The following is a 42187-nucleotide window of genomic DNA, read 5'->3' on the forward strand; positions in this document are numbered from 1 at the left end:
CGACGTCGGTCGCGGAATCCGTGCTGCTCGATCCGTCCGCGCCGAAGCCCACGGTCGCCTCGCCGGATTTGCAGCCGGGCGGCCAGCCATCGCCGGACACGCCACAGCGCTAGAGCCTTTTCGGAGGGAGCCATGAGCGAAGAAACGCCCCTTCCGATCGCCGATCCGACGACAACGCAATCGATCTTTGATTGGCTCGAACGGTTCGCCGCCTGCGTCAGGGCGGTCGATTATGCTGCCGCCCGTCCGTTCTGGCATTCGGACATCATCTCGTTCGGCACCTATCAGGAACTCATCCACGGCCGCGCCCGCTGGACCGAGATGCAATGGGATAATGTCTGGCCCCGCACCGCGGATTTCGCTTTCGATCTTGCGCACACCGAGGTGCTGATCAGCGCCGACGGCGGCATGGCGACGGTGATCACGCCGTGGACCAGCACCGGCTTCAATCCGGACGGCAGCCGCTTCGATCGGCCGGGGCGTGCGACGATCATCCTCGCGCGCCAGACAGACGGGCGCTGGCTCGGCATTCACTCCCACATGTCGTTGCGGCGCGGCGTGCCGCAGGACAGCCACGGCAACCGGCCGGTCAAGGCCCACTAATCCTGTCTAAGGCATGATCCGGAAAAGTGCGAAGCGGTTTTCCGAAAAGGTCATGCTCAAACAAGCAGCTAAAGCGCGATGACGCTTCAACCCAATCTCATCGCGCTTTAGACGATTTGCCGGGTCCGTCGCGCCACGCTGCGGCGTTCGTCGACATGCGGGCCGTAGGCGCTGTGCGCATCGGCCAATGACCCACGCCGCAGGCCGCGCGTCTGCGGTTCATGGGCGGCAGTGGCGATCAGATGGGCCATAAATGACGGGTCGGCATGGAGCAGCGGGATCTTGGGCGCCCAATGGGTGGTCGCGGTCAGCGGCACCAGGGCCGTGCTGGTCGCCTCGGCGGTGTCGGTGAACTCGCCGTCCAAGACCCCTGATTGGACCTCTGATTGATCGATATCGAGCATCGCCTGCGACCCGTTGGAGCGTCATAGTTTGGGACGTCGCGTCCCTCTGCAACACCCTCATGGCAAGGCTCATGCCCGCCATCCCCAGTTCGTTCCGCAGCACTCGAAAACGTGGTTTCCAGATTATTTATCAACTTCTCCTAGCGTTGGATTCGCCGGAACCACTATCTTGAGAGCGTGTAGAATCACCGGGCGCCGTCCCAAACCGAGACATGTTCGATGCCCTCTGTCCCGCCAGCTGCCAGCATTCTCGCCTCGCTCGGCCAAGCGACATTCGCCTGGGACCTGGCGACCGACGCGATTGCCTGGAGCGACAATGCGGCGACGGTATTTCCTGACATCCCGGCCGCTGCGCTGGCGAATGGCGCCGAGCTCGCCAAGCTGATCGAGCCGATGCGCTCGGTTCGATCGGATGCGCTCGGCCAGTCCGCGCCGGTGCGGAGCGGGGAGGGCGTTCCCTACCGGATCGAATATGGCGTGCGCGCCGTCACCTCGGCGCCGGTGATCTGGATCGAGGAGACCGGCTGCTGGTTTGCCGGCGCCGACGGCAGGCCGGCATTGGTGCAGGGCGTCGTCCGCATCAACAATGAGCGGCACGCTCGCGACGAGCAGCTCTTGAAACTGTCGCGGCACGACCCGCTGACCAACGAGCTCAACCGCACCCATCTGGTCGCCTCGCTCGCCGAGAGCATCGAGGAGTGCGCGCGCTTCCGCTCGTCCTGCGCCTTCATGCTGATCGGCATCGACCATCTGGCGCGCGTCAACGACGCCTTCGGCTTCGATGTTGCGGATGCCGTCATCGCCGAGGTGGCGAAGCGGATTCGTGCGCGGCTGCGCAGCGGCGACATGCTCGGCCGTTTCTCCGGCAACAAGTTCGGCCTGATCCTGCGCAACTGCACCGTCGACGACACCAACGTCGCGGCCGAGCGCTTCCTCGCCGCCGTCCGCGACGAGGTGGTGCCGACCAAGTCCGGCCCGGTGTCGGTGACGGTCTCGATCGGCGCCGTCACGATCCCGCGCCATGCCAAGTCGGCGGAAGAGGCGGTCAATCGCGCCCAGGAGACGCTGGAGACCGCCAAGAGCCGCCGCGCCGGATCGTTTGCGCTGTGGAAGCCGAATGTCGAGCGCGACGCGCAGCGCCGCGTCAACATCCGCGTCACCGACGAGATCGTCACCGCGCTGAACGAGCGCCGCATCGTGATCGGTTTCGAGCCGGTGGTCGACGCGCGCTCGCGGCAGCCTGCGTTCTACGAGTGCCTGGTCCGCATGGAGCAGGACGACGGCCGCGCGCTGCTTGCGCCGGACATCGTGCCGGTCGCCGAACGGCTCGGCCTGATCCGGCTGGTCGATCACCGCGTGCTGGAGCTTGCCATCGCCGAGCTCGCCGCCGCCCCCGGCGTGCAGCTCAGCCTCAACATCTCGCCCGACACCACGATGGATCCGGACTGGTGGGCCACCATCGAATCGCTGATGCGCGCGCATCCCGGCGTCGGCGAGCGCTTGATCGTCGAGATCACCGAGACGGTCGCGATCCAGGACATCGACGACGTCCGCGGCTTCGTCACGCGCCTGAAGAATTTCGGCAGCCGGATCGCGATCGACGATTTCGGCGCCGGCTACACCTCGTTCCGAAATTTGCGCAAGCTCGGCGTCGACATCGTCAAGATCGACGGCGCCTTCGTGCAGAACATCGTGCGCTCGGCCGACGACCGCGCCTTCGTGCAGACGCTGATCGACCTCGCGCGCCGGCTTGAAATCAAGACGGTCGCCGAATGGGTGCAGGACGAGGAAGCCGCCGCAATGCTGCGCGAATGGGGCTGCGACTTCATCCAGGGCCGTCTGATCGGCCTCGCCTCGCCGGACCGGCCGTGGAATGCGCCGGCTGAGAAGGTCGTGCCCGCCACCGGGTGATCTATTCGCCAAATTAGCGGTGTCGTCCCGGCCGAGTGCGCAATTGCGCACGGGGGCCGGGACCCATACGCCGCGGCTTCTCGACGAAGCGATCTGGCAGACGCTTGCTTTAAGCAACCGATATTTGTGGTTATGGGCCCCGGCTTTCGCCGGGGCGACGTTGGATTAGGTGCGTGCAGCCAGCCCTACTCGTCCTTGCCACCGGCTGAAGCGCGATGATCGGTTGATCGCCGCGCTCCAGCCTGCCTCGTCCTCTATCCGCTTTCGTCAGCTGTCGCCGCCGGCGAAGATGTCCTTGCGGATCACCGCGTGGACGCCCCAATTGCCGTCGACCACCTGGGTGACGCCGAAGTCGACGCCGAGCGAGATCAGCGAGATGGCTTCGTCCTCGGTCAGCTTCTTCGTCGTCATCAGGAATTTGCGCATCTTGCGGAACGCGTCGCGCAGAGCGAGGTCGACCGACGACTTCTTGTAGATCTCGGTCTGCGCGCCGGAGCCGAGCTCGCTCAGATAGTTGGCGAAGCTGAAGCCGTGCACCAGCCATTCGTCCTGGGTCTCCAGCATCGGGTAGTCGAGCGCCTCCAGCGCGGTGCCGGCGAGGTCCGCCTTCTTGTGCAGGATGATCTGGAACGTGCCGTTGAGCGAGCATTCGATCGCCGTGCCGCACAGTTCGGAATCGCCCTGCGAGGCGTGGGAATCACCGACCGAGAGCAGCCCGCCTTCGACCGCCACCGGGTAATACATCGTGGCACCCTTGCCGATGCGCCAATTGTCGATGTTGCCGCCGGTGTAGCTCGGCGGGATCGAATCGACGAACTCTGCCTCCTTGGGCGCGAGCCCGATCACACCGAAATGCGGACGCACCGGGATACGCACGTTCTTCAGGATGCCGTGGTTCTCCTTGACCGTCGAATGATCGACCGGGACGCCGGGATAATCGATCGTCTTGTGCACCACGCCGGACGGATCGGTCTGCGGCGTCCAGGTGAAATTGTAGACGGCGCGCGCCCAGTTGCGCTCGCCGGTTGCGTCGACCTCGTAGATCGTGACGACCTCGCGCGGCTTCGGCTCGGTGAGCAGATCCTTGTAATGGAAGCCCCACGATGCGGCGGCGTTGCTGCCGAACGCCTTGCCGGAATATTTCGGATTGGCGCAGGGCCGCGGCGCCACGTCGATGATGCGCACTTCGAGCACGTCGCCTTCCTCGGCGCCGCGCACGAACACCGGCCCGGTGCAGATATGCACGCCGAGGCCTTCGCCCGCGCCGCGTCCGAACAGCGAGGCATCCATCGGGCCGGCGCCGCGCCGGTTCACACCCTTCTTCTCCTTGGTCCAGAGATACACGCTCTCGACGCCGGGATCGCCCTTCACCATGCGCTCGGCGTCGTCATTGGCGTGATGCGTCAGCGCCTCGATCGTGACGAAGTCGCCGGAACTGATCTCGACGCGCGGCTTCAGCGACTTGCTGAAATAGCCCCAATGCACGGTGTCGGCATTGGCCGGCAAATGGTGATAGCCGCGTTGCGCCGGCTGATGCTTCTCGGCGGCCGCCGCCATCTTCGGCGTCACCAGCGAGATGCCGCCGGCGGTCATCGCAGCAGCGCCGCCCGCCGCCGCGAAGCTCGAGCGCAGGAACGAGCGGCGTTCCCGGTCGAGGGTCTCCTTGAACTGTCGATGATGCAATTCGAATTCCGGGCAGTTCTTGTCGTCACCTGCGCACATCCTGAGCTCCTCCATGGATCGAGTGCGCGTGAGAGTGCATGGCACAGCGCCGCTCAGACATGACCAAGCGCGCCCAATAATTTGTAGGCGCGCTTGTGTTCGTCGCGACGCGAAAGCATGTGCAAAGGCGTGCAAGGCATCTGCGGCGGCTGCCTTCGCATTGCGGCATGGCCGGAACGGTCAAGAATTTGGGCGCATCTGATCAAGTTGCGCTGCGATCATCGCTGACGGCTCGTGGTCGGCAGAAGGTCCATTGCACGCGAGCTGGGCAGCATGTGCTGCTGCAACACGCTTGCCGCCTCCGTGCAATCGGTGCACGCTGCCTTCACGGCTCCGTGACTTGGTTGCGGAGCTCCGGCCTGGAGGGGTGATGGTCGCGACGACCTATCGGATTTCGGTCGATGCGATCCCGCGGCAAAACCGGCGGGAGGTCTGGCGCGAGGCGCTGGCCGGGCTGCTGCTCGATTGCGAATTGCCGGACGCCGGCCAATTCCAGTTCGGCGAGTTGACTGCAAAGCACTCGACGAGCGGCGGCCAGCTTGCGCTGCTGCGTTCGACTGAGCAGCAGATCGTCTGCAACGGTCATGCGGCGTCGCCGGGTATGCCGGCGCGGGTCGCCATCATCTTTCATGCTTACGGACGTGGCAGCATCGCCTCCGGTCAACGCAGTTGCGAGTTCGCCGACAACGACATCTCGGTGTGCGACCTGCAATCGCCCTGGCGCATGACCTTGCGCGAGGATTTCGAGATCCTGCTGCTCGAACTGCCGCGTGAGCGGCTGCTCGGCCGGCTCGGGCACAATCGTCTGCGTCTGCCGGCCGTGCTCGGCGCGACGATCGCGGCCGCGGCCGTCCGTCCGGTGATGCGGACGCTGGGCGGCAATTTCGCGATCCTGGACAAGGCCGATCTGGCCACGGCCGAGGTTGCAGTGACCGAGCTGGTCGCCGGTGCGCTGCTCGGCGAGACGCGGCTCGATGCCGAGGCGATGACGCAGGTGCAGGCCGGTCACTTGCGACGGGTCGATGCCGCGATCGAGGCCCAGCTCGGCAATGCCGGCCTGACCATCGCCGACATCGCGCGGCAGGAAGGGCTGTCGCAGCGTTATCTGCAACGGCTGTTCGAGCGGCAGAGCACGACATTCTCGGCCTATGTGCGCGAGCGGCGGCTGGAACGCTGCTGCAACGACCTGATCGATCCGAACTATGCCGACCAGCGCATCGCTGAAATCAGCTACCGCTGGGGCTTCACCGACCAGGCGCATTTCAGCCGCATGTTCAGCGCGACCTACGGCACCTCGCCGCGCGACTTCCGCAAGGCCGTGCCGCGTGAAGCCGAGGCCGAGCGCACGCGCGGCCGGCCGCGTCTTGCGCGCGGCACCGCAACGGTGCTGCGGCTCGCGCCAGGTCCGGTGGCGCGCGAGACCATCGCGCCGCAAGAGCCGGTGCTGCCGGTTGAGCCGCCTGCAGCGGCGCCGGAAGGGCGGGGCGCGTCACACCACCATCTCAAGGTGTCGAGGGAGACCGCCCATTGGGGCTATCTCAGCCGCAGCATCCCGCCGGTCATGCGCGTGCAGTCGGGCGCGCTGGTGACGATCGAGACGCTGACCCAGCACGCCTTCGATGATTACGAGCGCATGATCGAGGGCGACCCGGGCGCCGAGAGCGTGTTTCGCTGGACCGCCGAGGGCAAGTCGGTCGAGCGGCGCGGTGCAGGCCCGATGGATGGTTCGATCTTCGGCCGCGGCGCCGGCGAAGGCTTCGGCGTGCATATCTGCACCGGCCCGATCCATGTCTGCGGCGCGGAGCCGGGTGATGTGCTCGAGGTGCAGATCCTCGATATCTGGCCGCGGCCCTCGGCCAATCCAGCCTTTGCCGGCAAGTCGTTCGGCAGCAATGCCGCGGCCTGGTGGGGCTACCAGTACAATGACCTGATCGATCCGCCGGCAAAACGCGAGACCATCACGATCTTCGAAACCGATGCGCAGGCCGAATGGGCGCGCGCGGTCTATTCCTATCGCTGGACGCCGCAGACCGATCCGTTCGGCGTGCGCCACGAGACGATGGACTATCCGGGCGTGCCGGTCGATCACGCCACCATCGCAAAGCAGCCCGACGTGCTTGCCGGCGTGCGGATTCCGGCACGGCTGCATTTCGGCTTCATGGCGGTGGCGCCGCGCGAATCCGACATCATTGACTCCATCCCGCCCGGCTATTTCGGCGGCAATGTCGACAATTGGCGCGCGACCAAGGGTACCACGCTCTATCTGCCGGTCGCGGTGCCCGGCGCGTTGTTCTCGATCGGCGATCCGCATTTCGCCCAGGGCGACGGTGAGGTCAACGGCACCGCGCTCGAACTATCGCTTACCGGCCAGTTTCGCTTCATCGTGCACAAGAACGGCAAGGCGACCAAACCGCATGTCGAGGGACTTGTGCATCCGCTGCTTGAAACATCGGAGGCGTGGATCCTGCACGGCTTCAGCTACGGCAATTATCTGCGCGAGCTCGGGCGCAACGCGCAGTCGGAAATCTACCAGCGCTCGTCGGTCGATCTCGCGCTGCGCAATGCGTTCCGCGTGACACGCAAATTCCTGATGGAGTGTTATCGCCTCAGCGAGGATGAGGCTCTGGCGCTGATCTCGCTCGGGGTCGATTTCGGCGTCACGCAGGTTGCCGACGGCAATTGGGGCGTGCACGCGATCGTCCGCAAGAGCATGCTTCCCGAAGCCAGAGCATGATCCGGAAAACTGCGAAGCGGTTTTCCGAAAAGATCATGCTCAGACATTGAAGGCGCCTGACGCCGGCCAGCGCGGCCGTCGTCAGGATTTTGCGATGCGATCTGGGCCGGCGGTCCAGCCGATCGGTAGAAGGACTACTCGTCCTTCTTCGGCGGCTGCGACATGCGTTCGAGGCGTTCCTGCATATCCTTCATCTGGCGGCGCAAGTCGTCGATGTTGCCATCGTCAGCCGCGGGCTCCGGCACCTTCTCGGGCTCCGAACCGCCGCGCTGCGGCGCGAACGGCTTGAACATCGAGAAGGTCTGCTGGAACAGCTCCATGTTGCGGCGGACCTGTTCTTCCAGCGGCGCAAACGGTGTCCCGCTCAAAGCGCCCGCGATCTGCTTGCGGAATTTCTCCTGCTCCTTGGTCAGCGTCTCGATCGACTGCTCGAGATACTTCGGCACCACCATCTGCATGCTGTCGCCATAGAAGCGGATCAGCTGCCGCAGGAAGGTGGTCGGCAGCAGGTTCTGCCCGGCCTTGTTTTCCTGTTCGAAGATGATTTGCGCGAGCACGGAGCGGGTGATGTCGTCGCCGGTCTTGGCGTCATAGACGAGAAAATCCTCGCCCTCTTTCACCATCGCCGCGAGATCTTCGAGCGTCACATAGGTGCTCGTACCGGTATTATAGAGCCGCCGGTTCGCGTATTTCTTGATCGTGGTCGGTTGTTCAGATTTTGCCATGGGCTCTCACTTCAACACCGAAGAACCTGGAACCCCACGGCATCGCCGCAGGGCAAAATGCAACGCATCGCAGCAAAGGTAAGCATTTTCAAAGCGGTTCGGCTACCGTTTTGTGCTTTGCGGTTAATTCCAAAGCATAGGATTTGCTCAGGAAAGTGCCAAGAGCGTCATTTTGAGTGCGTCGCGGCGCAATTTGCGCGACAGTTCGATTGACATGCCTCAATGAGATTTACAGGATAGTCATTAAGAGACAGGTCCGCCAAACCGGCCGCCCGCCGTCGAGAAACCCAGCTACAACCCATAGGAGATGTCCATGTCAGACGATGTCGTCATCGTCAGCGCCGCCCGCACCCCCGTCGGCAGCTTCAACGGCGCGTTTGCCACCACTCCGGCCCACGATCTCGGCGCGATCGCCATCAAGGCGGCGCTGGAGCGTGCCGGCGTCGAGGCCGGCCAGGTCTCCGAAGTCATCATGGGTCAGATCCTCACCGCCGCGCAGGGCCAGAATCCGGCCCGCCAGGCCTCGATCGCGGCCGGCATCCCGGTGGAAAGCCCGGCCTGGGGCGTCAACCAGCTCTGCGGTTCGGGCCTGCGCACGGTGGCGCTGGGCTACCAGGCGCTGCTCAACGGCGATTCGTCGATCGTCGTCGCGGGCGGCCAGGAATCCATGAGCATGGCCCCGCACGCGCAATACCTGCGCGGCGGCGTCAAGATGGGTGACCTCCAGCTGGTCGACACCATGATCAAGGATGGCCTGTGGGACGCCTTCAACGGCTACCACATGGGCAACACCGCCGAGAACGTCGCCAAGCAGTACCAGATCACCCGTGCGCAGCAGGACGAGTTCGCGGTCGGCTCCCAGAACAAGGCCGAGGCGGCGCAGAAGGCCGGCAAGTTCAAGGACGAGATCGTCCCGGTCACGATCAAGTCCCGCAAGGGCGACATCGTGGTCGACACCGACGAGTATCCGCGCCATGGCGCCACGCTCGACGCGATGGCCAAGCTCCGCGCTGCCTTCGAGAAGGACGGCACCGTCACCGCCGGCAACGCCTCGGGCATCAATGACGGCGCCGCCGCCGTCGTGCTGATGACCGCCAAGGAAGCCGCCAAGCAGGGCAAGAAGGTGCTCGCCCGCATCGTCTCGTGGGGCCAGGCCGGCGTCGACCCCAAGATCATGGGCACCGGGCCGATCCCGGCCTCGCGCACCGCGCTGAAGAAGGCCGGCTGGAACATCGCCGACCTCGATTTGATCGAGGCCAATGAGGCGTTCGCCGCGCAGGCCTGCGCCGTCAACAAGGACCTCGGCTGGGATCCGGCCAAGGTCAACGTCAATGGCGGTGCGATCGCGATCGGCCATCCGGTCGGCGCATCGGGCGCACGTGTGCTGGTGACGCTGTTGCACGAGATGCAGAAGCGCGATGCCAAGAAGGGCCTCGCGACGCTGTGCATCGGCGGCGGCATGGGCATCGCGATGTGCGTTGCACGCGACTGAACAAAAGGCAGCGAGGTCGGTTAGGTGATGAAAAGATCATCTGTCAACCGCGGCGCGAGCTGATAGAAAAGATGCCCGGCTTTGCGCCGGGCATTTTTGTTTTGAGGCGTTGTGAGTGCGTAGACCGGAGTGATCCGGTTATAAAAGACGGCCAAGGAGGAAACGGACATGGCACGTGTTGCATTGGTGACGGGCGGAACGCGCGGTATTGGAGCTGCGATCAGCAAGGCGCTGCAAGCGGCGGGCTACAAGGTGGCGGCGAGTTACGCCGGCAACGACGCCGCGGCGGAGAAGTTCAAGGCGGAGAGCGGCATCCCGGTCTACAAGTGGGACGTCTCGTCGTTCGACGCCTGCGCGGCCGGCGTGAAGCAGGTCGAGGCCGATCTCGGCCCGGTCGATGTGCTCGTCAACAATGCCGGCATCACCAAGGATACCGCGTTCCACAAGATGACGCTCGAGCAGTGGAATGCCGTGATCAACACCAACCTCGGCTCGCTGTTCAATATGACGCGCCAGGTGATCGAGGGCATGCGCGCCCGCAAGTTCGGTCGCGTCATCTCGATCTCCTCGATCAACGGCCAGAAGGGCCAGTTCGGCCAAGTCAACTACTCCGCGGCGAAGGCCGGCGATATCGGCTTCACCAAGGCCTTGGCGCTCGAGAACGCCAAGGGCGGCATCACCGTCAACGTGATCTGCCCCGGCTATATCAACACCGAGATGGTGCAGGCGGTGCCGAAGGACGTGCTCGAGAAGAACGTGATTCCGCAGATTCCGGTCAACCGGCTCGGCGAACCCGAGGAGATCGCGCGCGCCGTGGTGTTCCTCGCGGCCGACGATGCGGGCTTCATCACCGGTTCGACGCTGACCGTGAACGGCGGCCAGTATCACGCCTGATTGTTGCGTCGCCGCTACGCTAGGCGATCCGTTTCAATGCGTCGTCATGCCCGGGGCTTGTCCCGGGCATCCACGTCTTATAACTCGCGGCCAAGAAGACGTGGATGGCCGGGACAAGCCCGGCCATGACGGAGAGAGACTATGCTGTCTCGCCAATTCAGATGACGACCCGCACTGCCACCCTTGTCGGACTGACCGCCATCCTGATGTGGTCGCTGCTGTCGGTCATGACGGTTGCGACCGGGGCGATCCCGGCGTTCCAGCTCGCCGCCATGACGTTTGCGATCGGCGCCGCGGTCGCGTTCGCAAGCTTCCTGCTGCGTCCGGCCGCGTTCGGCGCGTTGAAGCAGCCGCTGATCGCCTGGGTCGTCGGCGTCGGCGGGCTGTTCGGTTACCACGCGCTGTATTTCCTGGCGTTGCGCTACGCGCCGCCCGCCGAGGCCGGCCTGCTCAACTATCTCTGGCCGCTGTTGATCGTGCTGTTCTCGTCGCTGCTGCCGGGCGAGCGGCTGGCGATCCATCACATCGTCGGTGCGCTGCTCGGCCTCGCCGGCACCGTGCTGCTGTTCGCCGGCAACACCGGCAGCTTCACAAGGGAGCAGATCCCAGGCTTCGCGGCGGCTTTCGTTGCTGCGTTCGTCTGGGCCGCCTATTCGGTGATGTCGCGCCGGCTCAAGGCGGTGCCGACCGATGCGGTGGCGGGCTTCTGCCTTGCGACTGCCGTGCTCGCAGCAGCCGTCCACATGATGGTGGAGACCACGGTGTGGCCCGCGACGCCGCTGCAATGGCTTGCGGTCGTGGCGCTCGGCATCGGTCCGGTGGGGGCTGCGTTCTTCGCCTGGGACATCGGCATGAAGCGCGGCGACATCCGCGTGCTCGGCGCCGCGTCCTACGCCACGCCGCTGCTCTCGACCGCGTTCCTGATCGCGGCCGGCTTCGCCAAGCCCAGCGCCAACATCGCCATCGCCGCGATCCTGATCGCCGGCGGCGGGCTGATCGCGGCGAAGGACATGGTGCTGAGAAAAAGAACGTAGATCGCGGGACGGGTTTTGCTTGCAGTCTACCGATCCCACGAAGCAACTGTTTCACCGTCACCCTGAGGAGGCCGCAACGCGGCCGTCTCGAAGGGTCGACGGCCACCAGCGGGGCCGATTCATCCTTCGAGGCTCGCTCCGCTCGCACCTCAGGATGACGAGGACTAAGCCGGCTCCCAGCCCTTCGGCGCCAGCTCGAACTTCGCGAATTCAAAGCCGGGCGCGACGGTGCAGCCGACCAGCGTCCAGTCGCCGCTGCTCTCTGCGGCCTGCCAGGCGCCAACAGGCACGATCGCCTGCGGTTGCTCGCCGTGTGCGACGTTCGGACCGAGCGTGATCGCGTGCGGTGAATTGTCGTCCTGTGCGATCCGCAAGGTTAGCGGCGCGCCGGCGTAATAGTGCCACATCTCGACGGCGTCGATGCGGTGCCAGTGCGAGCGTTCGCCGCGCGCAAGCAGGAAATAGATTGCGGTCGAATGGGCGCGGCCATTGGCGTCACCGCGCTCGTCGCGAAACGTCTCGCGATAGTGCCCGCCTTCCGGGTGCGGCTTCAGGTCGAGCCGCGCGATGATGTCGGCAGCCGAGAGCTCGGCCATCACGACTTGTTCTTGCGCTCGCGGAGCTCGCCGAACACCAGCGCCGGATCGGCGCCCTTCATGTGCAGCTTGGCTGCGACCACAGGTTCGTCGGCGCGCAGGAACACGTTGGCCTTCTTCTCGTCGCCGAGCAGCACCGGAATCGTCGGCTTGTTCTCGGCGCGCAGTTTTGCGACTTCCGCCGCGCGCGCCTGCAAGGCTGCGTTGTCGGGCTCGATGGTGAGCGCGAATTTCACATTCGAAGCGGTGTATTCATGGCCGCAATAGAGCCTGAAATCGTCCGGCAGCGAGCGCAGCTTCAAAAGCGAATCCCACATCATCGGATAGGTGCCTTCGAACACCCGGCCGCAGCCGATCGAGAACAGCGTGTCGGCGGCGAACACCGCCTTCTCGCCGTCGAACACGTAGGAGATGTGGTCGAGCGTATGGCCTGGGGTCTCGACCACTCGGGCCAAGAGGCTGCCGACCTTGATGACGTCGGCATTGGCGGCGCGCAGATCGACATTGGCGATCTTCGCCGACTGGTCGTGCGGGGCGACGACGCGGCAGCCGTATTTCTGCTTCAGTTCGGCGACGCCGCCGACATGGTCGCCATGGTGATGGGTGATCAGGATGTCGGTCAGCGTCCAGCCTTCGCGTTCCAGCGCCTTGATGATCGGGCCGGCCTCCGGCGCGTCGATCGATGCGGTTGCGCCGGTCGCGGGATCGTGGATCAGGTACCCGAAATTGTCGGTGAGGCAGCTGAAGGTGCGAATTTCGGCGGTCATGATATCTCCACGAACAAACGGGACGGACAGGTCAGAGCATGATCTTTTCGAAAAACCGGCATCGACTTTCCCGGATCACGCTCTTAACGCGCCCAATATAGGTGTGAAATATGGCGTTAACGCTCCGGCGGCAACGCAATTTTCGGCGCTCCCCGGCAGCGAGGGGCATGTTAGGCTAGCGACCATGGACGTCATCGACCTCCGCGACTTCTATTCGCAGCGCCTCGGCATCGTGGCGCGGCAGCTGATCAACCGTGGCATCCGCGCGCGGTGGCCGAATGCGGAGGGCCAGCGCGTGCTCGGCCTCGGCTATCCGACGCCCTATCTCGGCCTGTTTCGCGATACCTGCGAGCGCTGCATTGCCTTCATGCCGGCGGCCCAGGGCGTGCTGAAATGGCCGACCGGCCGGCCGGCGCTGGCGACGTTGATCGATGAATTCTCGATGCCCTTGCCGGATGCTGCAGTCGACCGCGTGCTGCTGGTTCATGCGCTGGAGATGTCCGATGATCCCGAGCGACTGCTGCGCGAGGTGTGGCGGGTGCTGTCGCCGTCGGGGCGGCTGATCGCGATCATCCCGAACAGGCGCGGTGTCTGGACGCGCACCGATGCGACGCCGTTCGGCCATGGCCGGCCCTATTCACGGGCGCAGATCACCCAGCTGTTGCGGCAGACCTGGTTCACGCCGTCGTCATGGGGCGAGGCGCTGTTCATGCCGCCGGTGCAGGGCAGCTGGTTCTTGCGTTCGGCGATGGCGTGGGAGCGCGTCGGTGCTGCGCTGTCGATGCCGTTCGCCGGCGTGCATATCGTGGAAGCGAGCAAGCAGGTCTATCGCGCGATTCCCGCGCGCCGCGAGCGCACGCAGCTGATCCCGTCGTTGCGTCCGGTGCTGGTGCCGTCCTCGACGGCGACGCGCAAGTCGAGTCATTCGGAGTCGTAGACGACGCAGCCGTGGCGCCGGATTATTCACCCTCCCCCTTCAGGGGAGGGTGGCCGCATGGTTGCGTTACTCGTTGCCCGGAGTGAAGTCGTCGCTCGGCGCGGGCTGCGCCGCCATGTCGGCGCGCGGGCCGTGCGGACGGCGGCGACGACGCGGAAAGCGCTCGCTGCGTTCGCCGCGTTCTGCGCCGCCATTGTTGCCTTCATAGGCGCCACCGTTGACCTGCGGCTGCGCGCCGCCGGTGATGAACGAGGGCAGGCGATCGACGCCGCCGGCATCGGCCATCGCGGGCTGCGGCTGGTTCTGCGGCTGCGGCTGGTATTGCGGCTGCGGACGATGCTCGCGTTCGCGATGTTCGCGCGGCTGCTGGTCACGCTCGCGATGCTCGCGCGGCTGCTGCTCGCGCTGCTGGTACGGCTGCTGGCCGTTGTCGCGCATGAAGGGTTGCTGCTGCTGCGGCACGAAGCCCGGCTCCTGCCCGAAGCTCGAATAACCGTCGCTGTCGTCGTCACTGTCTTCGGTCGGCGTCACCTCGGCGTCGGGACGCGGCTGCTGCTGATTCTGCCGGAACTGCTCCTGCGCGGCTGCGATGATCCGGTAGTAGTGCTCAGCATGCTGGTAGTAATTCTCTGCTGCCACCGGATCGCCGGAGGAGCGTGCATCGCGCGCAAGCTGGACGTATTTCTCGGCCACGTGGGAGGCCGTGCCGCGGATCTTGATGTCGGGTCCGTTCGATTCGTACACCCGTGTCAGGGGATTCTGGCCGCGCCGGTTATTGTTGTTGTTATTATTGTTGTTGTTATTCCGGTTGCGCATCCGCTTGTTGTTCTGACCGTTTCTCATCTGTCGCCTTTTATTCCAGCCCTGAAGTGATTGCAGTCCACAGTCCGATTTCTCAGAAAGTCCGATTTCTCAGAAGTTCGATTCCCAGCGTCCGATTCGGCGCGCGCCTAGGCACACGGAATCGCAATACCGTTCGAAGTGATTTCGATGTCGCCGACCATCTCGTTCAGCAAAGTCGCGTGCAGCAAAGACGCGTTCCCCAACCGCCGGCCAAACGCGCCAGCGCCAAATCATTCCGCCCGTTGAGACAGGCCCAGTTCTCGTGCGTAAGTCTTCAAGCGCAATAACAGGCTTTCGTTCGCTTGGCGGTCGAGAGCAGCACAGCTTCGGCTATTGCGCTCAATGAGACCTGCGTTCCTGGAACCTTTCGATCGGCGGGCTCTGCTGAACCCTGGTCATCACCCGTAACGGATTACGGGGCCAGCACCGATGTTGTGCCCGGAACGTAGTCGTTCCCGGGGGATAATCCAAGAGGTTTTTTTTCGTTCCAATAGGACTTTATCGGGGCAGCCGGCGGGCGGAAACGGCCCTCGGAATGCCCCCGAGATCGGCCTTGGGCGGCCCCGTTGGGGATAACCCGGAAGCCGTCATCAGCGCTTCAACGTCGCGGCTCTGACCCTGTCCGATTTCCACAACCAGAAATCCGCCCGAGATCAAAAGACCCGCAGATTGCGAAATCAGTGTGCGGTAGGCGTCGAGCCCGTCGGGGCCGCCGTCGAGCGCCGCGCGCGGGTCGTGCGCGCGCACCTCGATGTCGAGACCGGCGATGTCGGCCGAGGGGATGTAGGGCGGATTGGACACGATCAGGTCGAAGCTGCCGGTCAGGGCGCTGCCATAGTCGCATTCGATCCATGTGGTGCGATCCGCAAGCCCAAGCGCAGCGGCGTTCCGGCTCGCCGTCTGCAGCGCTTCCGGCGCGATGTCGGTGGCGAAGCCATGCGCGTGGGGCAGTTCCGAGAGCAGCGCCAGCAGGATCGCGCCGGAGCCGGTGCCGAGATCGGCGATCCGTAACGCGCGCTCGGTCGCGCCCTCGGCCCGCAGCAGCTCGAGCGCGCGCTCGACCACGGTCTCGGTGTCGGGGCGCGGCACCAGCGTCGCGGCGGAGAGATGCAGCGGCAGGCCCCAGAACTCCTTGATGCCGAGAATGCGCGCGACCGGTTCGCCGGCGAGGCGACGCCGTGCGAAGTTTTCGAGGAGATCCGATTGCTCTAGCGTCAGTATCCGCGCCGCGGCCGTGATGAGGCCGGTCAAATCGAGGCCGAGCGCGGCACCGACCAGCAATCGCGCATCGAGCTCGGCCGACTCGTTGCCGGCGGCTGCGAATCGCGTTGCCAGCGCACGCCGTGCCGCGTCGATCGTCTGGCCAGTGAACTGGTTCACGGAAGACACCGCCATCCGGGCTACAAATCTCACGCCGCCGCGCCCTGGGCCGCAAGCTGCGCGGCCTGGTGCTCGGTGGTCAGCGCATCGATCAATTCGCCGAGCGCTTCGCCTGCGATCACCTGCGGCAGCTTGTAGAGCGTCAGGTTGATGCGGTGGTCGGTGACCCTCCCTTGCGGGAAATTATAGGTGCGGATGCGCTCCGAGCGGTCGCCGGAGCCGACCTTCTCCTTGCGGTCGGCGGAGCGCGCGGCTTCGACGCGCTGGCGTTCGGCATCATAGATGCGCGAGCGCAGGATGTTCATCGCCGAGGCCCGGTTTTTGTGCTGCGAGCGGCTGTCCTGCATCATCACCACGATGCCGGTCGGCAGATGGGTGATACGGATCGCCGATTCGGTCTTGTTGACGTGCTGGCCGCCGGCGCCGCCCGCGCGCATGGTCTCGATCCTCAAGTCCGTGTCCTTGATGTCGACGTCGACGTCCTCGACCTCGGGCAGCACCGCGACCGTCGCGGCCGAGGTGTGGATGCGGCCCTGCGTCTCGGTGTCGGGCACGCGCTGCACGCGGTGCACGCCGGATTCGAATTTCAGCTTGGCGAAGGCGCCGCGGCCCTGCACCTCGGCGATGATTTCCTTGTAGCCGCCGACGGTGCCTTCGCTCGCCGAGATCACCTCGACCTTCCAGCCCTGCAACGCCGCGAAGCGCTCATACATCCGGAACAGGTCGCCGGCGAACAGCGAGGCCTCGTCGCCGCCGGTGCCGGCGCGGATTTCCAGCACCACGTTGCGGTCGTCCATCGCGTCCTTGGGCAGCAGCGCGATGCGGATCTGCTGCTCGAGATCGCCGATACGCGCCTGCAGCGTCTCCAGCTCGGCCTCGGCCATGCTGCGCATCTCGGCGTCGGTCCCCGCATCGGCCAGCATCGCCTCCGTGTCGGCAAGCTCCGACCGGGCGGAGCGATAGAGCTTGACCGCATCGATCAGCGGATTGAGCTCGGCGAGCTCGCGCGTGATCGCAACATAGCGATCGGACTTGACCTCGCCGAGCAGCTCGGCCTCGAGCGAGGCGTGATGGGCGAGCAGGACGTCGAGTTTGGCTTCGGGTAGCATGGCGATATCTCGAATTTGCGGAAGGCGCGAAGGGCGGCGGAGGCGACGACAGCGTCGCTACAAGGCCAGCCCCTCGGTTTCCGCAAACTTGGTCAGCGCGGCACGGATCGACACGCTGCCGACCGGCGCGTCGAGCAGCGGATTGATCATCGCCTCGGCCTTCTGGGCGTCGAGGTCGAGGATCATCGCCTTGACCGGGCCGTGCGCCGTTGCCGACAATGAAAGCGAACGGTAGCCGAGCGCGATCAGCGCCAGCGCGCCGATCGGCTTCGACGCCATCTCGCCGCACAGCGACGCCGCCTTCTTCGCCGTCTTGGCCTTGCGCACGATGTCGCGCAGCGCGCGCAGGATCGGCGCCGACAGGATGTCGAAGCGTTCGGAGACCTTGGCATTGCCGCGGTCGACCGCAAACAGGAACTGGAACAGGTCGTTGGAGCCGACCGAGACGAAGTCGACCTTCTTCAGGAGCTCGTCGAGCTGGTAGAGCAGGGCCGGGACTTCGACCATGGTGCCGATATCGACGCGCTCGGGCAGCGAATGGCCGTGCTGGCGCAGATAGGTCAGCTCGCGCTCGACGATCGCCTTGGCCTGGTCGAACTCGGCGATGTCGGAGATCATCGGGAACATGATCTTCAGCGCGCGGCCCCCGCCGGCCCGCAGCAGCGCGCGGATCTGGCCGCGCAGCAGGCCGGGGCGATCGAGGCCGAGCCGGATCGCGCGCCAGCCGAGCGCCGGATTTTCCTCGACCACGGTCTCCATATAGGGCAGCGCCTTGTCGCCGCCGATGTCGAGCGTGCGGAAGGTGACGGGCTTTGAGCCCGCGGCGTCGAGCACGGTGCGGTACAGTGCGAGCTGGTCGCTCGAACGCGGCAGGCTCGGGCTCACCATGAACTGCAATTCGGTGCGGAACAGGCCGATGCCGGCGCTGCCGGTGTCGTCGATGTGCGGCAGGTCGATGGTCAGGCCGGCATTGATCAGAAGCTCGATCGGCTGGCCGTCCTTGGTCACACAGGCCTTGTCGCGCAACTCCGAATATTGCGCCTGCCGCCGCGCCCGGAACCGGACGCGTTCGGCATAAGCGGATTCGATCTCGGTGGAAGGGCGGACATAGATCTCGCCGGAGATGCCGTCGACGATGATGGCGTCGCCCGGATCGGCGATGCCGGGCGCGTTCGGCACCTCGCCGACCGCGGGAATGCCGAGCGCGCGCGCCACGATCGAGACGTGCGAATTCGCGGTGCCTTCCTCCAGCACCAGGCCGCGCAGCCGCTTGCGGTCGTAGTCGAGCAGCGCCGCCGGGCCCATCGCGCGGGCGATCAGGATGGCGTTGTCGGGCAGCTGCTCGCGCGACGGCGCATGATCCTGGCCGACCAGCTGACGCATCAGGCGATGGCCGAGATCCTCGAGGTCGTGCAGCCGGTCGCGCAGATAGGGGTCGGTCGAGCGCAGCATGCGCGCGCGGGTGTCGGACTGCACGCGTTCGACGGCGGCTTCCGCGGTGAGGCCGGTGGCGACCGCTTCATGCAGCTTGTGCGACCAGCCCTGGTCGTTGGCGAACATGCGATAGGCTTCCAGCACCTCGCGGTGCTCGCCGCCTTCGGCGACGTCGCCGCGCTCCAGCATGCGGTCGAGGTCGGCGCGCAGATTGGCCAGCGCGGTGTCGAGCCGCTTGATCTCCTTCGGCAGGTCTTCGGCGATGTAATTGGTGATGACGACGCGCGGCTCGTGCAGCACGACATGGCCGAGCGCGATGCCGTCGGAGAGCACTGCGCCGGTCTTGTGCAGCGAGTGCCGGGCGGCGGGCTCGGCGCCGGGTTGCGCCAGCGCGGCAAGCTCGCCGGAGGCGATCATCTCCGCCAGCACCATGGCGGTGGTCTGCAGCGCCTCGACCTCTTCCTCGACATAGGTGCGCTTGGCGCGGTTCTGCACCACCAGCACGCCGAGCGTGTTGCCGGCGCGCAGGATCGGCACGCCGAGGAACGAGTGGTAGGCCTCTTCGCCGGTCTCCGGGCGGTAGGCGAAGGCCGGATGGCTTTGCGCGTCGGACAGATTGAGCGGCGTCGCCTCGCTGGCGACGAGGCCGACCAGGCCCTCATGCGCGCTCAGCACGGTGCGGTGCACGGCGTCGCGGTTCAGACCTTCGGTGGCGTAGAGCTCGAGTGTGTTGTCGACGCGCAGCACGTAGCAGGAGCAGACCTCGGCCACCATGTTGGCCGCGATCAGCACCACGATCTTGTCGAGGCGCTCCTGGGCGGAGACTTGCTCCGCCATGGTTTCGCGGAGCCGTCTCAACAGGATGCGGGGGCCTCCCGACGCGCTCCGCATGTGCTTCAGTCCCTCCCCACGAGGCCGGCGCACCGGGCCGGCCGGCCGCTGGCGCAAAACTCGTCAAAAACAACGATTTTAGTCATTCGGCGTCGCCGCTTGCGCCAGTTCCCGCCGATTCGAGATAGCTAAAACTGTGCCACAGTTTGCGACAGCCTGCCTGACTGGCCGTATAGCCAATCAAGGCTCGCTTTGCCAAGCAAAACGCCTGCCAGTAGCAAATAACGTCTGCGTCAGCCCTATGCTGCGCCCGCTAAGAGAAATTCTAACTCCGAGGCGGGTGTGGGAGGAGGAGGCCGATCTCCAACCCCGTCATTCCCCGGTGCGCAATTGCGCACCTGAGGGCTCGCGAAGCGAGAGCCCGGAATCCACTTATCCACGCAACCTGCGGCCCGATGGATTCCGGGCTCCTGCTTCGCGGGCCCCGGAATGACGGCGGAGAGCCCCGCGCGGGGCCGCCGCCAAGCCCTACGCCTGATCCAGCCCGTAGAGCGTGTGCAGCGTGCGCACCGCGAGTTCGGTGTAGGCGGCGTCGATCAGGACCGAGAACTTGATCTCGGAGGTGGTGATGGCGCGGATGTTGATGTTGCGATCGGCCAGCGCCTTGAACGCCTTCGCCGCGACGCCGGCATGGCTGCGCATGCCGCTGCCGATCACCGAGACCTTGGCGACGTCGGTCTCGGTGTCGAGCCTGGCATAGCCGATCTTGGCCTTGGCGGAGGTGATCGTGTCCTTGGCGCGGTTGTAGTCGGTCGCCGGCACCGTGAAGGTGAGGTCGGTGGTCTTGCCGTCCTCCGACACGTTCTGCACGATCATGTCGACGTTGATGTTGGCATCCGCGAGCGGCCCGAAGATCGCCGCGGCGACGCCCGGCTTGTCCTCGATCTGGCGCACGGAAATCTGGGCTTCGTCCTTGGAGAAGGCGATGCCGGTGACGACGTGCATTTCCATGATTTCCTCCTCGCTGCAGATCAGCGTGCCCGGCGGCTGGTTGGCGTGCGGGTCGATATCCTCTGGCTTGTCGAAGCTGGAGCGCACGAAGATCGGCATGTTGTGCACCATGCCGAGTTCCACCGAGCGAACCTGCAGCACCTTGGCGCCCTGCGAGGCCAGCTCCAGCATGTCCTCGAACGCGATCTTGTCGAGCCGGCGCGCCTTCGGCACCACCCGCGGATCGGTGGTGTAGACGCCGTCGACATCGGTGTAGATGTCGCAGCGGTCGGCCTTCAGCGCGGCCGCGATCGCCACCGCCGAAGTGTCCGAACCGCCGCGGCCGAGCGTGGTGATGCGGCCGGTATCGGGGTTGATACCCTGGAAGCCGGCGATCACGGCGACTTCCTTGCGCTCCTTAAAGCGGGTGATGATCTCGGTGCCGTCGATATCGAGGATGCGCGCCGAAGCATGCGCGTCCGAGGTCTTGATCGGGATCTGCCAGCCCTGCCAGGAGCGCGCCTGGATGCCGATGCCCTGCAGCACGATCGCGAGCAGGCCCGAGGTGACCTGTTCGCCGGAAGCGACCACGGCGTCATATTCGCGCGCGTCGTGCATCGGCGAGGCTTCGGTGCACCAGGCCACCAGCTCGTTGGTCTTGCCCGACATCGCGGAGACGACGACGGCGACCTCGTGGCCCGCGTCGACCTCGCGCTTCACGTGCTGCGCGACGTTGCGGATACGATCGATATTGGCGACGGACGTACCGCCGAATTTCATCACGAGGCGGCCCATGACGACGCGTCTATTCCTTTAAGAGGATAAGTAGGTTACCCCACGCCGAAAACCGCAAGCGCGGGGACCGAAAGGCGCGTATACATAGCGCCGCGCCCGGGGGCAAGCCGGTTGGTAGGGGTCCCCTGACGGTCTTTTGGGGTGTCCTGCCGGTTGCAGGCGGGCTGTGGCGCACGGGTGACTCGCAGATAACGCGAAGGCGGGATTGGATGGGACGTTATATCGACGAGATCCTGCAGCCCGGCGAGAAGGTGCTGTATTCCACCAATGCGCACTGGATGTTCTATCTGCCGGCGATCGGGGCCTGGATCGTGGTGCTGGTGCTGCTGATCCTGTCGCGGATGACGATGGTCGAGGGCCTCGTGCTGACCTGTCTTGCTGCCGCCGCCGTGGTCGCGATCGCGGCGCTGTACTGGACCGCCACAGCCTGGTTCCACCGCTGGACCACGGAAACCGACGTCACCAATTTCCGCGTGGTGCACAAGAGCGGCTTCATCAAGCGGCGCACCTTCGAGATGAGCCTCGACAAGGTCGAGAGCGTCGACGTCAACCAGAGCATCCTGGGGCGCCTGCTCAATTATGGCGACGTCACCATCCGCGGCGTCGGCGAGGGCATCGAAACCATCAAGACCATCGCCTCGCCGCTGTCGTTCCGCAATTCGATCACCGCGCGATAGGGGCGCGCGCAAATCATGGCTACACAATCAACACTTTCCAGTTCCTCCGCCAGTTCCTCCGCCAATGCCTCCGCCAGCTCGGTCGATCCGGCCGAGATCGCAAAATTCTCGAAGCTGTCGGATGAATGGTGGGATCCGCGCGGCAAGATGGCGCCGCTGCACAAGATCAATCCGCTGCGCCTGACCTATATCCGCGACGCCGCCTGCCGCAAGTTCGAGCGCAACGCCAAGAGCCTGAACTGCCTGTCCGGCCTGCGCCTGCTCGACATCGGCTGCGGCGCCGGCCTGTTGTGCGAGCCGTTCACACGGTTAGGGGCCCAGGTGATCGGCATCGACCCCTCCGCCACCAACATCGCGGCCGCGAAGCTGCACGCCGACAAGGGCCATCTGTCGATCGACTATCGCTGCACGACGGTGGAGGACATGGACGCGCGCGAGCGCTTCGACATCGTGCTGGCGATGGAGGTGGTCGAGCACGTCAATGACGTCGGCGCCTTCATCAAACGCTGCGCTGTGATGCTCAAGCCCGGCGGGCTGATGGTGGTCTCGACCCTGAACCGCAACTGGAAGAGCTTCGCGCTGGCGATCGTCGGCGCCGAATACGTGCTGCGCTGGCTGCCGCGCGGCACCCATGAGTGGAGCAAGTTCGTCACTCCCGCCGAACTCGAGCGCTATCTCGGCGACGTCAACCTCAGCGTCACCGAGCAGGCCGGCGTGGTCTACAACCCGCTCGCCGACAAATGGACCGTCTCGACCGACATGGACGTCAACTACATGGTGGTCGCGGAAGAGGTTTGAGTGGCGCCGAGGCATCCGCATAATCACTGTCGTCCCTGCGAAAGCAGGGACCCATAGCCACCGGCCCGAATTGTTGACGACAGCGCGCGTCGTCGCAACCGCTGCCAGGGTTTCGCGGCGACCTGCTTGTCTGACCGGTGTGCCCCAAACCGCTCCCTGTGGTTATGGGTCCCTGCTTTCGCAGGGACGACACGGAGTTTGTGGCGGGAGTGCTGAAAATATGGGACGCTGTCTCCTCCAGAAGGTGTCGTCCCTGCGAAAGCAGGGACCCATAACCACCGGCCAAAATAATCGGGCGAGGTCCGCGTTCCGAGCATGTACTATGTCTACATCCTCGCCAGCCGGCGCCATGGCACGCTGTATATCGGCGTGACGAATTCCGTTCAGAAGCGGCTTGAGCAGCATCGCAATGGCGAGGGCTCGTCGTTCGTCAATACCTACGGCGTCTATCGGCTGGTCCACGTCGAATCATATCAGCGCGCAGAAGAGGCCATCACGCGCGAAAAGCAGCTCAAGAAATGGAAGCGTGACTGGAAGATTGAGCTGATTGAACGGGAAAATCCGGAGTGGCGTGACCTGAGCGATCTGCTTGTCTGACCGGTGTGCCACGAACTACTTCCTGTGGTTATGGGTCCCTGCTTTCGCAGGGACGACGGAGAGTTTGTGGCGCGGCGGGTCGAGATTGAGACGCTGGTGCCATCCAGAAGGTGTCGTCCCTGCCTAGTGCGCAATTGCGCACGGGAGCAGGGACCCATAGCCACCGGCCCGAATTGTTGACGACAGCGCGCGTCGTCGCAACCGCTGCCAGGGTTTCGCAGGGACGACACCGAGTTGGTGGCGCGATCGCAAGTCAGTCATGCACTGTGTAGGTTGACCGTATACCTTCTGCCGGGCACGCTGCGCGTGTACTCCTGCCCCGCCAGGTTCTCCTCATCCCCGCATGTTCACGATCGCCTCGCTCTGGATTCCCTTCACGATCGTCGCTGCGTTCGGGCAGGTGGCGCGCAATGCGATGCAGCGGCAGCTGACCGGGCCGCTCGGGACCTGGGGCGCGACCAATATCCGCTTCCTGTTCGGCCTGCCGTTCTCGGTGGTGTTCTTCGTGCTCGCGGTGCTGCTGACCGGCGATCGCGTGCCGTGGCCGGCGGCCTCGTTCTGGCCGTGGCTGTTGTCCGGCGCGCTCACCCAGATCGTCGGCACCGGCTTCATGCTGCTGGCGATGAACGACCGCTCCTTCGTGGTGACCACGGCTTACATGAAGACCGAGGCGATCCAGACCGCTATCTTCGGCTTCGTCTTCCTCGGTGACCATCTCACGACGCCTAAGGTGATCGCGATCGTGATCGCGACCATCGGCGTCGTCGTCACCGCGCTGCGGCCGGGCGGCTCGCGGCGCTTTGCCGATCTGCGCCCGACCGTGCTCGGCCTCGGCGCCGCCGCCGTGTTCGCGATCTCGGCGGTGAGCTTTCGCGGTGCGATCATTGCGGTGCCCGGCGTCTCGTTTGTCACGGCGGCCTCCTACACGCTGATGTGGAGCCTGTTGGTGCAGACGCTGATCCTGTCGGTCTATCTGTTGCTGCGCGCGCTGACGTGTTGCGGAAAATCCTCGGCCTGTGGCGGCCCTCGATGTTCGCGGGCTTCATGGGCGCGTTCTCCTCGCAGTTCTGGTTCCTGGCGTTCGCACTCACCGCCGCCGCCAATGTGCGGACGCTGGCGCTGATCGAGGTGCTGTTCGCGCAGGGCGTGGCGTATTTCTCGCTCAAGCAGCCGTTCTCGCTGCGCGAGGTGTTCGGCATCGTCCTGATCGTGATCGGAGTCGCCCTGCTGATCGCAGCTTAAAGGTTAGCCTTTGACCGCGATCAGCACGGCACCCGCCGAGATCAGCGCGATCCCGATCCAGCCATAGGCCGAGGGGCGCTCGCCGAGGAACACGGCGCCGAACAGCGCCACCAGCACGACGCTGAGCTTGTCGATCGGCGCGACCAGTGTCGCCGGCCCGAGCTTGAGCGCGCGGAAATAGCAGATCCACGACGCGCCGGTGCCGAGCCCTGACAGCAGCAGGAACAGCCAGCTTTTGGTCGAGATCGGTCCGGCCTGGGTGAATTGTCCGGTCGCGAACAGGATCGCCGACAGCGTGATCAGCACGACCACGGTGCGGATCAGGGTGGCGAGATCAGAGTTGATGCCCTCGACACCGACCTTGGCGAAGATCGCGGTCAATGCCGCGAACACGGCGGACAGGAACGCCCAGACCTGCCAGGACGAAAATGTGTCGGGCGACATGAGGCGGACCCCTAAGAAAGGCTGGAGAGGATTCTCGGCGCTATGTCTTGCAATTTACCCTGAAGCTCAGGGTTGGCGAGATCGTGGATCGCGGCGCGGACAATTTTGTCTTGTCCCGGTTCGAGCCGGATGTCCTCCCGGCATTCGATCAAGTTCGCCCAGGCCTCGACAGCCGCAGCGTCGATCCTGGCGTCCGCAAACCGCTCCAACACATCGGTAATGTGTCGGCGGGTCAACGTCACGACCTCATCGGAGTCCCACCCGAACGACTGGAGGCGCGTCTCCAGATCAGAGATGGGTGCATCAAAATGAATGAGAGATAGAAGAGCGGCGTGTCGGTTCATGGCGGATCAAGAGGGGCTTCGTCCACCGCTACCGACGTCAATTCCGGTCTTCCGGCAGCGTCGGCAGCGGCGAGACCTCGACGCCCTCGTCGATCAGCGCACGGGCCTCTTCGGGCGAGGCCTCGCCGTAGATCGGCCGATGCTCGATGTCGCCGTAATGCATCTTGCGCGCTTCGTTGGGGAAGCGCTCGCCGACATTGTCGGCGTTCTTCACGATGTGGTCGCGCAGTTCCTTCAGCTTGCTGCGCAGTTCGCGCTCCTGCGCCATCATCAGCGACGTCGATTCGTTGGGCTGTGCCTCGACGGGCGCGGCCGGCGCCGGGCGGGCCGGTTCGCGGCCCTTCTTGCTGACGACCTGGGGCGCCATGATGGCGCGCTCGACTTTGCTCGATCCACAGGACGGACAATCGATCAGGTGACGGCGCTCCTGCGATTCATAGGCCGAGGAGCTCTGGAACCAGCTCTCGAACTGATGGCCGCGCTCGCAGCGCAGCGTGTAGCGGATCATGCCGAACCCCGGACGAGGTGCAGATGCTCTGGGCCGGCCTTGGGGTCGGCAATGCCGAAGCGCCTGCCATGTTGCAGCGAGGGAATCGTCCTGCGCGCGGTCTCGACCTTGGCGGGATCGATCTCGGCCAGGAACACGCCCGGCTCGACGCCGCCCTCGGCGAGGATCTCGCCCCAGGGGTCGATGATCAGCGAATGGCCGAAGGTCTCGCGCTTGTTCTCATGCAGGCCGGCCTGCGCCGCCGCGAATACGAAGCAGCCGGTCTCGATGGCGCGGGCGCGCAGCAGCGTGTGCCAATGTGCTTCGCCGGTCTTGCGGGTGAAGGCGGACGGCACGGTGAGGAAGGATGCGCCGGCTTCGGCGAGCGCACGATACAGCGCCGGGAACCGCACATCATAGCAGATCGTCAGCCCGATCCGGCCCCAGGGCAGGTCGGAGATCACGGCGGTCTCGCCGGGCTGGTAGTTGGCCGATTCGCGATAGCTCTCGCCGCCCGGCAGGTCGATGTCGAACATATGGATCTTGTCGTAGCTCGCGAGCACATTGCCCTCGGGCCCGATCAGGAACGAACGGTTGACCGCCTTCTCCGGCGAGAAGCGCAGCGCCAGCGAGCCGATATGCAGATGGATCTTCAGCTCGGCGGCCAGCGCCCGATACGCCTGCAGCGACTTGTCGTCCTCTTCGCTCGCCAAGTGCTCGAACAGCGCCTTGCGGTTCAGCTGCATCATGTTGCTGACCTCGGGGGTCAGCACGTATTTTGCGCCCTGCGCCGCCGCTTCGCGGATCAGCCGCGTGCCCTGCTCGAGGCTCGGCTCCGGCAGCAGCCCGGTGCGCATCTGCACCATGGCGGCGGTGAAAATGTTGTCCGTGCTCATCAGGCGCCGCCTCCGTTGCTGAGCAGGCCGTCGAGCTTGCCCTCGCGGTCGAGCGCGTAGAGCTCGTCGCAGCCGCCGACATGGGTCTTGCCGATGAAGATCTGCGGGAAGGTCGTCCCGGCGCCGGCGCGATTGTACATTTCGTCGCGATAGGCCGGGTTGCTGGCGACGCTCAATTCGGTGAACGCCGCGTTCTTGCGCGTCAGAAGCGATTTGGCCGCGGTACAATAACCGCAGCCCGGGCGGGTGTAGATTTCAATGGCAGCGGTCATGGTGTGCTCGGTTGAACCTGATTACTTGGATTATATGGGAGCGCGGTGCTGCTCGACAACCCGGGCAAACACCAGCACGTCGACCTGCGCCGCCTTCGCCCGTAATAGCGCTCGGGCGCAAGCATCCACTGTCGCACCCGAGGTCAGGACGTCGTCGACCAGGATCACCCGGCGGCCCTGGATGTCAGCCTTGCGTTCATCGGCGACCCCGAATGCGCCCTGCACATTGCTGGCGCGGTCCTTGCGCGACAGTCCGATCTGCTGCTCGGTGGCGCGGACACGCCGCAGCGCCTCCGACACCATTTTGACGCCGCTCTGGCGCGCGATCACCTTGGCGAGCGCGCCGGACTGGTTGTAGCGCCGGCTCCAGCCGCGCCGCCAGTGCAGAGGAACCGGAACCAGCATGTCGGCGCCGTCGAGCAATTCCTTCCCCGCCCGCGCCATCCAGCGGCCCATTGTCGGCGCCAGATCGGTACGATCCTGGAATTTTAATGCGTGCACCAGCGTGCGCGCGACGTCGTCATAGCGCACCGCGGCGCGGGCGCGTTGATAGGCTGGTGGGTTGGCGATCGCTCCATCGACAGCAGCTCGGGACCTGGATCGTAGACGAAGGGAATGCCGAGCCGCGGGCAGAACGGCGGCGCGATGAACGACAATTTGGCCCAGCAGTCCGCGCAGACGCCCTCGCCATGAACCGGCTCGCGGCAGGACACGCACAGCGTCGGCAGCGCGATGTCGAGCGCCAGCCGCGCGGTGCGCAGCCACGCGCCGCCGACCGCGCCGAGCGCGCGCTGGAGGTGGGCCGTAATGGAGCGTGTCGGTGAAGCCTCGGCGTCCATCGGGCAAGGCTAGCGTTTGAGCAATGCAGGCTCAAGGCGCATTGCCTGCGCCGGCGGTCCGGCGTAACCAGCGGGCATGGCAACCCCCCCGGCCACGGCCCCAATCCTGTTCGACCGCGCATTGCTCGGCGCGCGGCTGGCGCGTGCGCAGGCCGCGGGAGCGGCGACGTTCCTGCTCGAGCGAGCCACGGAGGATATGGCGGACCGCTTGCAGGCGGTGTCGCGCAGCTTTTCTTCAGCAGCCGATGTCTGGACGCCGGGTGACGGGCTTGCGGAGGTCCTGCGCGGGCGTGTGGCATCAGTCGGTACGATCGGATTCGCTGAGGCGGAATCGCTTGGCCTGCCGCCGGAGTCGCTCGATCTCGCGGTCTCGGCGCTCGCCTTCCAGTTCGTCAATGATCTGCCCGGCGTGCTGGCGCAGATCCGCCGCGCGCTGAAGCCGGACGGGCTGCTGCTCGCTGCGATGCTCGGCGGCGACACGCTGACAGAACTCAGGCAAAGCTTCGCCGCGGCGGAGGCGGAGTGCGAGGGCGGGGTGTCGCCGCGCGTCGCGCCGTTCGCCGATCTGCGCGACATCGGCGCGCTGTTGCAGCGGGCAGGATTCGCGTTGCCGGTGACCGATGTCGACCGCGTCGTGGTGCGCTATGCCAGCGCGTTCGCGCTGATGGCCGACCTCAGGCGCATGGGCGCGACCAATGTGCTGCGCGAGCGCCGCCACACCCCGACCCGCCGCGCCACCATGTTGCGCATGGCGCAGATCTACGGCGAACGCTTCGCCGACGCCGACGGCCGCATCCGCGCCACCTTCGACATCGTCTGGCTGTCCGGGTGGGCGCCGCATGAAAGCCAGCCGAAGCCGCTGAAGCCAGGCTCGGCGAAAGCGAGCCTGGAGGCGGCGGTGAAGGGCACGAAGCGTTAGGGACGTACGCTGCTCAGGCTCCCTCCCCCCTTGCGGGGGAGGGTGGGGAGAGGGGTAGCCCCGGGCGAGATACTAGTGCGATTGTCCCTTTCACAATTCTGCGCGCGTTTTCAAGATCATGCGGAGAGAGCGCGCCGTGTGCACCCCTCTCCCCAGCCCTCCCCCGCAAGGGGGGAGGGAGCCCGTCCATCGTGCGTCCCTCACGGTCAACCCCGCTCATCGTGCGCCAGCGAGATCACAGCCATCCAACCTCGCTCACAAGGTGGGCGACGGTTGCTTGCACGATTTCGGAATAATGGAATTGTGCCGGTGAGTTGCCCGACGTGTCAAGTCGTCGTGCTGAACGCCGGGCTACTTTGCATGGGGTTGTTTTCGATATTTTGGCAAGGCGCCTCCCCCGCAAGTGGGAGGGGCGACGGTCACAGCAGCAGATCCACCAGATGCGGCAGCAGCGGGATGTCCGCCGGCGGCATCGGATAGTCGCGCAGCTTGTTGGCGCGGACCCAGGCGAGGTTCTGGCCCTCGCGCGCCACCGCCAGGCCCTCCCAGCGGCGGCAGATGTAGAGCGGCATCAAGAGATGGAAGGTCTCGTAGGCGTGGCTGGCGAAGGTCAGCGGGGCGAGGCACGGCTCGCTCACGGTGATGCCGATCTCCTCGTGCAGCTCGCGGATCAGGGTCTGCTCCGGCCGCTCGCCGGGCTCGATCTTGCCGCCGGGGAATTCCCACAATCCCGCCAGCGCCTTGCCTTCGGGACGCTGCGCCAGCAGCACGCGCTTGTCGGCGTCGACTAGCGCGCAGGCGACGACGAGGGTCAGCTTGATCTCAGCCATGGAGCAGGGATTTCCTTCCGATCTGCAAGCGTTCATTAACCAGCAATGCGCCGCCCGGCCAAACGATTTGTGCCGGTAGCTGTTTCTGCATCCGCGATAAGCCGGCCTTAATTCGCAACTGGCAGGGTGAAGCGGTTTATCTACCCATCAAATTCTCTGCCGATATAACCCATGAGCACCTTGATCCGGACCATCAGCCGTTTCCGTCGCGATCGCTCCGGCAATATCGCGATGACCTTCGGCCTTGTGCTGCTGCCGCTCGTCGTCGCGGTCGGATGCGCGGTCGACTATTCCCGCGCCAACCAGATCCGCAGCAAGCTGATCTCCGCCGCCGACGCGGCGAGCGTCGGCGCGGTCGCCAAGCAATCGCCCGGCTTCATTGCCGCCGGCGCCATGACCTCGGACGGTGAGATCTCGGCGGGCGAAGCCGACGCGCGGAAGATCTTCAGCGGCAACGTCTTCAACCAGAACGGCTTCACGCTGACCAGCGTGACGCCGACCATGACCAAGAGCGGCGGCACGATCACCTCGACGGTCCAGTTCACCGCAGATGTCCCGACCATGTTCCTCGGCGTCATCGGGCAGAGCAAGATGACCGTGACGGGTACGTCGACCGCGACCGCGAACATGCCGCTCTATATCGATTTCTATCTGCTGCTCGACAATTCGCCTTCGATGGGGGTCGCAGCGACGCCGGCCGACGTGACCAAGATGGTCAACAACACGCCGGACCAGTGCGCGTTCGCCTGCCACGACTACAACGATGCCAACAACTACTACAATCTCGCCAAGTCGCTCGGCGTGACGACGCGGATCGACGTGCTGCGCAGCGCGACCCAGCAGCTGATGGACACGGCCGCGAACACCGCGACCTATGCCAGCCAGTACCGGATGGCGATCTACGATTTCGGCGCCTCGTCGGCGACGATCGGCCTGCGCGCGCTGTTCACGCTGTCGACCAGCCTGTCGAGCGCCAAGACCGCGGCCGGCAACATCGACCTGATGGGCGTCTACGGCAACAACGACTCGTACACCGCCGACAAAGACAGCCAGTTCTCGACGGTGCTTCCGGCCATCAGCAACGCGATCAGCGCACCGGGGCCCGGCACCTCGGCCGCGCCGATGAAGTATCTGTTCTTCGTGTCCGATGGCGTGGCCGACGAGCCGAATTCAAGCTGCCTGAAGCCGATCACCGGCAGCAATCGCTGCCAGTCGCCGATCAATCCGGCGCTGTGTGATGCGATCAAGAAGCGCAACATCAAGATCGCGGTGCTCTACACCACCTATCTGCAGCTGCCGACCAACAACTGGTACATGACCTGGATCGATCCGTTCAATCAGGGTCCGTTCGGTCCGTCGCCGAACAGTCAGATCGCACAGAACATGCAGGCTTGTGCGTCGCCGGGCTTCTATTTCGAGGTCAGCCCGACGCAGGGCATTGCAGACGCGATGAACGCGCTGTTCAAGAAGGCCGTCGCCGACGCGCGGATCTCGAGCTAAGGCGCTCTCATCGTCACCCCCGCGCAAAGGCTTCGCCTTTGTCGCTGGAGGAGGCCGCGAAGCGGCCGTCTCGAAGGGTCGACGGCCCGACTGGTGGCCGTGCATCCTTCGAGGCTCGCTCCGCTCGCACCTCAGGATGACGGGATTAACGCCGTCATTGCGAGCGAAGCGAAGCAATCCATCTGACCGCACGCTCCGACGGATGGATTGCTTCGTCGCTTCGCTCCTCGCAATGACGGGGATGGCGGGCGACCTGTAGTGCTTACGACCGGTAATCGCCGTTGATCGCGACGTATTCCTTGGTGAGGTCGCAGGTCAGCACGCGGTCTTTGGCCTTGCCGAGGCCGAGCGCGACCTTGATCTGGATCTTCGGCGCCTTCATCGCCTCCGACACCTCTTTCTCATTGTAGGACGGATCGCGCGCACCGCTCCTGGCGACGCGGATGCCGTTGAAGGAGATCGAGAGCTTGTCGCGGTTGGCGGGTTCGCCGGCCTTGCCGACCGCCATCACCACACGACCCCAATTGGCGTCCTCGCCGGCGATCGCGGTCTTCACCAGCGGCGAATTGGCGATCGACATCGCGATCTTGCGCGCCGACGGTTTTGTCGTCGCGCCCTCGACCACGACCTCGACCAGCTTGCGCGCGCCTTCGCCGTCGCGGGCCACCTGTTCGGACAGGCTGGCGAGGATCTGCTGGAACGCCTTGGTGAAAGCCTTCAGGCGCGGGTCGCTGGCGCGCGAAATCTTCGGCGCGCCATTGGCGGCCGCAGCGCCGGTCGCAAAGGCGAGCAGCGTGTCCGAGGTCGAGGTGTCGCCGTCGATGGTCAGCGCATTGAAGGTGTCCTCGACGCCGGCCTTGAGCAGCGATTGCAGCACGCCGGCCGACAGCGGCGCGTCGGTGAAGATGAAGGACAGCATGGTCGCCATGTCGGGCATGATCATGCCGGCGCCCTTGGCCATGCCGTTGATCGTCACCTTGGCCTTGCCGAGCTTGACGGTCGCGGTGGCGACCTTCGGGAAGGTGTCGGTGGTCATGATCGCCTTGGCGGCGTCCATCCAGTGATCCGGGGTCGCGGTCTCCGCGAGCTGCGCCAGCACGCCGTCGAACTTGGTGGCATCGAGCGGTTCGCCGATCACGCCGGTCGAGGCGAGGAACACGTCCGAGGTCGAACAACCGACCGCCTTCGATGCGATCTGCGCGGTCAGCGCGGTGGATGCCTTCCCGGTCTTGCCGGTGAAGGCGTTGGCGTTGCCGGAATTGACCACCAGCGCGCGGGCGCTCCCGCCCTTCAGCCTGGCGCGGCACCATTCGACCGGCGCCGACGGGCACTTCGACTTGGTGAAGACGCCGGCCACCGTGGTGCCCTTGTCCATCAGTGCGAGCAGCACGTCGGTGCGCCCCTTGTAGCGGATGCCGGCGGCAGCGGTCGCAAGGCGCACACCCGTGATCACGGGCATCTCTGGAACGTCAGGCGGGGCGAGGGGGGAGACGGCGGTGGACATCGGCAAGCTTCCGGCTACGGGGAGGGAAGCGCTGCATATCATCTCGCCGACTGAAGCGGGAGAGGGCTCGGGCGCGAGCGCGCAACGGCGTCGTCCCGGCGAAGGCCGGGATCTACAACCACCGTCATCAATTGTTCAAGAAACTGCTACCGCGGCAAGAAAAGCTCTGCCGCGGCGTATGGGTCCCGGCTTTCGCCGGGACGACGTGATCAAACGAGCGCGTCGCCAAAAGCAAATGGCCGGGACGAGCCCGGCCATCGCAACTGCATCTGTGGCGCAAAACTTACTTCTTCGCCGGCGCCATCTTGTTGTCGGCGGGCTTCGGCGCGTCCTTGGCGGCGTCGGCCGGCGCGGCAGGGTCCTTGGCTGTCTCGGCCGGCTTGTCCATGCGCTCGACCTTGGCGGCCTCGCGCAGCTTGGCGACGTAGTCGGCCTGCGCCTTGCGGGTCACATAGGTCTCGATCTGGGCCTTCACCTGCTCGAAGTCGGGCGCCTTGCGGTTGCGCTTTTCCTCGACCTTGATGATGTGCCAGCCGAACTGCGACTTGACCGGATCGGAAATCTTGCCCGGCTCGAGCGCGAAGGCGACTGCGGAGAATTCCGGCACCATCTGCTCCTTGGTGAAGAAGCCGAGGTCGCCGCCGTCGGAGGCGCCGGGATCCTTGGACTTCTTCTTGGCGAGCTCGGCGAAGTCGGCGCCCTTGTCGAGCTCGGCCTTGATCGCCTTGGCCTCGTCCTCGGTCTCGACCAGGATGTGGCGGGCGCGCACTTCCTGCTCGCCGGTGATCTGCTTGGAGGCCTCCTCATAGACCTTCTTCATGGCGTCGTCGGTGGTCGCGGCCTTGCCTTCGCTGGCGAGCAGGCTGTCCATCAACAGGCGGTTGCGGGTGAAGGCGAGCCGCTTCTTGAAGTCGTCATTGTTCTCGATCTTCTTGTCCTCGGCGGCCTTGGACACGATCTTCATGTCGATCAGGAAGGACAGCACGTTGTCCTTCTTGGTCGCCGGGTCCATCTGCGCCAGGCTTGGGCCGAGTTCCTCCTCGGCGAGCGCCACGTCGCTGGCGTGGATCTCGGAACCGTTGACCTTCGCCAGCACCGGGTCGGACTCCGCGGCGCGGACCGGAAGGCCGGCAGCCAGCACTGCGACAAGACAGCCCGTGGCGGCCAGGGTGGCGAGGCCGAGGCGCAGGCCGGTTTTGGTTTCCGGGGGCGAGGTGGTCATGCAAAATCCTTGGTCTAAAGGGGGGAAGCTCGAGCGGGGCGGACACTCGCCCAATCGTGTTACATTGGCAACGCGAAAGTCTTGTCAAAATGATGAATTCCTTGACATCTTGGCGGCGTTGACAACCCCCCGACCGGGCCATATCTCTGGCCGACCGTGTCAGCGGCGAGAGCGCTTATTTTGCTGCGTTTTTCGCCGTTGAACCCAGGATGGCCTGTTTCCCACTCAATTGGCGGAGAAGCCCCTGGCGGGGCTCGAACCGTAGCGCGTCACGGTGAGTTGATAGGCGATCCGGTGGACCATCTCAGGCTGTATTCCAAGACTTGAACTTCAAGACAACTTCAAGACCGAACCAAGACTGAACTCGAGACCGAAGAACAGGAATTTCGCATGATCGGCGCGCTCGCCCGCAAGTTTTTCGGCTCCGCCAACGACCGTCGGGTCAAAGGGTATCAGTCCCGCGTCAGCGCCATCAACGCGCTGGAGCCCGAGCTCGTCAAACTGTCCGACGACGAGCTCAAGGCCCGCACCGCCGAATTCAAGCAGCAGCTCGCCAGCGGCAAGACGCTCGACGACATCCTGGTTCCGGCCTTCGCCACGGTGCGCGAGGCGGCCAAGCGGACGCTCGGCCAGCGCCATTTCGACGTTCAGCTGATCGGCGGCATGGTGCTGCACGAGGGCGACATCGCCGAGATGAAGACCGGTGAAGGCAAGACGCTGGTCGCGACCCTTGCGGTCTACCTCAACGCGCTCGCCGGCAAGGGCGTTCATGTCGTCACCGTCAACGACTACCTCGCCCGCCGCGACTCCGGCTGGATGGGCCAGATCTATGCGTTCCTCGGGCTGACCACCGGCGTGATCGTGCACGGCCTCGACGACGCCGAGCGCAAGGCGGCCTATGCCTGCGACATCACCTACGGCACCAACAACGAATACGGCTTCGACTATCTGCGCGACAACATGAAGTACCGCCTGGAGGACATGGTCCAGCGCGAGCACTTCTACGCGATCGTCGACGAAGTGGACTCGATCCTGATCGACGAAGCGCGCACGCCGCTGATCATTTCCGGCCCGCTCGACGACCGTTCGGATTTCTACAACACCATCGACACCTTCATGCCGAAGCTCGTCAAGAAGGATGACTACGAGGTCGACGAGAAGCAGCGCACGGTGACGCTGACCGAAGGCGGAATGGAGAAGCTCGAGAACCTGCTGCGCGACGCCGGCCAGCTCAAGGGCGACTCGCTGTACGACGTCGAGAACGTCTCCGTCGTGCATCACGTCAACCAGGCGCTGCGCGCGCACACGCTGTTCACGCGCGACAAGGACTACATCGTTCGCGATGACGAGGTCGTCATTATCGACGAGTTCACCGGCCGCATGATGCAGGGCCGGCGCTATTCCGAAGGCCTGCACCAGGCGCTGGAAGCCAAGGAGCACGTCACGGTCCAGCCCGAGAACCAGACGCTGGCCTCGATCACCTTCCAGAACTATTTCCGCATGTACCAGAAGCTGTCCGGCATGACCGGCACGGCGCTGACCGAAGCCGACGAACTGTTCGACATCTACAAGCTCGAGGTCGTGGAGATTCCGACCAACCTGCCGGTGGCGCGCCTCGACGAGGACGACGAGGTCTACCGCACGCAGAACGAAAAGTACGGTGCGATCCTCGCCGAGATCGAGCGAGCCAACAAGCGGTTGCAGCCGGTGCTGGTCGGCACGGCGTCGATCGAGAAATCGGAAGTGCTGGCCGAGTATCTGAAGAAGCACGGCTACAAGCAGATCGATTTCACCTCTGAATCCGGCATGGAGAAGCTCTATGCCGCGGCGCGTGCGGGCAAGCCGGCGAAGCTGTTCGCGGTGCTGAACGCGCGCTTCCACGAGCAGGAAGCCTACATCGTCGCGGAAGCCGGCGTGCCAGGTGCGATCACGATCGCGACCAACATGGCCGGCCGCGGCACCGACATCAAGCTCGGCGGCTCGCTCGAGATGCGGATCCAGCAGGAGACCGCCGACATCACCGACGAGGCCGAGAAGGCCAGGAAGATCGAGCAGATCAAGGCCGACATCGAACGCTTCCGCGAGATCGTGCTGAAGGCGGAAGAGGATTTCGAGACCGAGCCCGCCAAGGGCAACAAGCCCGCCAAGACCGTGAAGAAGCCGGGCGGCCTCTACATCATCGGCTCCGAGCGTCACGAATCCCGCCGCATCGACAACCAGCTGCGCGGCCGTTCCGGCCGTCAGGGCGACCCCGGCCGCTCGAAGTTCTTCCTGTCGCTGGAAGACGACCTGATGCGCATCTTCGGCTCCGACCGGCTCGACAGCATGTTGCAGCGGCTCGGCCTGCAGGAAGGCGAGGCCATCATCCATCCCTGGATCAACAAGGCGCTCGAGAAGGCGCAGCAGAAGGTCGAGGCGCGCAACTTCGACATCCGCAAGAACCTGCTCAAGTTCGACAACGTCCAGAACGACCAGCGCAAGGTGATCTTCGACCAGCGCGTCGACCTGATGAAGGACGACAGCGTCGTTGAGACCGTGACCGACATGCGCCATGCCTTCGTCGAGGACGTGGTCGCCAAGCACATCCCCGAGCACGCCTATGCCGAGCAGTGGGACACCGCGGGCCTCAAGGAAGAGCTGAAGCGCGTGCTCGATGTCGACCTGCCGGTCGACGAATGGGCCAAGGAAGAGGGCATCGCCGACGAGGAGCTGCTCAACCGCATCGAGACCCATGTCGACGAGCGGATGGCGGCGAAGGTCGCGCAATGGGGCCCCGACGTGATGCGTTACGTCGAGAAGACCATCCTGTTGCAGACGCTCGACCATCTCTGGCGCGAGCACCTGATCATGCTCGACCATCTGCGCCAGGTGATCGGCCTCCGCGGCTACGGCCAGCGCGATCCGTTGCAGGAGTACAAGACCGAGGCCTTCAACCTGTTCCAGGAGATGAGCGCGCATCTGCGCGAGGCGGTCACCGCGCAGCTGATGCGGGTCGAGATCGTCCCGCCGGACGAGCCGCCGCAGCCGCTGCCGATGATGGAAGCGCACAAGCTCGATCCCAGCACCGGCGAGGACGAGTTCGCCCGCGCCAGCCTCACCGAAGCGACCTACGCCCAGGCCTCGCTGGCGCCGGCAATGTCCGCCGCCGACCGCAATCCGAACGATCCCACAAGCTGGGGCAAGGTCGGCCGCAACGAGGATTGCCCTTGCGGGTCAGGCAAGAAGTACAAGCACTGCCACGGGCGGTACGCGTAAGCCGACGCAACCATTGACGCGGCGGGCGATGGCCCGCCCGTCACAGGCGTGGCGCCATTCACCCCGCGTAGGCCCGGTCCAAATCGGCGATCACGATCTTCTGCATCTTCAGCATCGCCTGCATGACGCGGTCGGCAGCCTTGCGGTCGGGATCGCCGAGGTAGCGGCTTAGTGCTGTCGGGATCACCTGCCAGGACAGGCCGAAGCGGTCCTTGAGCCAGCCGCAGCGCGATTCCTGGCCGCCGTCGGTGAGCTTGCCCCAGAAATAATCCACCTGCTCCTGGGTGTCGACGCTGAGGAAGAACGACACCGCCTCGTTGAACTTGTGCTGCGGCCCGCCATTGAGCGCATAGAACCGCTGCCCCTCGAGCTCGAAGCTCGCCATGAAGTCGCTGACGGTTTCGATCTCGGCGTTCGGAAACACCGATTTGTAGAAGGCGACGGCATCGCGGACGTTGTTGTCGAGCCACAGGAACGGCGTGATCGAAGTCATGGGCGGAGTCCTTGTTGACCGGGAGGGGACGGACCTTCGCGCCGGAGCGCGAAGGCGATACCGCGGACGGGCCCAGGGCGGGCAGGGGTTCGTTCGCGGCGTTCGCCCCAGAGGACGAACCGGCAGGCGAGCGCCCGACATTGGCCGGTCGGTTTTTCTGTGGTCCGCGGCAAGGTCCAAGGCGCTACCATGCGATCTGGCTGTGTGCGGGCCGGTCGGCGAGGAGCGGCTTGCCGAACAGCGAAGGCACGAGGTCGTCGAGGAAAAGCAGCAATTGGGCCCGGAAGCCCGGTCCGGTCCCGCCGGCGCGGTTGAGCGGGATGATCGCCTCGGCCGCCACCTGCCAGGTCACGGCGACATAGGCAAAGCCCGGGTTCGCGGTCGCCGCCGTCGCCTGGCCGCGGGGGCTGTCGAACCTGAATTCGACCAGCGGAACCAGTTGATTCAACGGTTCATCCTTGGGCGGCCCGCCGTCGAAGCGCTTGGTCAGATAGAGCGTGCTGTACTGGACCGAAAAGCCCCAGTGCAGCGTCTCGACGGCCGGCGAGAGAACGGTGTCGAACCGGCCGGTGACCGGATTGGGCGCCAGCGCCATGCCGCCGGAGCCGATCGGAACCTCGTCGACGGCCGCGGCCGTGACGGCGAATGGCCGCATCCACGACAGCGAATCCGGGAGATCGCCAAATCCCTTGCCGAAGAAGATGCCGGGTTGAATCGTATCGGGCGCATCAGCGCCGATCGCGACCGCGCCGGAATGACCAATGCCCCAGGCGAGGCCAATCGAGACCAGCATCTCGTGGCGGTTGTCGCGAAAGGCCTCGTATTTGAGGCCGATATTGGTCTTGTCGAAGCCCGATGTGCGGCCGGTCGGCCAGCTCTGATGGACCGACGAACTGTCGACGGTGAAAGCGAGGCTCGGCGTGAGCAGCCGGGCGAAGGCTCCGTTGATGCGGTTCTCGACGACGTCGCTGCCCTGCGCTGGGAAACCGAGATAGTTGAAGTTCGGCAGGATGAGTTCGTCGGCAACGGCCGGATCGTCGATGGTCATGGTGCCGGCGAAATAGCGGTTGCCGGCGATGCCGTGCGCGCTGGCCGATTGCGCCCATAACATGGGCACGATCAGGAGGGCGCCGCTGCGGCATATCGGCTTCATCGACATCGTTTCGGCCGGCCTTTTGCCGCTTGCTCGATATAGGGTACCCCCCTATATTAGATCGATGTCGCACACGATCAAGAACAAGTCGAAGCTCGTCGGCCGTGTCCGGCGAATCAAGGGGCAGGTCGAGGCGGTCGAACGCGCGCTCGAATCCGAGCTAGGCTGTGCCGACGTGCTGATGCTGGTAGCCTCGGTGCGGGGGGCCGTGAATGGACTGACGGCCGAGCTGCTCGAGGAGCATATCCGCCATCACGTCGTCGATCCCGCGCATGAGAAGGACCCAGCCAAGGCCCAAGGTGCCGCGGATCTGATCGACGTCGTCCGCACCTATCTCAAGTGAACGCCACCAGAAGCGGACTCAGTTGGCGCTGCCGATCAGGCTTTCCAGCAGGCGCTTGAGCTCGGTCGTCGACTTGTCGCCATAGCTCTCGACGATGTGCTCCTCCTGGCTCACCGCCAGCGAGTTCAGCCGCCGGCACAGCGCCTTGCCGCGGTCGGAGACGAACATCAGCACCTTGCGGCGATCCTTCGGGTCCTGCACGCGATAGACCAGCGCGTCCGACACCATGCGGTCGATCATCTTGGTCAGCGTCGGATGGTTGAGCAGCACCGCATCCGCAAGCTCGCCCATCGAGTGGCCGTTGCCGTCGGAAAGCACTTTGAGGATGCGCCACTGCTCGACCGGTACGCCTTCCTTGGCCAGCCGCGTCTCCAACTGTCGGTTGATCTCCCGGTTGGCTTGCGCGAGCAGGTAGGTGAGGTGTTCGGTGATCGGGGAATTTTCTTTCGGCGGTTTAGCCACGGCGTGAGACCTGGTTCCTGACCCGGTGAATGAATGTCCGGCAACTCATGCCATTTCTATATGCACTTCAATTGTTGAATATTCAATATTTTCCCCTAGGATATTCCCCAACCAAAGGGCGGATGCCGCAACCGCCCGCTGGCTGCGTTGCGTATTGCTTCCCAGACAGGAGTTGGCGTGCTCTCGACGGTCTCTTACCAGGCGCATGGCGGCTTGCCCGTCGCGCCGCCGCACCTGTTTCGAAGCCCGTCGTCCTGTGCGGCCGATCTCGCTTTGACCGTCAAACCGGGCTCCTCGCGCCGTGGCGGCACCGACAGCAAGCTCAGGATCGGCAATTTCATCACCTTCTCCGGCGCGCCCGGAATCTGGGGACCGATCTCGGCCAACAGCGTCATGCTGGCGGTCGACGAGATCAACCGGCGCGGCGGCATCCGCGGCCGCGAGGTCGAATTGTCGATGTACGACGCCGGCGGTCCGATCGAGGAGGTGGTGCGCCGCGCCGAGCGGGCGATCGCCTTCGACGAGGTCGACGTGATCATGGGCTCGCATATCTCGGCGGTCCGCCTCGCGCTGCGCAAGGTCACGAGCGGCCGCATCCCCTATGTCTACACGCCGGTCTATGAGGGCGGCGAGCGGACGCCTGGGGTGATGGCGATCGGTGAGACGCCGCGCGCCGAAAGCCGGCCGGCGATCCATTGGCTGACCGACGTCAAAAAGGCGCGGCGCTGGTATCTGATCGGCAGCGACTATGTGTGGCCCTGGCAATCGCATCGCGCGGTGAAGCGCTACATCAAGGAGGCCGGCGGCCAGGTGGTCGGCGAGGAATTCGTCCCGCTCGGGGAGGACGATCACGAGCCGCATCTGGCGCGGATCCGCGCCGCCAAACCCGATGTCGTGCTGATCACCCTGATCGGGACCGACAGCATCACCTTCAACCGCGCATTCGCCGACGCAGGACTCGCCGCCACCACGCTGCGCTATGCGGGCGCGATGGACGAAACCGTGCTGCTCGGCATCGGGCCGGACGCGACCGAGAATCTGTTCTGCGCCTCCGGCTATTTCGGCTGCGTCGATTCCCGCGCCAATGACGAGTTCCGGACCAGCTACCGCGCGATGTTCGGGGCACACGCGCCGCCGATCGGCTCGGTCGGGCAGTCCAATTACGAGGGGATGCGCTTTCTCGAAGCGGCGGCCAACCGGGCCCGCTCGCTGTCGGCGGGGCCGTTGTCTGCTGCGGCGCGCAACCTCGTCTACAGCGGCGCGCGCGGCACCGTGACCATTCGCGACGGCCGCGCCGAAATGCCGATCTATCTTGCCGAGGCCGACGGTCTCGACTTCAATGTGATCAGGACGATCTAGCGTGGCACCGTCGCCCGCGAGGGCGATGCCGTGGGGCGGCGTGCCGGAGCCAGACAGGAGCAGGTGTGCATTCGACGCTCAACGTCACGGCAAGAAACCTCCCGTTCCCGCCGTCCCTGCTGTTCAGGAACCTGGCGTCGGCGGCGTCGGATCGCATGCTTGCGCCGATGGACCGGGGCGGCTTCGGTCCGCGCGGCGCGCGGAACCGGCTGCGGATCGCGGGCTTCGTCTGTTGCTCCGGTTCGCCGGGGATGTGGGGACCCGCGGCGACCTCGACCGCGCAGCTCGCCGTTGCGGACATCAACCGGCGCGGCGGCATCCTCGGCCGTGAGATCGAGTTCCAGGTCTACGACGCCGGCGGACCGATCGACGAGGTGGTCGACCGCGCCGAGCAGGCGATCGCGTCCGACGAGGTCGATCTCATCATGGGCATGCACACCAGCAGGGTGCGTGTCGCGCTGCGTGGCCTCATCACCCGCAGCAGAATCCCCTACATCTACACGCCGGTCTATGAAGGCGGCGAACGGACGCCGGGCGTGATTGCGATCGGCGAGACGCCGCGCTGGCAGAACCGGCCGTCGATCCACTGGCTGGCCGAGGCCAAGCGCGCCTCGCGCTGGTACCTGATCGGCAGCGACTACGTCTGGCCATGGCAGTCGCACCGCGCGGTGAAGCGCTACATCAAGGAGACCGGGGGCCTCGTGGTCGGCGAGGAGTTCGTGCCGGTCGGTGAGGACGATCACGAGACGCATCTGGAGCGGATCCGCGCGGCGAAGCCGGACGTCGTGCTGATCTCGCTGATCGGCACCGACGGCGTGACCTTCAACCGCGCCTTCGCCGATGCCGGGCTTGCCGCCACCACGCTGCGCTTTGCCGGCTGTTTCGACGAAACCGCGCTGCTCGGCATCGGAGCCGACAAGACCGAGAACCTGTTCTGTGCCTCCGGCTATTTCCCCTCGGTCGGCTCGCAGGCCGGTGACGATTTCAGAGACCGCTATCGCGCGATGTTCGGGGCGTTCGCGCCGCCGGTCGGATCGTGCGGCGAGTCCGCCTATGAAGGCTTCTGTCTGCTGGAGGCTGCCGCCAACCGTGCCGGTACGCTGGACACGCGGCCGCTGCTCGCGGCCGCCGACAACCTCGTCTATCGCGGCCCGCGCGGTCCGGTCACGGTACGCAGCGGCCATGCCAGGATGCCGATGTATCTTGCGGAAGCCGATGGCCTCGACTTCAGGGTGATCAAGGCGATTTGAGTCTTCTTCTTCACCTCTCCCGCTTGCGGGGGAGGTCGCATTGCGTCGAAGATGCAATGCGGGTGGGGCATTCTCCACGATACTCGCGGACCCCCACCCC

The 42187-nt window shown here is 65.2% G+C and carries 37 protein-coding genes and 2 pseudogenes; 17 read left to right on the forward strand and 22 right to left on the reverse strand.

The window, feature by feature from the left end:
- The first annotated feature begins 132 nt into the window (after nt 1-132).
- A complete protein-coding gene (locus H8A92_RS21900; RefSeq protein ID WP_229197662.1) occupies nt 133-603 on the forward strand; it encodes a YybH family protein in 471 nt (156 codons plus the stop codon).
- A 107-nt stretch (nt 604-710) separates the two neighbouring features.
- Here the strand turns inward: H8A92_RS21900 and H8A92_RS21905 are convergent, their stop codons facing one another.
- Entirely contained in the window at nt 711-1007 is a 297-nt protein-coding gene (locus tag H8A92_RS21905) for a hypothetical protein (RefSeq protein ID WP_229197663.1), read from the reverse strand.
- A gap of 219 nt (nt 1008-1226) precedes the next feature.
- Here H8A92_RS21905 and H8A92_RS21910 point away from each other — a divergent pair, with 219 nt between their 5' ends.
- On the forward strand, nt 1227-2918 hold the full coding sequence (locus tag H8A92_RS21910) for a putative bifunctional diguanylate cyclase/phosphodiesterase (protein ID WP_229197664.1): 1692 nt from the start codon (nt 1227-1229) through the stop codon (nt 2916-2918).
- 267 nt (nt 2919-3185) lie between these two features.
- On the opposite strand, the gene H8A92_RS21915 is transcribed toward H8A92_RS21910, so the two are convergent.
- Nucleotides 3186-4640, reverse strand: a complete 1455-nt coding sequence (locus H8A92_RS21915) for an acetamidase/formamidase family protein (RefSeq protein WP_229197665.1) — start codon at nt 4638-4640, stop codon at nt 3186-3188.
- Nucleotides 4641-5010: 370 nt separating this feature from the next.
- Here H8A92_RS21915 and H8A92_RS21920 point away from each other — a divergent pair, with 370 nt between their 5' ends.
- Nucleotides 5011-7374 carry an acetamidase/formamidase family protein gene (locus H8A92_RS21920; RefSeq protein WP_229197666.1) on the forward strand — a complete coding sequence of 788 codons (2364 nt, stop codon included), beginning with the start codon at nt 5011-5013 and terminating at the stop codon, nt 7372-7374.
- A 134-nt stretch (nt 7375-7508) separates the two neighbouring features.
- On the opposite strand, the gene phaR is transcribed toward H8A92_RS21920, so the two are convergent.
- Nucleotides 7509-8099, reverse strand: coding sequence for a polyhydroxyalkanoate synthesis repressor PhaR (gene phaR, locus H8A92_RS21925; RefSeq protein WP_229197667.1), 591 nt, complete (start codon nt 8097-8099; stop codon nt 7509-7511).
- Between the two features lie 313 nt (nt 8100-8412).
- On the opposite strand from phaR, the gene H8A92_RS21930 reads away from it, so the two are divergent.
- From H8A92_RS21930 to yddG, 3 genes are all read left to right on the forward strand, one after another.
- On the forward strand, nt 8413-9591 hold the full coding sequence (locus H8A92_RS21930) for an acetyl-CoA C-acetyltransferase (protein ID WP_229197668.1): 1179 nt from the start codon (nt 8413-8415) through the stop codon (nt 9589-9591).
- A gap of 168 nt (nt 9592-9759) precedes the next feature.
- Entirely contained in the window at nt 9760-10485 is a 726-nt protein-coding gene (phbB, locus tag H8A92_RS21935; protein WP_229197669.1) for an acetoacetyl-CoA reductase, read from the forward strand.
- 161 nt (nt 10486-10646) lie between these two features.
- Complete coding sequence (yddG, locus tag H8A92_RS21940) at nt 10647-11519, forward strand: aromatic amino acid exporter YddG (protein WP_163158632.1); 873 nt, start codon at nt 10647-10649, stop codon at nt 11517-11519.
- A gap of 164 nt (nt 11520-11683) precedes the next feature.
- On the opposite strand, the gene H8A92_RS21945 is transcribed toward yddG, so the two are convergent.
- Nucleotides 11684-12115 carry a cupin domain-containing protein gene (locus tag H8A92_RS21945; protein WP_229197670.1) on the reverse strand — a complete coding sequence of 144 codons (432 nt, stop codon included), beginning with the start codon at nt 12113-12115 and terminating at the stop codon, nt 11684-11686.
- Nucleotides 12115-12882: a hydroxyacylglutathione hydrolase gene (gene gloB, locus H8A92_RS21950; protein ID WP_229197671.1), complete on the reverse strand. Its 768-nt coding sequence runs from the start codon at nt 12880-12882 to the stop codon at nt 12115-12117. Before gloB ends, H8A92_RS21945 begins: the two co-directional genes overlap by 1 nt.
- Nucleotides 12883-13066: 184 nt before the next feature.
- Between gloB and H8A92_RS21955 the strand changes: the two genes are divergently transcribed.
- A complete protein-coding gene (locus tag H8A92_RS21955) occupies nt 13067-13819 on the forward strand; it encodes a class I SAM-dependent methyltransferase (RefSeq protein WP_229197672.1) in 753 nt (250 codons plus the stop codon).
- A gap of 66 nt (nt 13820-13885) precedes the next feature.
- Here the strand turns inward: H8A92_RS21955 and H8A92_RS21960 are convergent, their stop codons facing one another.
- From H8A92_RS21960 to H8A92_RS21980, 5 genes are all read right to left on the reverse strand, one after another.
- On the reverse strand, nt 13886-14662 hold the full coding sequence (locus H8A92_RS21960) for a DUF4167 domain-containing protein (RefSeq protein ID WP_229197673.1): 777 nt from the start codon (nt 14660-14662) through the stop codon (nt 13886-13888).
- A gap of 498 nt (nt 14663-15160) precedes the next feature.
- Complete coding sequence (prmC, locus tag H8A92_RS21965; RefSeq protein WP_420831352.1) at nt 15161-16057, reverse strand: peptide chain release factor N(5)-glutamine methyltransferase; 897 nt, start codon at nt 16055-16057, stop codon at nt 15161-15163.
- Nucleotides 16058-16071: 14 nt separating this feature from the next.
- A complete protein-coding gene (prfA, locus tag H8A92_RS21970) occupies nt 16072-17157 on the reverse strand; it encodes a peptide chain release factor 1 (protein WP_229197694.1) in 1086 nt (361 codons plus the stop codon).
- Between the two features lie 51 nt (nt 17158-17208).
- Nucleotides 17209-19476 (reverse strand): phosphoenolpyruvate--protein phosphotransferase, encoded by a 2268-nt coding sequence (gene ptsP / locus H8A92_RS21975; protein WP_229197675.1) that lies wholly within the window; start codon nt 19474-19476, stop codon nt 17209-17211.
- Nucleotides 19477-19944: 468 nt separating this feature from the next.
- Nucleotides 19945-21201, reverse strand: coding sequence for an aspartate kinase (locus H8A92_RS21980; protein WP_229197676.1), 1257 nt, complete (start codon nt 21199-21201; stop codon nt 19945-19947).
- 209 nt (nt 21202-21410) lie between these two features.
- Here H8A92_RS21980 and H8A92_RS21985 point away from each other — a divergent pair, with 209 nt between their 5' ends.
- The 4 genes and pseudogenes from H8A92_RS21985 to H8A92_RS22000 all read left to right on the forward strand — a co-directional run bounded on the left by H8A92_RS21985 (nt 21411) and on the right by H8A92_RS22000 (nt 24515).
- On the forward strand, nt 21411-21878 hold the full coding sequence (locus H8A92_RS21985; RefSeq protein ID WP_229197677.1) for a PH domain-containing protein: 468 nt from the start codon (nt 21411-21413) through the stop codon (nt 21876-21878).
- A 15-nt stretch (nt 21879-21893) separates the two neighbouring features.
- Complete coding sequence (gene ubiG / locus H8A92_RS21990) at nt 21894-22676, forward strand: bifunctional 2-polyprenyl-6-hydroxyphenol methylase/3-demethylubiquinol 3-O-methyltransferase UbiG (RefSeq protein ID WP_229197678.1); 783 nt, start codon at nt 21894-21896, stop codon at nt 22674-22676.
- 315 nt (nt 22677-22991) lie between these two features.
- Nucleotides 22992-23273 (forward strand): GIY-YIG nuclease family protein, encoded by a 282-nt coding sequence (locus H8A92_RS21995; RefSeq protein ID WP_229197679.1) that lies wholly within the window; start codon nt 22992-22994, stop codon nt 23271-23273.
- A gap of 343 nt (nt 23274-23616) precedes the next feature.
- A pseudogene (locus H8A92_RS22000) lies at nt 23617-24515 on the forward strand (EamA family transporter).
- Between the two features lie 3 nt (nt 24516-24518).
- Here H8A92_RS22000 and H8A92_RS22005 read toward each other — a convergent pair.
- The 6 genes and pseudogenes from H8A92_RS22005 to H8A92_RS22030 all read right to left on the reverse strand — a co-directional run bounded on the left by H8A92_RS22005 (nt 24519) and on the right by H8A92_RS22030 (nt 27797).
- Nucleotides 24519-24959: an EamA family transporter gene (locus H8A92_RS22005; RefSeq protein WP_229197680.1), complete on the reverse strand. Its 441-nt coding sequence runs from the start codon at nt 24957-24959 to the stop codon at nt 24519-24521.
- A gap of 11 nt (nt 24960-24970) precedes the next feature.
- Nucleotides 24971-25303: a caspase family protein gene (locus H8A92_RS22010; protein WP_229197681.1), complete on the reverse strand. Its 333-nt coding sequence runs from the start codon at nt 25301-25303 to the stop codon at nt 24971-24973.
- 37 nt (nt 25304-25340) lie between these two features.
- The gene (locus H8A92_RS22015) at nt 25341-25811 is read right to left on the reverse strand and encodes a DUF1178 family protein (protein ID WP_229197682.1); all 471 of its coding nucleotides are present in this window, start codon (nt 25809-25811) and stop codon (nt 25341-25343) included.
- Complete coding sequence (locus tag H8A92_RS22020; RefSeq protein WP_229197683.1) at nt 25808-26686, reverse strand: carbon-nitrogen hydrolase family protein; 879 nt, start codon at nt 26684-26686, stop codon at nt 25808-25810. The genes H8A92_RS22015 and H8A92_RS22020 overlap by 4 nt, the downstream gene beginning before the upstream one ends.
- Nucleotides 26686-26958: a glutaredoxin 3 gene (grxC, locus tag H8A92_RS22025; protein WP_163158602.1), complete on the reverse strand. Its 273-nt coding sequence runs from the start codon at nt 26956-26958 to the stop codon at nt 26686-26688. Before grxC ends, H8A92_RS22020 begins: the two co-directional genes overlap by 1 nt.
- Before the next feature lie 30 nt (nt 26959-26988).
- A pseudogene (locus tag H8A92_RS22030) lies at nt 26989-27797 on the reverse strand (ComF family protein).
- Nucleotides 27798-27873: 76 nt separating this feature from the next.
- On the opposite strand from H8A92_RS22030, the gene H8A92_RS22035 reads away from it, so the two are divergent.
- Nucleotides 27874-28716: a methyltransferase domain-containing protein gene (locus tag H8A92_RS22035; RefSeq protein WP_229197684.1), complete on the forward strand. Its 843-nt coding sequence runs from the start codon at nt 27874-27876 to the stop codon at nt 28714-28716.
- A 419-nt stretch (nt 28717-29135) separates the two neighbouring features.
- Here the strand turns inward: H8A92_RS22035 and H8A92_RS22040 are convergent, their stop codons facing one another.
- Nucleotides 29136-29546, reverse strand: a complete 411-nt coding sequence (locus tag H8A92_RS22040) for a (deoxy)nucleoside triphosphate pyrophosphohydrolase (RefSeq protein WP_163158596.1) — start codon at nt 29544-29546, stop codon at nt 29136-29138.
- 171 nt (nt 29547-29717) lie between these two features.
- Here H8A92_RS22040 and H8A92_RS22045 point away from each other — a divergent pair, with 171 nt between their 5' ends.
- Nucleotides 29718-31046, forward strand: a complete 1329-nt coding sequence (locus tag H8A92_RS22045; protein ID WP_229197685.1) for a pilus assembly protein TadG-related protein — start codon at nt 29718-29720, stop codon at nt 31044-31046.
- Nucleotides 31047-31308: 262 nt separating this feature from the next.
- Here H8A92_RS22045 and argJ read toward each other — a convergent pair whose 3' ends face one another.
- Together argJ and H8A92_RS22055 are read right to left on the reverse strand one after the other, a co-directional pair.
- Entirely contained in the window at nt 31309-32550 is a 1242-nt protein-coding gene (gene argJ, locus H8A92_RS22050; protein WP_229197686.1) for a bifunctional glutamate N-acetyltransferase/amino-acid acetyltransferase ArgJ, read from the reverse strand.
- A 283-nt stretch (nt 32551-32833) separates the two neighbouring features.
- Entirely contained in the window at nt 32834-33772 is a 939-nt protein-coding gene (locus H8A92_RS22055) for a peptidylprolyl isomerase (RefSeq protein ID WP_229197687.1), read from the reverse strand.
- 390 nt (nt 33773-34162) lie between these two features.
- Between H8A92_RS22055 and secA the strand changes: the two genes are divergently transcribed.
- The gene (gene secA / locus H8A92_RS22060; RefSeq protein ID WP_229197688.1) at nt 34163-37027 is read left to right on the forward strand and encodes a preprotein translocase subunit SecA; all 2865 of its coding nucleotides are present in this window, start codon (nt 34163-34165) and stop codon (nt 37025-37027) included.
- 58 nt (nt 37028-37085) lie between these two features.
- Here secA and H8A92_RS22065 read toward each other — a convergent pair whose 3' ends face one another.
- Both H8A92_RS22065 and H8A92_RS22070 read right to left on the reverse strand, forming a co-directional pair.
- Nucleotides 37086-37520 carry a VOC family protein gene (locus H8A92_RS22065; protein ID WP_229197689.1) on the reverse strand — a complete coding sequence of 145 codons (435 nt, stop codon included), beginning with the start codon at nt 37518-37520 and terminating at the stop codon, nt 37086-37088.
- Nucleotides 37521-37704: 184 nt separating this feature from the next.
- Nucleotides 37705-38631, reverse strand: a complete 927-nt coding sequence (locus tag H8A92_RS22070) for a hypothetical protein (protein WP_229197690.1) — start codon at nt 38629-38631, stop codon at nt 37705-37707.
- Nucleotides 38632-38737: 106 nt separating this feature from the next.
- Between H8A92_RS22070 and H8A92_RS22075 the strand changes: the two genes are divergently transcribed.
- Nucleotides 38738-39016: a metal/formaldehyde-sensitive transcriptional repressor gene (locus tag H8A92_RS22075; RefSeq protein WP_229197691.1), complete on the forward strand. Its 279-nt coding sequence runs from the start codon at nt 38738-38740 to the stop codon at nt 39014-39016.
- Nucleotides 39017-39034: 18 nt separating this feature from the next.
- On the opposite strand, the gene H8A92_RS22080 is transcribed toward H8A92_RS22075, so the two are convergent.
- Complete coding sequence (locus tag H8A92_RS22080; RefSeq protein ID WP_038387042.1) at nt 39035-39478, reverse strand: MarR family winged helix-turn-helix transcriptional regulator; 444 nt, start codon at nt 39476-39478, stop codon at nt 39035-39037.
- Nucleotides 39479-39655: 177 nt separating this feature from the next.
- On the opposite strand from H8A92_RS22080, the gene H8A92_RS22085 reads away from it, so the two are divergent.
- The gene (locus tag H8A92_RS22085) at nt 39656-40837 is read left to right on the forward strand and encodes a substrate-binding domain-containing protein (protein WP_229197692.1); all 1182 of its coding nucleotides are present in this window, start codon (nt 39656-39658) and stop codon (nt 40835-40837) included.
- A gap of 65 nt (nt 40838-40902) precedes the next feature.
- The gene (locus H8A92_RS22090) at nt 40903-42087 is read left to right on the forward strand and encodes a substrate-binding domain-containing protein (protein ID WP_229197693.1); all 1185 of its coding nucleotides are present in this window, start codon (nt 40903-40905) and stop codon (nt 42085-42087) included.
- Nucleotides 42088-42187: the final 100 nt, after the last annotated feature.

The sequence above is a fragment of the Bradyrhizobium acaciae genome (genome assembly GCF_020889785.1).
GTDB lineage: Bacteria > Pseudomonadota > Alphaproteobacteria > Rhizobiales > Xanthobacteraceae > Bradyrhizobium > Bradyrhizobium acaciae.

Coding starts and splice junctions, on each gene's coding strand:
- phbB (WP_229197669.1), top strand. CDS start 9,760: ATGGCACGTGTTGCATTGGTGACGGGCGGAACGCGCGGTATTGGAGCT.
- H8A92_RS22040 (WP_163158596.1), bottom strand. CDS start 29,546: ATGGCTGAGATCAAGCTGACCCTCGTCGTCGCCTGCGCGCTAGTCGAC.
- prmC (WP_420831352.1), bottom strand. CDS start 16,057: ATGGCGGTGTCTTCCGTGAACCAGTTCACTGGCCAGACGATCGACGCG.
- H8A92_RS21995 (WP_229197679.1), top strand. CDS start 22,992: ATGTACTATGTCTACATCCTCGCCAGCCGGCGCCATGGCACGCTGTAT.
- H8A92_RS22005 (WP_229197680.1), bottom strand. CDS start 24,959: ATGTCGCCCGACACATTTTCGTCCTGGCAGGTCTGGGCGTTCCTGTCC.
- phaR (WP_229197667.1), bottom strand. CDS start 8,099: ATGGCAAAATCTGAACAACCGACCACGATCAAGAAATACGCGAACCGG.
- H8A92_RS21910 (WP_229197664.1), top strand. CDS start 1,227: ATGCCCTCTGTCCCGCCAGCTGCCAGCATTCTCGCCTCGCTCGGCCAA.
- H8A92_RS22075 (WP_229197691.1), top strand. CDS start 38,738: ATGTCGCACACGATCAAGAACAAGTCGAAGCTCGTCGGCCGTGTCCGG.
- H8A92_RS22010 (WP_229197681.1), bottom strand. CDS start 25,303: ATGAACCGACACGCCGCTCTTCTATCTCTCATTCATTTTGATGCACCC.
- grxC (WP_163158602.1), bottom strand. CDS start 26,958: ATGACCGCTGCCATTGAAATCTACACCCGCCCGGGCTGCGGTTATTGT.
- H8A92_RS21980 (WP_229197676.1), bottom strand. CDS start 21,201: ATGGGCCGCCTCGTGATGAAATTCGGCGGTACGTCCGTCGCCAATATC.
- yddG (WP_163158632.1), top strand. CDS start 10,647: ATGACGACCCGCACTGCCACCCTTGTCGGACTGACCGCCATCCTGATG.
- H8A92_RS21955 (WP_229197672.1), top strand. CDS start 13,067: ATGGACGTCATCGACCTCCGCGACTTCTATTCGCAGCGCCTCGGCATC.
- H8A92_RS21960 (WP_229197673.1), bottom strand. CDS start 14,662: ATGAGAAACGGTCAGAACAACAAGCGGATGCGCAACCGGAATAACAAC.
- H8A92_RS22015 (WP_229197682.1), bottom strand. CDS start 25,811: ATGATCCGCTACACGCTGCGCTGCGAGCGCGGCCATCAGTTCGAGAGC.
- H8A92_RS22055 (WP_229197687.1), bottom strand. CDS start 33,772: ATGACCACCTCGCCCCCGGAAACCAAAACCGGCCTGCGCCTCGGCCTC.
- gloB (WP_229197671.1), bottom strand. CDS start 12,882: ATGACCGCCGAAATTCGCACCTTCAGCTGCCTCACCGACAATTTCGGG.
- H8A92_RS22070 (WP_229197690.1), bottom strand. CDS start 38,631: ATGTTATGGGCGCAATCGGCCAGCGCGCACGGCATCGCCGGCAACCGC.
- argJ (WP_229197686.1), bottom strand. CDS start 32,550: ATGTCCACCGCCGTCTCCCCCCTCGCCCCGCCTGACGTTCCAGAGATG.
- H8A92_RS21900 (WP_229197662.1), top strand. CDS start 133: ATGAGCGAAGAAACGCCCCTTCCGATCGCCGATCCGACGACAACGCAA.
- H8A92_RS21905 (WP_229197663.1), bottom strand. CDS start 1,007: ATGCTCGATATCGATCAATCAGAGGTCCAATCAGGGGTCTTGGACGGC.
- H8A92_RS21945 (WP_229197670.1), bottom strand. CDS start 12,115: ATGGCCGAGCTCTCGGCTGCCGACATCATCGCGCGGCTCGACCTGAAG.
- H8A92_RS21920 (WP_229197666.1), top strand. CDS start 5,011: ATGGTCGCGACGACCTATCGGATTTCGGTCGATGCGATCCCGCGGCAA.
- H8A92_RS21985 (WP_229197677.1), top strand. CDS start 21,411: ATGGGACGTTATATCGACGAGATCCTGCAGCCCGGCGAGAAGGTGCTG.
- H8A92_RS22020 (WP_229197683.1), bottom strand. CDS start 26,686: ATGAGCACGGACAACATTTTCACCGCCGCCATGGTGCAGATGCGCACC.
- H8A92_RS22035 (WP_229197684.1), top strand. CDS start 27,874: ATGGCAACCCCCCCGGCCACGGCCCCAATCCTGTTCGACCGCGCATTG.
- H8A92_RS21915 (WP_229197665.1), bottom strand. CDS start 4,640: ATGTGCGCAGGTGACGACAAGAACTGCCCGGAATTCGAATTGCATCAT.
- secA (WP_229197688.1), top strand. CDS start 34,163: ATGATCGGCGCGCTCGCCCGCAAGTTTTTCGGCTCCGCCAACGACCGT.
- H8A92_RS22045 (WP_229197685.1), top strand. CDS start 29,718: ATGAGCACCTTGATCCGGACCATCAGCCGTTTCCGTCGCGATCGCTCC.
- H8A92_RS21930 (WP_229197668.1), top strand. CDS start 8,413: ATGTCAGACGATGTCGTCATCGTCAGCGCCGCCCGCACCCCCGTCGGC.
- H8A92_RS22065 (WP_229197689.1), bottom strand. CDS start 37,520: ATGACTTCGATCACGCCGTTCCTGTGGCTCGACAACAACGTCCGCGAT.
- ubiG (WP_229197678.1), top strand. CDS start 21,894: ATGGCTACACAATCAACACTTTCCAGTTCCTCCGCCAGTTCCTCCGCC.
- ptsP (WP_229197675.1), bottom strand. CDS start 19,476: ATGCGGAGCGCGTCGGGAGGCCCCCGCATCCTGTTGAGACGGCTCCGC.